This window comes from Streptomyces sp. NPDC052107, assembly GCF_040680215.1.
Taxonomy (GTDB): Bacteria; Actinomycetota; Actinomycetes; order Streptomycetales; family Streptomycetaceae; genus Streptomyces.
The window spans coordinates 1-57,671 of the sequence record NZ_JBFAWG010000039.1 but is presented as its reverse complement, the minus strand read 5'-3'; the positions used below and the strand labels follow the sequence as shown (position 1 = coordinate 57,671).

At 68.4% G+C, this 57,671-nt stretch carries 36 protein-coding genes (1 of these 36 running past the window's edge); 15 read left to right on the top strand and 21 right to left on the bottom strand.

The genetic code is table 11. From position 1 onward, the window contains the following. Together AB0M27_RS30640 and AB0M27_RS30635 are read left to right on the top strand one after the other, a co-directional pair. Positions 1-365 carry the 3' portion of a DUF262 domain-containing protein gene (locus tag AB0M27_RS30640; RefSeq protein ID WP_365726338.1) on the top strand. It extends 193 nt beyond the left edge of the window, so only the last 365 of its 558 coding nucleotides appear in the window; its start codon lies off the left edge, out of view; the stop codon is at positions 363-365. Next, on the top strand, positions 287-1,408 hold the full coding sequence (locus AB0M27_RS30635) for a hypothetical protein (protein ID WP_365726336.1): 1,122 nt from the start codon (positions 287-289) through the stop codon (positions 1,406-1,408). Before AB0M27_RS30640 ends, AB0M27_RS30635 begins: the two co-directional genes overlap by 79 nt. A gap of 291 nt (positions 1,409-1,699) precedes the next feature. Here the strand turns inward: AB0M27_RS30635 and AB0M27_RS30630 are convergent, their stop codons facing one another. Next, positions 1,700-1,840 (bottom strand): hypothetical protein, encoded by a 141-nt coding sequence (locus tag AB0M27_RS30630; protein WP_365726335.1) that lies wholly within the window; start codon positions 1,838-1,840, stop codon positions 1,700-1,702. Positions 1,841-2,013: 173 nt separating this feature from the next. Further along, entirely contained in the window at positions 2,014-2,481 is a 468-nt protein-coding gene (locus AB0M27_RS30625; RefSeq protein WP_365726334.1) for an ATP-binding protein, read from the bottom strand. Between the two features lie 184 nt (positions 2,482-2,665). Between AB0M27_RS30625 and AB0M27_RS30620 the strand changes: the two genes are divergently transcribed. Both AB0M27_RS30620 and AB0M27_RS30615 read left to right on the top strand, forming a co-directional pair. Beyond that, positions 2,666-3,532, top strand: a complete 867-nt coding sequence (locus AB0M27_RS30620) for a helix-turn-helix transcriptional regulator (protein ID WP_365726333.1) — start codon at positions 2,666-2,668, stop codon at positions 3,530-3,532. Next, positions 3,529-3,714, top strand: coding sequence for a DUF397 domain-containing protein (locus AB0M27_RS30615; RefSeq protein WP_365726331.1), 186 nt, complete (start codon positions 3,529-3,531; stop codon positions 3,712-3,714). Before AB0M27_RS30620 ends, AB0M27_RS30615 begins: the two co-directional genes overlap by 4 nt. Positions 3,715-3,829: 115 nt before the next feature. On the opposite strand, the gene AB0M27_RS30610 is transcribed toward AB0M27_RS30615, so the two are convergent. From AB0M27_RS30610 to AB0M27_RS30595, 4 genes are all read right to left on the bottom strand, one after another. Further along, entirely contained in the window at positions 3,830-5,080 is a 1,251-nt protein-coding gene (locus tag AB0M27_RS30610) for a hypothetical protein (RefSeq protein WP_365726329.1), read from the bottom strand. Positions 5,081-5,147: 67 nt separating this feature from the next. Next, positions 5,148-9,149 carry a DNA methyltransferase gene (locus AB0M27_RS30605; RefSeq protein ID WP_365726327.1) on the bottom strand — a complete coding sequence of 1,334 codons (4,002 nt, stop codon included), beginning with the start codon at positions 9,147-9,149 and terminating at the stop codon, positions 5,148-5,150. Continuing rightward, positions 9,149-12,115: a helicase-related protein gene (locus tag AB0M27_RS30600; protein ID WP_365726326.1), complete on the bottom strand. Its 2,967-nt coding sequence runs from the start codon at positions 12,113-12,115 to the stop codon at positions 9,149-9,151. The genes AB0M27_RS30605 and AB0M27_RS30600 overlap by 1 nt, the downstream gene beginning before the upstream one ends. Before the next feature lie 33 nt (positions 12,116-12,148). Next, positions 12,149-18,586 (bottom strand): protein kinase, encoded by a 6,438-nt coding sequence (locus AB0M27_RS30595; protein ID WP_365726323.1) that lies wholly within the window; start codon positions 18,584-18,586, stop codon positions 12,149-12,151. Positions 18,587-18,825: 239 nt separating this feature from the next. On the opposite strand from AB0M27_RS30595, the gene AB0M27_RS30590 reads away from it, so the two are divergent. From AB0M27_RS30590 to AB0M27_RS30570, 5 genes are all read left to right on the top strand, one after another. Beyond that, positions 18,826-22,149 (top strand): sigma-70 family RNA polymerase sigma factor, encoded by a 3,324-nt coding sequence (locus tag AB0M27_RS30590; protein ID WP_365726321.1) that lies wholly within the window; start codon positions 18,826-18,828, stop codon positions 22,147-22,149. A gap of 54 nt (positions 22,150-22,203) precedes the next feature. Next, on the top strand, positions 22,204-25,332 hold the full coding sequence (locus AB0M27_RS30585; RefSeq protein WP_365726319.1) for a helicase-related protein: 3,129 nt from the start codon (positions 22,204-22,206) through the stop codon (positions 25,330-25,332). After that, positions 25,329-27,185, top strand: coding sequence for a DUF1998 domain-containing protein (locus AB0M27_RS30580; RefSeq protein WP_365726318.1), 1,857 nt, complete (start codon positions 25,329-25,331; stop codon positions 27,183-27,185). Before AB0M27_RS30585 ends, AB0M27_RS30580 begins: the two co-directional genes overlap by 4 nt. Continuing rightward, entirely contained in the window at positions 27,182-28,267 is a 1,086-nt protein-coding gene (locus AB0M27_RS30575) for a DNA helicase (RefSeq protein WP_365726317.1), read from the top strand. The genes AB0M27_RS30580 and AB0M27_RS30575 overlap by 4 nt, the downstream gene beginning before the upstream one ends. A gap of 325 nt (positions 28,268-28,592) precedes the next feature. After that, positions 28,593-31,823, top strand: a complete 3,231-nt coding sequence (locus AB0M27_RS30570; RefSeq protein ID WP_365726315.1) for a type ISP restriction/modification enzyme — start codon at positions 28,593-28,595, stop codon at positions 31,821-31,823. A 144-nt stretch (positions 31,824-31,967) separates the two neighbouring features. Here AB0M27_RS30570 and AB0M27_RS30565 read toward each other — a convergent pair whose 3' ends face one another. Continuing rightward, entirely contained in the window at positions 31,968-33,554 is a 1,587-nt protein-coding gene (locus AB0M27_RS30565) for an IS4 family transposase (RefSeq protein ID WP_365726354.1), read from the bottom strand. A gap of 504 nt (positions 33,555-34,058) precedes the next feature. Between AB0M27_RS30565 and AB0M27_RS30560 the strand changes: the two genes are divergently transcribed. Then, positions 34,059-34,475, top strand: coding sequence for a hypothetical protein (locus AB0M27_RS30560; protein WP_365726314.1), 417 nt, complete (start codon positions 34,059-34,061; stop codon positions 34,473-34,475). Positions 34,476-34,910: 435 nt separating this feature from the next. On the opposite strand, the gene AB0M27_RS30555 is transcribed toward AB0M27_RS30560, so the two are convergent. Then, the gene (locus tag AB0M27_RS30555) at positions 34,911-35,816 is read right to left on the bottom strand and encodes a hypothetical protein (protein WP_365726313.1); all 906 of its coding nucleotides are present in this window, start codon (positions 35,814-35,816) and stop codon (positions 34,911-34,913) included. Positions 35,817-35,994: 178 nt separating this feature from the next. Continuing rightward, the gene (locus AB0M27_RS30550; RefSeq protein ID WP_365726312.1) at positions 35,995-38,631 is read right to left on the bottom strand and encodes a hypothetical protein; all 2,637 of its coding nucleotides are present in this window, start codon (positions 38,629-38,631) and stop codon (positions 35,995-35,997) included. Between the two features lie 217 nt (positions 38,632-38,848). On the opposite strand from AB0M27_RS30550, the gene AB0M27_RS30545 reads away from it, so the two are divergent. Next, positions 38,849-39,802, top strand: coding sequence for a DUF6615 family protein (locus tag AB0M27_RS30545; protein WP_365726310.1), 954 nt, complete (start codon positions 38,849-38,851; stop codon positions 39,800-39,802). A 445-nt stretch (positions 39,803-40,247) separates the two neighbouring features. Here the strand turns inward: AB0M27_RS30545 and AB0M27_RS30540 are convergent, their stop codons facing one another. The 9 genes from AB0M27_RS30540 to AB0M27_RS30500 all read right to left on the bottom strand — a co-directional run bounded on the left by AB0M27_RS30540 (position 40,248) and on the right by AB0M27_RS30500 (position 52,459). Next, the gene (locus tag AB0M27_RS30540; protein ID WP_365726308.1) at positions 40,248-43,265 is read right to left on the bottom strand and encodes an ADP-ribosylglycohydrolase family protein; all 3,018 of its coding nucleotides are present in this window, start codon (positions 43,263-43,265) and stop codon (positions 40,248-40,250) included. A gap of 982 nt (positions 43,266-44,247) precedes the next feature. Beyond that, the gene (locus tag AB0M27_RS30535; RefSeq protein WP_365726306.1) at positions 44,248-44,916 is read right to left on the bottom strand and encodes a hypothetical protein; all 669 of its coding nucleotides are present in this window, start codon (positions 44,914-44,916) and stop codon (positions 44,248-44,250) included. Between the two features lie 197 nt (positions 44,917-45,113). Then, positions 45,114-45,629 (bottom strand): DUF6415 family natural product biosynthesis protein, encoded by a 516-nt coding sequence (locus tag AB0M27_RS30530; protein WP_365726304.1) that lies wholly within the window; start codon positions 45,627-45,629, stop codon positions 45,114-45,116. Beyond that, complete coding sequence (locus tag AB0M27_RS30525; RefSeq protein ID WP_365726302.1) at positions 45,626-45,835, bottom strand: hypothetical protein; 210 nt, start codon at positions 45,833-45,835, stop codon at positions 45,626-45,628. The genes AB0M27_RS30530 and AB0M27_RS30525 overlap by 4 nt, the downstream gene beginning before the upstream one ends. A 123-nt stretch (positions 45,836-45,958) precedes the next feature. Continuing rightward, complete coding sequence (locus AB0M27_RS30520) at positions 45,959-47,209, bottom strand: helix-turn-helix transcriptional regulator (protein WP_365726352.1); 1,251 nt, start codon at positions 47,207-47,209, stop codon at positions 45,959-45,961. Positions 47,210-47,521: 312 nt separating this feature from the next. Then, a complete protein-coding gene (locus tag AB0M27_RS30515; RefSeq protein WP_365726300.1) occupies positions 47,522-48,790 on the bottom strand; it encodes a hypothetical protein in 1,269 nt (422 codons plus the stop codon). An 11-nt stretch (positions 48,791-48,801) separates the two neighbouring features. Then, entirely contained in the window at positions 48,802-49,068 is a 267-nt protein-coding gene (locus AB0M27_RS30510) for a hypothetical protein (protein WP_365726298.1), read from the bottom strand. After that, entirely contained in the window at positions 49,065-51,722 is a 2,658-nt protein-coding gene (locus AB0M27_RS30505) for an SUMF1/EgtB/PvdO family nonheme iron enzyme (RefSeq protein ID WP_365726295.1), read from the bottom strand. Before AB0M27_RS30505 ends, AB0M27_RS30510 begins: the two co-directional genes overlap by 4 nt. Continuing rightward, positions 51,719-52,459, bottom strand: a complete 741-nt coding sequence (locus AB0M27_RS30500) for a class I SAM-dependent methyltransferase (RefSeq protein ID WP_365726293.1) — start codon at positions 52,457-52,459, stop codon at positions 51,719-51,721. Before AB0M27_RS30500 ends, AB0M27_RS30505 begins: the two co-directional genes overlap by 4 nt. A 474-nt stretch (positions 52,460-52,933) precedes the next feature. Here AB0M27_RS30500 and AB0M27_RS30495 point away from each other — a divergent pair, with 474 nt between their 5' ends. From AB0M27_RS30495 to AB0M27_RS30485, 3 genes are all read left to right on the top strand, one after another. Then, positions 52,934-53,062 carry a hypothetical protein gene (locus tag AB0M27_RS30495; RefSeq protein WP_365726291.1) on the top strand — a complete coding sequence of 43 codons (129 nt, stop codon included), beginning with the start codon at positions 52,934-52,936 and terminating at the stop codon, positions 53,060-53,062. Positions 53,063-53,246: 184 nt separating this feature from the next. Beyond that, the gene (locus AB0M27_RS30490; protein WP_365726290.1) at positions 53,247-53,441 is read left to right on the top strand and encodes a hypothetical protein; all 195 of its coding nucleotides are present in this window, start codon (positions 53,247-53,249) and stop codon (positions 53,439-53,441) included. Further along, positions 53,434-54,297 (top strand): RNA polymerase sigma factor, encoded by an 864-nt coding sequence (locus AB0M27_RS30485; RefSeq protein ID WP_365726288.1) that lies wholly within the window; start codon positions 53,434-53,436, stop codon positions 54,295-54,297. The genes AB0M27_RS30490 and AB0M27_RS30485 overlap by 8 nt, the downstream gene beginning before the upstream one ends. Before the next feature lie 195 nt (positions 54,298-54,492). Here the strand turns inward: AB0M27_RS30485 and AB0M27_RS30480 are convergent, their stop codons facing one another. Next, positions 54,493-54,657, bottom strand: a complete 165-nt coding sequence (locus tag AB0M27_RS30480; protein WP_365726286.1) for a hypothetical protein — start codon at positions 54,655-54,657, stop codon at positions 54,493-54,495. A 349-nt stretch (positions 54,658-55,006) separates the two neighbouring features. Here AB0M27_RS30480 and AB0M27_RS30475 point away from each other — a divergent pair, with 349 nt between their 5' ends. After that, entirely contained in the window at positions 55,007-56,254 is a 1,248-nt protein-coding gene (locus AB0M27_RS30475) for a pentapeptide repeat-containing protein (protein ID WP_365726284.1), read from the top strand. 111 nt (positions 56,255-56,365) lie between these two features. Here AB0M27_RS30475 and AB0M27_RS30470 read toward each other — a convergent pair whose 3' ends face one another. Continuing rightward, positions 56,366-56,509: a hypothetical protein gene (locus AB0M27_RS30470; RefSeq protein ID WP_365726282.1), complete on the bottom strand. Its 144-nt coding sequence runs from the start codon at positions 56,507-56,509 to the stop codon at positions 56,366-56,368. Further along, positions 56,509-57,288 carry a hypothetical protein gene (locus tag AB0M27_RS30465; protein WP_365726280.1) on the bottom strand — a complete coding sequence of 260 codons (780 nt, stop codon included), beginning with the start codon at positions 57,286-57,288 and terminating at the stop codon, positions 56,509-56,511. Before AB0M27_RS30465 ends, AB0M27_RS30470 begins: the two co-directional genes overlap by 1 nt. Positions 57,289-57,671 lie beyond the last annotated feature (383 nt).

Sequence of the window (57,671 nt, the reverse complement as noted above, 5' to 3'; positions counted from 1 at the left end):
CCGGTCCGCTCGGCAACCGGGCCATCACGGCGATCCTCGACGGCCAGCAACGACTGACGGCTCTGAACATCGGCCTCTGCGGGTCGTTCACCGCGAAGCTCCCGCGCTTGTGGGCGAACAACCCACTCGCCTACCCGAAGAAGGTCCTCTACCTCAACCTCCTGCATCGCGGCCACGACGACGACCTGGGTGTCGAGTACGACTTCCGGTTCCTCACCCGGAGGAAGCCGCGGCGGGTACCGATGGCGGCGACGCCCACTGGTACCGCGTGCAGGACGTGCGGGAGTTGGCGACCACCCGGGACGTCATCCGCGCGCTGCAGCGACACGGAGTCGCGGACAACGACACCGCCGGCGATGTGCTGACCCGCCTCCACGAGGTCGTACACGTCACCCCGACGGTGAACTTCTTCCTCGAGGACGCTCAGGAACTGGACAAGGTCCTCAACATCTTCATCCGGGTGAACTCGGGAGGCGCCGTCCTCTCCTACTCCGACCTCCTCCTTTCGGTGGCCACCGCTCAGTGGGTGGAGCGCGACGCCCGCGAGAGCATCCACCGGCTCGTGGACGAGCTCAACGGGATCGGGCAGGGCTTCGCCTTCAGCAAGGACCTCGTCCTCAAGACGGGTCTCGTGCTGCTGGGGAAGGGCGACATCCGGTTCAAGGTGGACAACTTCGACCGCGACACCATGACCAACCTGGAGAAGCAGTGGGCCGACATCGAGAGCGCACTGCGCCTCGGTGTGGCGCTGCTCGCCGACTTCGGGTTCTCCGGTGTCACCCTCACGGCCAACAGCGCGGTCATTCCTCTGGCTTACTACCTCCACCGACGCGGCCTGGGGGACAACTACCGCACCTCGGACGCGTTCAGGGACGACCGTGCGGCGATCCGCCGATGGCTCCAGCGCTCGCTCATGAAGTCCGGCGTGTGGGGCAGTGGTCTGGACCGGTTGCTCACCGGTCTGCGTGCGACCCTGGAGAAGGAAGGCGGACAGGGCTGGCCGACCGAGGCCATCGAACGGGAGATGGCACGTCAGGGCAAGTCGCTCCGCTTCGAGCCCACCGAGATCGAGGACCTGCTGGACCTCAAGTACGGATCGAAGCGGCTGTTCCCGATGCTCGCGATGCTGTACCCGGGTGTCGACACCCGTGACCAATTCCACGAGGACCACATCTTTCCGCGCAGCATCCTGCGCTCACGGGCCAAACTGCGCGCGGCCGGCCTTTCCGAGGACGCGCTGCCTCTCATCGAGGACTGTGCGGACAGAGCGGCGAACCTGCAGCTGCTCAGGGGACCCGAGAACATCTCGAAGCAGGCCGCCCCCGGCCGCCTGGCTCCAGAGGCACTTCGAGTCGGACGCCGAGCGCGAGAGCTGGTTGCGGGAGTACGACGCCACCGGCCTGCCTGAGGACGTGGTGGGGTTCCCGGAGTTCTACGAGGCACGCCGGGCGCGCATGCGTCAGCGCCTTACGAGCCTCTTGGGGACGGCCACCCTCGCAGAGCAGGCGGCCGACACGCCGGATGCCCTGCAAGCCACGCCGGACGACGAGCCCGATCCGGGAAATGAGGGACTCTAGTCCTCCGGTCAGCGGCGGGTCGGGAACGATCCGCGGGGGACCCATGTGCGCCCTGGGAGCAGGCGCGACGTGCCCGCGCACGTGGGACGGCCCGCACAGCTCGCACCGGACGCCACGGCACCTCAGCCCTTCTCGGTGGGCTTTACGTGGTCGCGTCCTTCCTCGGTCCAGCGGATGTCGGTGCCGCCTTGGAGTTCGCGGCCGGAGCACCGGACGGTGACTCCGTTGCCTGCGTCGCCGGCGCGCTGCTGGGCGCTGTCCACGGCATCGGGGCACTGCCTGTGGAGCTGGTGAGCCGTCACCAACTGGCGTGGGTGCTCGACACCTTGGCCCGCGACCTGCTGCTCGAGCTCGTGGATTCACCCAGCGGCGGCGAATACGTGCCGGGTGGGACCGGCACGGGTGGGACCGCTATCCCGGTTGGTGACCCCGCCTCCTAATCGTTCGGCTGCCGCGGCTCGCTGGGGCCGAGGGAGAGTTCGGCCCACACGGTCTTGCCGCCGGGCGGATACGGCTCTGTGCCCCAGCGGTCGGCCAGGGCAGTCACGAGGAGGAGCCCGCGGCCGGTCTCGCTGTCGTGCGGGGTTACGAACTCGGTCAACGCCGTGGGGAGTCGGTCACCGCGGGCGTCGGTGACCGCGATGCGGAGGACGCCGGCGGCCGGGTGGTCGAGAGTGAAGGCCAGACGGAAGTCGCGGCCTTGGACGCGCCCGTGGAGGACGGCGTTCGCGGCTAGTTCGGCGACGATCTGCTCGGCACGCTCGGTGACGGTGGGGGACACCTCCCAGGAGCGCAGCTGCTCATAGGTGAGCAGGCGGCCGAGGCGGGCTCCGCGGCGGGTGGACGACAACTGCTGCGCGAAGGTGCGCAAAGGGGAGCGGAGCTGAGGCGTGGTCGCGTTCATGGGGCCACGGTGCCGGGCGCGCGGGAGTGTGATCCAGGGGTGCGGCCCGTACGGTGCGTCAGCGTAAGGGCGCATTCCGTGGACGGTACGCGAAACCTGCGGTCACCCTGGGTGTTGTCCAGTGCGGGGACGACGGCAACGGCCGGCAACGGCCATGCAGGCAGGTATCTGGAGGTGACCGCGCATGACGGGCGGTGGCGTGGGGGCGAGCGACGAGCTGACGGTCTGCGAGGCGGAACGGGAGCCGGACCCGTCGGACAGTCTGCGGACCTTCGGGGCCGTCGTCCAGGCGTTACGGGAGAACGCGGGGCTCAGCCGGGCCGAGTTCGCAGAGCTGGTCCGGTTCTCCAAGCACACGGTGGAGTCGGTGGAGCTGGGGAGGCGGATGCCGGACGAGTCGTTCGTGGAGCGGGCGGAGGAGGTGCTGGGGAATACCGGGGCGTTGCGGAGGTCGGCGCGGTTTCTGACGCGAGGGGAGGCGGGGCTGGCGGCTTGGTTCCGGCAGTGGGCTCGGCTGGAGAAGGTGGCGGTGAGTCTGGCTTCGTATGAGTGCCGGTTGGTGCCGGGCATATTGCAGTCGGAGGGGTATGCGCGGGCGGTGTTCGACAACGGCATCCCCTTGCTGTCTGACGACCAGCTGGAGGCGCAGGTGGCTGCCCGGCTGGAGCGTCAGAGGGTGCTGTACGAGCGGACTCACGTTCCGTTCAGCTTCATCGTGGAGGAGCATGTGTTCCGGCGTCGGCTCGGGGGTTCCGAGGTGCTGCGGGGCGTGCTCGACCACGTGTTGAAGCTTGGCACCCTGCGGAACGTGACACTTCAAACCATGCCGATGGACACCGAGTTTCACGGTTGCCTGGATGGGCCGGTATGGCTTCTGGAAACGCCGAAGAGGCAGAGGTTCGCTTACTCCGAGGGCCAGCAGAACGGCCGCCTGATCTCCGACGTGAAAGAGGTGAGCCTCCTCTATCAACGCTATGACACACTGCACTCGCAGGCCCTGAACCCCAAAGACTCACGAGGCCTGCTGGAGCGACTGCGAGGAGAGCTATGAGCACGACGGAACTGGTGTGGTTCAAGTCCAGTTACAGCGGCACCCAGGGCGACAACTGCATCGAGGTCGCCGTCACTGAGCAGGCCGTGCACGTGCGCGACTCCAAGGACTCGATGCGCACTCCCTTTGCCGTGGGCCGGGACGGCTGGTTGCGCTTCCTGCACTTTGTGGCGGAGGCCTGAAGACGACGCGCCACGGTGGCAGGCCTGCAGGCGCATGCCACCGTGACGCGTAAACCGGCTCTTCGCAGTTGAGAGCGTAGTCGGGCTAAGCAGGTGGCTCGCGGTCGGCGCTCACTCAGCCTTTCTCGCCGCGTCGCTCCTCGTCCCCGAGCCAACGGCGCGCTCGTTCGGCGATCCCGCTGGAGAGCTGGCCCGTTACCGAGCTGGCCCGGTCGAGGGTCTCGTTGCCGAGGCTCATGGCGGCATCGACGCTTTTTGCTCCTGTCTCGAGCGCCTTGTCCCTCGCCTCCACGGCCGCGTCCACCCACCGTCTCGCCTCCGACGACTGGGGACCAGACTCAATCCCGAGCCGCGAGTGGAAGTCATAGACACGGGTTGCGACATGGTTGCTCGACTGGACTACAGCCGGGGACTTGGTCGGGTTCAGCAGCACCTTCGCGTTGGCCGTGCCGGCAGCCGCATTCATCCGGGCCACCAGACGCTCGGTGCTCCGCGAGATGAGATCCAGCCGCTTCTGTCGGGCAACCCGAAGCCCGAGGCGATGCCGGTCCAGCTCGTCCGGAGCCGCGTCCAGCACTCGATCGAGTTCGAGCACGGCGATCGCGTCCTGCAATTGGAAGCAACGAGCCAGCCCAGCGAGCCACTCCCGAGCCTTGGACTCGACTTCCTTGGCCGTCGTGGCGAGGTCACCGATCTTGGTTTTGCCCTCCATCTTCTCTGCGAGTGCATCGAGTTGACGCAACGCATACGCCTGGGTGTCTGCGATCGCCGCCGGCGCGGCCTGCACCTTTGACCACGTGACCTCGGAGACGCGGCCCACCTGCTCCCGGATGGTCATGGCCTCCTCGATGATGAGGTCCACCCCGATCATGCGGGCCACCACAGCGTCCTTCTGGGCGCGCAGTACGTCGTCGACCTTCTCGTCGATCCTCGCGAGATAGTCGGTGATCTCGTCCATGGTCTGCTGCATCGCGAGCTGTGCCATGATCCCCGCGGCACCAGCCAGAAGCCCCGGATTGGTCAGGAACGAGCCGGCCCCCTTCTCGATCTGGAGCCATGACTTGATCGAGCCAGGTCTCCCCACCATCGCATGGCTGACGCCTGGTGTCTTGCTTTCCATCAGCCCGAACTTCTTGACACGCTGCGCGGACTCCTGGGTCAGCTTCACCCAGCGACCGGAGTTGGCGGCAATGTCCGAACCTGCCTGCGCGACCGCAGCCCCGGTACCGAAGGCGGATTTGAGCCGTTGCAGTTCGAGGTCCTTCGACGGCAGTCCCTCCGAGACGAGGAAGCGTTCGACATCCGTCGCATTCCCGATGACCGCCAGTCCATCACCGTCACTGATCAGCTGAATCTCGTTGTCCATTGCCCGCTCCTGAAGTGGCTTCTCGCAGTTGAGGGTGGTCAGGGTGCGCGCGGCGATCGCCGGGCGGTCAGGCGGGGTGTCGGGGGCCGCGGCCCGGGGGCGGGGTGAGAGTGGAGGTGTAGTTCTCGCCGTCCACCAAGGGATTCTCCAGGCTGACGCCGGCTGCGGCCATGCGGTCGTATTCGGCGAGGATCAGGTCCTTGGTTCGGTAGCTTCCGTACTTGGCCTCGTCCTTGCGGCGGACGATGGGGAACGTGTCGAGAATGTAGTCGGTGTCCTCTCGGGAGACTCCGTAGAGGTGGAAGAAAAGCGCGTCGAGCTCGGCGCGCAACTTCTGACGTCGTTCCTCGTCCCAGCGGAAGGGCGCGCCGCTGTCACCCAGGTCGAGAGCGAACGGCGACATACTGTGAGCGGTGTAGACGAGTTCGAGCAGCCGAGGTCTGATGAATGACGAGTGCTCCCCCATAGGGTGCGGTTTGGGAACCGGGAGCTGCTTGACGATGAAATACGTCATCGAAGTGCCACTGAGTTTCTGTCGCGCGCAGTAGTCGAAGACCATGGAGGACCAGGCGGCGAGCAGGAGTTCAGGCATGACCGTCGGCAGAGCGATGGGCAGCTTGTGTCCGGCTCCGAACTTTGGAAAAGCGGAAGCCACCATCGTTCTGGCGTTTGCCGGGTTGGTAGAGTCACGCCACCCCAGAAGCCACTCCCTGTCCCATTTGCCAGAAAGGCGCTCTTCCAATTCCCGGGCGGGGATCCAGTAGCGGGGTGCAATGGTGAAGCCGGGATCGTCTAGGTTCTGTGGCGTCGGGCCGGGGAGGGCTCTTACCCCGACCCCTGGCTTCAGCTGTACATGCTCATAGCTGCCGTGCCGGGGGTTGAAATGGTGGACCATCTTTCCCTCGTAGAGTGGCGTATATCCCGCCGGGCCCTCACGGGTCGGCCGCTCCAGGAAGGATGACGAGTCCGACGTCATGTGGAAGATCGTCATGAAGGGCCGATCGGGGAATCCCCAAGGATTGTCTGTTTGGCCGTCGGCGATGAGTACCGGGTTCCGCTGGTACAGCTTCTCGGCTATTTCAGCATCGCGTCGCCAAGTGAAGACCGGGCATGTCTTAGAGTTCGGATTGATGGAGGAGACACTCCGATAGCTGATGGAGAACTGCCGTTCGGGGTTCTGTATCTCCTCGACCGTGTCCGCGTGAAAGACGACGACCGGCGGGGCGGCCGAACCCTCCTTGTCGATGGTCAGCAGGCAGAACCTGTCCTCTTGTGCACCGGCGACGTTCGGAAAGAAGTCAGAGTTCCGGAAACTGAAGAGAGACTGCAGCCGGCCGGCCTCGAGGACGGCCGCGAAGTAGAATCTCGCCGGCTCCCCGGTTGCTATTCCTGGCGGGACGATCACTCCCATTCGGCCTCGAAGGGTGATCAGGGATAGGAAGGTCTCTGCAAACAGAGCATAAGTGTTGACGTCTCCGCGGCCCGTCAGGTCGAACCTGCCCGACTCGCGAGCGAAAAGGCTCTCACCCTTTGCCTGACGTTTTGCCTCTTCAAATTCTTGATGGAGGGCCGGGTTCTGGCACTTCAGTTCTGATATCAGCTGTTTCCGGGTATTCCCGGTGGCGGTAGCGATTTCGCTGGAGCGAGTCGCGAAGAACTCCGACTCCTCGATCCTGATCTTTTCCCAGGGAGGGTTGCCCACGGTGCAATGGAAACCGCCCGTCCAGCCAGTAAGTGCATCACTCCTTGCGTTCTCTTGGCTGGCGACTGAGAAGATCTCAGGGAACTCCAGGTGCCAGTGGAAGAACTTGTACTGCTGGGAGAGGCGGATGATCTCCTCGTTCGTGCTCATCGGGATGCCGTTGGACGGGTTCTGGAGGTCCCGGAAGACCCCTTCCGTCACGGGAGTCGGGGCGCCTTCCCGCTTGGGCCAGACGAAAGCTGCGCACCAGGCGTCGGCGACATGAACGGCCCGGACGTACTCCGCCGACTGCTCCAGCTCGCGGAAACGGCTCGACTGCAGCCGCACATCGCGAAGCGTGTCGGCGCGTGCGCCGCTGATCTCGCGCAGGCTCTCGGCAAAGGCGGCGTTGGACACCCAGATACGCTCCTCGGTGTGGAAACTGAGCTGGCCGCCCCGCTCGGCGGCGTTCCGCTTCCTCACTGCCGCCGCGATCTTCTTGTCGTCGCTTTCGATCGGCTTGAAGGCGTCGTCCGGGATACCCTTCGCCAGCAGCGCCGGCGTAGCCCCGATCAGCGCGTTGCCGTGCTTGATGTGGGCGTCCAGGAAGCCCAGCGGCTTGCCCGGTTCCAGGGCCTCCAGCCACAGCGACACCTTGGCCAGTTCGACCGCCATCGGGTTGAGGTCCACGCCGTAGATGCATCGCGCGACCACCTCGTGCAGCGCGTGCCGTACCGCGTCGATTGTCGGCTCCGGGTTCTGCTCCCGTACCGCGGCCACCCGCTTCGCGATTCGCCGAGCCGCAGCGACCAGGAAGTGGCCCGAGCCGCAGGCTGGGTCGCAGACCGTCAGGCTCAACAACTCCTCGACGATGGCAGGCCCCGGGTCCGGCTGGCCCGAGCGCGTTGCCCGAATCTCGCCCCGCTTCACCGCATCGTCGATCACCGGGTCCAACGCGGAGTCCAGCAGGCACTCGATCAGCGAGGACGGTGTGTAGTAGGAGCCCGTCGTCTTCCTCGCGTTACCCGCCAGCTCGACCAGTTCGAAGGTGCGTTCCGTCGCGGTGTGCTTCGGGACCAGCTCCAGCAGGGACTCGTAGATGGAGCCCAGCTCCTCCGCGTCCAGGTGGCGGTAGTCGACCACCCGGTTCCGCTTGCTGCTCGTGTCCCGCACGATCGACAGCGCCCGGACCGCCTCCAGCAGCGGCTCGTTCGACAGTGACAGGCCGTGCAGGACCTTGTCCGCCTCCGTGTCGTCGAAGATGCCGCCGAGGCCGGGCAGGCCCAGCTCCGGCAGACCGTCGTCGTTGCCCAGACCCGACAGGACGAACCGAAGCGCCTGGTACAGGTCGCCGTGGGCCGTGCCCCGGCGGCGCTGGGCGTGCCGGCGCAGGCGGGCCGAGGAGAAGTACGCGGCGTAGCGCTCCTTCGCCGTCTCGTCGGCCGACGGGGACAGCAGGACCTCGCGGTCCTCGGCCACGAACAGGAACAGGAGCCGGTAGACCATGCGCAGCAGCGCGTAGTGGAAGGTCTTGACCTCCAGGGTCTCCCGCAGCTCCCGGTTGTCCGGGTGCTTCAGGAAGCCCGTGCCCAAGGTCGTGATCGCCCGCTGGACGCCCTTCCTGAGCTGGTCCAGGGCACGGGTGCCCTGGGCGATCGCCTCCGTGCGCCACTTCTCCAGCCAGCACGTCGACGGTGCCGCGTCCTCCGCGACCTCGAAGCGCGAGACGTGCAGCAGTCGGTACAGCAGTACGAACTCGCTGAACAGCTCGGCGTCGAAGATCGCCTCCAGGTCGAACTCGACGTAGGACGCCGTGGCCAGGGCGCTGGAGTCCCGGAGCAGGCGGACCTGGCGGCCGTTCGTCAGGACGCCCCACAGGTGGGCCTCGGTGCGGTTCAGGCACTCCTGGAGCATGGACTGCGGCGGTACCGTGCCCGCGCCGCCCGGTCGCTTGTCCAGGTTGGCGTTCCACGCCACCTGGTGGAGGAGCGCGTGCTGCCAGCGGTGCGAGACCTCGAACCGCTTCTCCGTGTCCGAGTCGGCCGTGACGCCCTCCGTGCCGATCGGCGTCAGACGACCGAAGCCCAGCTCCCGCCACAGCGGCGCCAGCCAGTCGGCAGCCGCGCGGCCCGTCGGGTCGGTCGCCGGCAGGCCCGTCTCCCCGTCCTCGGGCAGGTGCTTGCGCAACTCGCGCCAGAGCGGCTTCAGGTACTCCCAGCTGCGCTCCGCCTCGTCCCGTACCGAACGCGACGAGGGCAGGCCGTAGTCGGCCGGCTTCGAGCCCGGGACGTCCTTGCCCTCGGAGATACGCAGCAGCATGTCGGCCGGCAGCAGACCTCCGACCGTGTGGACGGCGGTGAACACCTGGTTGCGAGTCGTGGCGGACATCAGGCGGACGCTCCAGAGACAGCAGCAGGGGCGGGGGAGGAGGCGGAGGGGTTCGCGGGCAGATACAGGTACGCGCCCAGGACGTCGGCCGGCTTCTGGGCCGTCACCGACAGGCCCCGGACGATCTCGCCGGAGGCCTGGCGCACTCGGCGGTGCGAGGCGTCCAGCTCGGCGGCCAGGTCCTCGCCGTACGTCTCCAGGTAGGCGTTTGTATCGGGCAGTTGGTCGAGGATGCGCTTCATCATGCGCTCGCCGAAGTGCGGGTCCGTGTTCTCGGACGCCGTCGCGTCCAGCAGGGCCGCCGCACGCTCCTGCGACAGCCACACCGCGTTCTTCGGGGAGCCCTCGAAGGCCAGCAGCCTCGCGTCCTCCGCGACCAGCTGCCTCTCGCCGCTCCGCGACGGCAGGGTCAGATGGAAGCGGTAGCGGACCAGGAGCAGGGTCGTGCGCGTCGTCACCGCGTCCGTCGTCACCACGCCGCAGCGGCGTGCCGGGCGGGCGCCGTCCGCCTGGGTGTCCAGCGCCGCGTTCAGGACGTGCGACGCCAGCGCGCCCACCACCGGGTCCGTCCGTACCAGCGCCGCCTCGCCCCGCGCCACCGCCGGATCCGTCCGGAACGGGATCGGACGGTCCTGCTCGATGACCTCCGCGCCCACGGCCGTCGCCAGCGCGTCCCGCAGGCCCGCCGGCGTACCGCCCACCTGGGCCGTGAAGTCCTCCGACGGATCGGCTCCCCGCAGCACCGCGCCCAGCGAGCCCAGCGCCTCCCGTACGAACGTCCTCACCTCGCCCGTACCGCCCAGCGCGTCCCGGATCGCGGCGACCTCCCTGGCCACCTCCTCCGGGTGGATCGAGCGCTGCGCGAACCGCGAACGCGACGCCTTCTCCCGTTCCGCCGCCGAGTTCCAGTCGCTGTCCAGCTTCGCCGTGCTCACCTTGAACGCGTCCGCGCCGAACAGGGCGTCCTCGTTCTCGCGGCCGCGCATCAGCAGCCACTCCACGATCGCGTCCGTCACACCCGTCGACAGCTCGTCCGGGACCGACACCGAGATGCCCAGGTCCTTCTTGATCTGTCGGTGCTTCTTGATGAGGACTTCGAGGACCTTGCCGTCGATGCCGTTGTCGTCGCCGTACAGGGTGATGACACGGACCTCGTCACGGCGCTGGCCGTAGCGGTCGACGCGGCCCTCCCGCTGGTCGTGGCGGGTGGGGTTCCACGCCAGGTCGTAGTGGACCACGGCGTCGAAGTAGTGCTGGAGGTTCACGCCCTCCGACAGGCAGTCCGTGGCGATCAGCACCCGGCGCGCAGCAGCGTCCTCGCCGGCCTCCGTCGCCAGCGCCTCGATGTTGTCGATGCGCTGCTGCGGGGACAGCTCACCCGTTACCGCCTTGACGACCGTCTTCGCGCCCAGCGGACCGCGCTTCTTCGTCTCGAGGTCGTTGGCCAGCTGCTCGGCCAGGTACTTGGCCGTGGGAATGTAACGGCAGAAGACGATCGGGTTGTAGCCGTCGGCCAGCAGCCCCTTGAGGTGCTTGATCAGGGCCATCAGCTTGAGGTCCTGCGCCGGGCCCTCCAGCTCCTGCGCGCGGCCGGCGAGTTCGGCCAGGCGCGAGCGCGGGTCATCGGCCTCGATCTCCGCGCCCGGCGCTACGTCCATGCCCTCCATCGAGTCGCTGTCGGCCGCGTCGCTGTTCAGCGGCGCGCCCAGCTCGTCGGCCTCCTCCGCCGAGGACGCGACCGCCGCCGCGGACCTCGTGCGCAGCGTCTGCGCCGCCGCACGCGGGGACGACACCAGCGAGCGCAGCAGCGCGATCGCCGACCACCACGCTATTCGGGCCTCGCGCCGGCCCCGGTTGTCCGCCTCCTCCACCCGCTCACTCGCGTAGGCGATCGCGTCGTCCAGCAGGGCCCGGTACTCCGGGGACAGCTTGTACGTCTCGTCCTTGAAGTAGCGGTCCGAGGGGAACGCGGTGCGCTCGGCGAACGAGTCGTCGGCGAGGCCGTCCTCCTTGGTGAGGTACTGGCGTACGTCCGCGCGCTTTCGGGCCACGAAGTGCTGGGCCAGCAGCTTCCTGCCCCCGTCCGACTCCAGGTTCACGTGTGCCAAGTCGGGCTTGACCAGGCCCAGCAGGTTGCGGAACGCGGACTCCTTGCCGCTGTGCGGGGTCGCCGTCACCAGCAGCAGGTGCCGCTCCTCGTCCTCGGCGACCCGCCGCAGCAGCTCGTAGCGCAGCTGGTTCTGCGTGCCGGTCTTGGTGTCGTCGGAGGCCACGCACGTGTGCGCCTCGTCGACGATCACCAGGTCGGGGCAGTGCCGTACGAAGTCGTCGCGGTGACGGGTGGACTTGATGAAGTCCGTGGAGACGATGACGTTCGGGTAGCGGTCGAAGAGGGACTGGCCCAGGTCCAGGCCGCGCTCCAGGCGGGTCACCGTCGATGACAGCACCAGCTCCGCGTCGATGCCGAACTTGCTGCGCAACTCCTGCTGCCACTGTTCGGCGAGCGCGGGGGAGCACAGTACCGCCAAGCCCGACGCCTCGCCCTGTGCGAGCAGTTCGCTCGCGATCAGGCCCGCCTCGACGGTCTTGCCGATGCCGACGTCGTCGGAGATCAGCATGCGGACCGTCTTCTGACGCAGCGCCATCAGCAGCGGGACGAGCTGGTACGCGCGCGGCTCCACGGCGATGCCGGCCAGCGAGCGGAACGGGCCCGCACCCGAGCGGAAGCCGACCCGCAGGGCGGTGCGGAGCAGGCCGGCCGCCCGCTGGTCGCCGAGGTCGCTCGGCTCCGGCGCGGCGAACCGGGCCTCCTCGACCGTCTCGAACGCCGGGAACACGGCGGCGACATCGTCGTCCGAGCCGCCGAGCGGGCGCAGGACGAGCAGATCGGGCTTGCTCTCGGGGAGCACCACCCATTCGCGGCCGCGGGCCTTCACCAGGGAACCTGCGGAGTACGTGAGTGCCATGTGTGTTTTCGAGTCCTCAGGAGAAGCTGGTCGTCAGATGGCGGTCGGCGTGCCGAAGTAGCGGGCGTTGTCGGCGGCGATGGCGTCCCAGTCGGCGTCGTGCGGGAAGCGGACGACGTCCCAACTGGCGTTGAAGAGGCGGTCCTCGGCGTCCTCGTCCCGGAAGGTGTCCTGCGCCTTGTCGGGGGTGTCGACGAAGACGGCCACGTTTCCGCCCGGGAGCCGGTAGACGAAGTCGGGCATCGCGTTCGCCTCGGTGAGGAAGGGTCCGGCCTCGTCCGGCAGGTTCAGTCCCCGCGCCTTCACCCAGCCGAGGAAGTCGCCCTGGGCGGCCAGCTCGGCCACCGATCGCGCCTTCCGCGTCAGTTCATCCCGCGTCGCCTCATTGCGCTGCTGTGCGAGATGGCCCTTCAACTCCGCCTGAATCGCCGGGGTCACCTCGTCTGGGGCGATCTCCCACACGAGATCGCCTGCTTTCCACCCATCCGGCGTCGGAGCGACTGCGGTGGCTACGCCGGGCCTCGCCTGGTCGAGCAGCCGCCGGTACTGCTCCGACCGCGACTCACCGCGCGATTCGCGCTCCGAAGTCGCCGAGGCGAACCGCACCAGCAGGTGCTGGGCCGCGTGGCGGTTGATCAGCGCGTGGTCGAGCTGGTTGCCGTACGTCAGCAGGCACTCGTAGCAGCCCAGGGCGCAGGGGCGGTCCGGGTGCGGGCCGCCCAGGTCGGTGCCGTCCTCGTCGAAGTGGCAGATCGACAGGGCGTACTGGGCCGCCTTCGCCAGGGCATCCGGCTCCGCCTGGAGGCGGCGCAGCACGCCCGCGCCGCCCTCGGCGGCCTCCATGAACAGGAACCGGTTCCGGGGTCCGTCGTCCGGCGGCAGCAGTTCGCTGGACAGCTCGGCGTCCTCCAGCTCGAACGCGGCCTCGATGCCCCGCTCCAGCGCGTACATGAGGGACAGCGCCTCGGGCTCGGGCAGCGCCTCGTCGAGGGTGACGACGAGGATGTTGCGGCGGTCCTCGACGTACGGGATGACCCGCTTCTTACGGCGCCGCTCCTTGCCGTCCTCGTCGACCACGGGCAGCTCGCTGGAGTCGCCGGAGGCCTCGGCGGCGTCCTTGTCGTTCATCCAGCGGCCGTCGGCGAGGTCGAGCCAGTACCCCGCCGGCTCGTCCTTCTTGGCCCGCACCCGGCCGAGGTTGGTGATGCGGACGGTCGCCGAGTCGCCGTACGCCAGATCGGCCAGCGACGCGCCCGTGGCGTCCGCGACGGACGCGTTGAGGCGGCCCTTACGGGCGCCGTGGTCCTGGAAGCGGTACGACATCTCCAGGCGGAAGCCTGCCCGGCGGCGCTCCTCCTCGTCGGAGGAGATCCGCTCCCGGCGCGTCGTGTACACGGTGTGCAGCTGGAGCAGGCCGTGGGTGGCCGCGCCCAGCGGTTCGTCGCACATGTGGCAGCGGTCCTGGCGCTCCGCCGGGTCGTGGTGGTATCCGCAGTGCGCGCAGCGGCGGGCCTCGCTCGTCGCCAGGTCGCCGGAGGAGTCCGGCGGCAGCTGGATGCGGGTCACCTGGTAGCGGGCGCCCTCGTGGTAGATGAGCGCGCCGGGGCCGAACTCGCGGATGGCGAGGAAGCGGGGGCGCTGGAGGTAGTCGCCGTCGCCCCGGCGGCGGCCGATCGTCGGGATGTAGGCGGCCAGGGGCAGGCGCGGGAAGCTGTAGCCGGGGAGGAAGCCCTCGGAGGCGAGGTAGCGGTAGGGGTTGAAGTCGGAGAGGACCGACTTGCTGTCGACGCTCTCGTTCATCAGCAGGTTGAGTTGTGTCTCCGCCTCGCGGCGGCGGGCGTTGGCCCGGTTGCGGTCGCTCTCGGTGAGGCTGTAGTCCAGGCGCCGCTTGTTCTGGATGTACTGGTCGTCGAGCGCCGCGCGGAACAGCTGCCGCCACCGGTCGAAGGCCCGGTCGAAGCGCTCCGGCACCGTGCGCACCCGGTCCTGGATCCAGTCGTCGTGCCACCACGTGGTGTCCGCGAAGTCCGGCAGAAGCGGGCCGAGCACCCTCAGGGCCGCGTCCACCGTGCGGTGCTGCGCACTCTCGTCCAGAGAGGCGGCGAGGATGTCGGGCAGCAGCTCCAGGTCGGGGTTCGGGCGGTCGCCGGTGTCCGGGTGCGACACGTCCAGGACCTCGGGTATCGCGCGGCCCAGCTTCAGGCCGGCCTCGGCGATCCATATGCCCTGCAAGTGGGAGAGGACCAGGTCCTCGTTGGCGAGGTCCAGGCGCGGCGGGGCCACCGCGCCCGCCACCATCCGCTCCGAGCGGCGGAAGTAGTACTGGTCGTGGCTGTTGCCCGTCGCGCAGTACGTCGTCACCAGTGCGGGCTGGCCGCTACGGCCCGCCCGTCCCGAACGCTGGGCGTAGTTGGCGGGCGTGGGCGGCACGTTGCGCATCATCACCGCGTTGAGGGAGGAGATGTCCACGCCCAACTCCATCGTGGGGGAGCAGTACAGCAGCTTCAGCTCCGCCTTGCGGAACGCCTCCTCGCGCCGCTCCCGCTCCTCCGGGGCGACCTGGGCGGTGTGCTCGCGGGCGAACAGCCCGGACAGCGCGCTCGCCGCCTCCTGGTACAGGTCCCGGAAGAAGGTGTTCACGCGCGGGCCGTCGCCACTGGGGTAGGTGCGGGTCAGCGGGTCGTGCGTGCCCGTCTCGCCCTTGCCGGCACGCCAGATCAGCGACTGGGCCGCCACCCGGTAGCCGGTCGTGGCCGGTGTCGTCGGCCTGCGGTAGCGGCCCGCGCGCTGCGGGGCCTCCGCCACCTCCTTCACCAGGCCGTTGGCGGCCAGCACCTTCAGCAGTTCCGCGATGACGAGCTGCAGATCGTCGGGGGAGAGCTTCTTGAACGAGGCGTCGGCACGCGTGAGGTACTTGCCGAACTTGCCGCGCGCCGAGACGAACAGGCCGGAGCGGTCCAGCCCCCGGCCCGACGGATGCGGGTAGGCGGTGCCCACGCGGGGCCGGTCGGAGGCCGACAGCACCCACGGGTCCACCAGCCGCTCCTCGCTCGCCCGCTGCAACGCGTCGAAGTCGTCACGGAAGTACGACACGTCGATGGCGAGCGAACGGCGCATCTCGTTGAGCAGCACCTTCATGATCTCGGCCCGCAGCGCCGGATCGGCGTCCCGCAGCGCCGCGTGGGTGTGCGCCCAGCGGTCCTGCTTGTCCGCGACCCAGCGCAGGTCCGCGTAGTCGATCTCCAGTAGGCCGGTCTGCTCCAGGTTGGGCATGGTGATGCGCCAGCCGCGCTCCAGGTCCAGGTAGAGCCGGAAGGCGACGACGTCGCGCAGGGTTTTGGCCGCGGACTTGGCGAGCGTCGGGGGCGATTCGTGCTCGCCCGTGTAGTCCATGGGGCTGATGCCGAGCGCGTTCGTCACCGCGGAGGCCAGCTCCTCATGGGTGAGGCCGTCCTCGCCCGCCTCCAGCGCGGCCCGGTACAGCGCCCCGCGCAACTGGGTGATCTGCACGAAGTCGTTGAAGTGACCGGCCTGAAGTGAGGCGTCCTGGCGGTTGTCGACGAAGGTCAGGAGCTTGCGGGCCTCCTTGTCCAGCGCCTCCTCCGGCACCGACTTCAGGGACCGCACCACCGAGGCCGAGATGAGGGAGGTCGCCGAGGAACGGCCCTCCTGGTCCAGCGTCGCCAGCTTGGCGAAGTCCCGGCCGCGCGTCTGCTCGTAGGCCACACCGCAGTGCAGGCAGAACAGGAACGGCGACGGGATGAACGCGGCCTGCAACTCGCCCCGGCCCTCGTAGCCGAGCGGGTCCACGGTGACCGCGCGCGGCACTCGGTCGCGGAACGTCTTCCTGACCACCTCCTGGCCCTTGTCGTCCACTTCCAGCCAGGACTCGGGCAGCCGGCGGTCGTCGACGGCGTACTGGACGCTGGAGGGCCAGGGCCGCTCCTGGTCGATGAAGAGGTAGCCGTCGCCCTGGCGTCCGCCCGTGGCGGAGGTGTCGCGGCGGGCTTCGTAGCGGACCTCGGCGTCCTTCTCGGTGCGCCAGACGGTCAGGTACTCCTGGCCGCACTCACGGCAGAACGCCAGTGGCATCAACAGCTTGCCGCCGCTGCCCGGCTGCTCCAGCTGGTAGGAGCGGGTCAGGTGGCGGGAGAGCTTGTCCTCCAGGGTGACGTAGACGGTGTCGCCCTTGGACAGGAACTGGTGCAGCCGGAACGCGAACAGGGGACGGTCGGTGACCGGGTGCCGGGCCTGCGAGCCGGCTTCCAGGGTCGCCTCGATGGCCGTGGCGCAGTCGTCCTTGGACACCCCCGAGCGCTCCGCCAGTTCGCCTGCCGCGACCTCGATCTTCGTGGGCCGGCGGCGCACCAGCCGGCCCGTGGCCTCGTCCGTGGCCAGGCCGAAGCGCGTCTCGATCCAGCGGGCCAGCGGGTCGCGCACCAGATCGTCGTACGCGCGCGGCGCGGCCGGTGAGGTGAGGCGCTCGGCGGGGACGGTGTCGGGCGCTTCGGCGGTGGCGCGTACGAGCGTCTCACCGATGACGTGTTCCGGCCTGACCGTCGTGCCGAACAGCCTGCTCGCCACGTCGGCGACCACCTTCTTCTGGTCCTCGACGGTGCCTTCGGTCGACATGGTGGCCGAGGTGCCGATGCACTGCACGTCGGGCGCCTGGCAGGCCTCGCGTACCCGGCGGATGAGCAGGGCCACGTCCGCGCCCTGCCGGCCGCGGTAGGTGTGCAGCTCGTCGAAGACCAGGAACTCCAGGCCCTTGGCCATCTTGATGAGGCTCGCCCGGTCGGCGGGCCGGGTCAGCATCAGCTCCAGCATCACGTAGTTGGTGAGCAGGATGTCCGGCGGGTTGTCGCGGATCTCCTTGCGCTTCTCGTCGTCCTCCTGGCCCGTGTAGCGGGCGAAGGTGACCGGCTCGTGGCCGTGGCCGTACCCGTCGCGCAGGTACTTCTCGAGTTCTTTGAGCTGACTGTTCGCCAGCGCGTTCATCGGGTACACGATGACGGCGCGCACCCGCTTGACCGCCTTCGGACCTTCGGAGTCCCGCTCATGAAGGACGCGGTTCACGATCGGAACGATGTACGACAGAGACTTGCCGGATCCGGTGCCGGTCGTCAGGACGTACGAGGCGCCGCGCGCCGCGGCGTCGACGGCCTCGCGCTGGTGGCGGTGGAGGGTGAGCGGCCGCCCGTCGGGGACGGTGCCGCCCTCAGTCTTGCCGGCCTGGAAGATCCGGGCGCACTCCGGGTGGAGGACCTTTTCGCCAACCAGTTCCGCCACCGTGCCGCCGCTCTGGAAGAACGGGTTGAGAGACAGCCAGGGATCGGGCCACTGCGACTTGTCGTCGAGGTCCTTCTCCACGAACGCCGCGATGCGGTCGTCGCGGATGACGGTGCCGCCCTCGGTGAAGTCGCGGTAGTCCTTGATGAGGGCGCGGTGCACACCGAAGACGTCCATCGCCGTGCCGGAGGCGGTGACCGGGGCCGGCCGCGGGGCCTGGCCCGAGGCGGCTGCGGTCGTACGGGTGGCCGTCGCGCACAGGGGCCGGGTCGGGTCGAGGGCGCTCCAGTGGGGGAGCCGAACCGTGCCCCCCTCTTGCACGGCCAACGGGGAGAGCACATCACGAACTTCGGTTGCGTCGGCGGGACGGTCCGCCGGGTCCTTCGCCAGCAGCCGCCCGACGAGGCGGATCAGTTCGGCGGGTATCTCGCTGCGGATGACGGCGAGGGGCGTCGGTTCGGCCTCGAGGTGCTTGCGGGCGAGTTCGTACGGGGACTCGCTGGTGAAGGGCGGTACACCGATGAGCATCTCGTACAGCACGCAACCCAGCGCGTACAAGTCGGCGGCCTGGGTGACCAGTCGGGCCTTGAACTGTTCGGGGGCCATGTAGCGGGCGGTGCCGACGCTGACGCCCGTGCTGGTGAGCCGTGCCTCGTCCGGGTCGTCGACGATGCGGCCCATGCCGAAGTCGAGGACCTTGACGGTCCCGCCCCGGGTCAGCATGACGTTCGCCGGTTTCAGGTCGCGGTGTACCACGTCGGCGGCGTGCGCTGTGGCGAGGCCGTTGGCGATCTGGGCGCCGATGGCGGCCACCCAGGAGAGGGGCAGCTGGCCTTCTTCCACGATGAGGTCACGCAACGTCTCGCCGTCGAGGAACTCCATCGCCAGATAGGGCAGTCCACCGTCCTGGGTGACGCCGCCTGCGATGAGCCCTGTCAGGTTCGGGTGTTCCAGGCGACGCATGATGCGGACTTCGCGGGCGAACCGCTCCACTGCCTTGGTGTCCGCGCCGGTGTCGATCAGCGCGCCGGTGCGGCTGCGCAGGATCGTCTTCACCGCGACCGTGTGTTCGGTGCTGCCCTCCGGGGCTTGGAGATCCTCGGCGCGGTGTACCTCTCCCATGTTGCCCTTGCCGATGACCCGTCCGATGCGGAATCTGCCATCGATCAGCTCGTGGCCCACGGCCGCCCCCTGCCCCTTTTTTGTCACTGTCCCGCTGCGGGACTGGCCCCTGCACCCGCCGCAACTCCGCTTGCTGGAGCGGAAAGTGCGGTCCCGGACACCGTACACGAAAAGTGTCAACATTCATAGTTCAACGACCCGTTGACACTGTTAACGCATCACCTCTACGCTCTGGCCGTCCAGTTGGGTCGGGGGGTGACATGGTGGGGCTTCATGCAGCCGGTGGGCAGGGTGCGCGCGTGTCGGGGGCTGCGCTGACGGAGCTGCTGATTCAGCTCCGCCGGGCCGCGATAGACGGCGTCGTGCCGGAGAACGTGTTTGCGGCACAGGTGCGCAAGCTCGAGCTCGGCGACAGCGAGCGCGAGCGGCTGAGGGAGGAACTGGCCAGGCTCCGCGTACCTGTCCAGAAATCGGTGGTGCATGCAAACATCGACACTCCGGATGTGGAAAAGGTTGCATCGAACCGTGAAGAAAATGTGTCCCCCCGGCTCGATCGAGTGCTGACCCTGCTCGACCGCTATGCGGACACCGGCGGATACGTGACATCCCGGGCATGTGAAGGCGTGATCCGGCTCGCCGGTCTCGACGCGCGCGAGGCCGCAGCCCTGCGGGCCGCGGCTCAAGTACGGGCCGAGGAGGCGCTGGAGACGACGCAGCAGGGCGCAGGCGCAGACGAGGGTCGGGTGACGGATGAGGACGCTGCGCAGGCCGGGGAGCACGTCGAGGAGGCGTGGACGGACGGTCCGCAGGAGGAGCCGTTGCCCGAGCCGTCCCAAGCGCTGGTTCGGACAGAAAGTGACCTCGCCGCTGCCGTCGCCAGCGCCCAGTCCGTGCTGGAGGAGGACCGTTTCCGCCGTCGACCCGAGAAGTACCTGCTCGCGGCCCAGGAGGAGGTCGGCCTCAGCGTGCTCCTGCGGGGCGGCGCTGACACCATGGCGCAAGAGCCCGACAAGGACGCGCTGAGCGGCCTGCCGCCGGACGACATCAGGGTCCGCGCGCGGGACTGCCTGGTCCTGCACAATCAGCGACTCGTGCACAAGCTGGTGCCGCGCTACCTCGATCAGGGGCTGGACTATGAGGACCTGTTCCAGTGCGGAGTGCTCGGTCTGATGACGGCGGCGCGGAAGTTCGACCCCGCCAAGGGCTTCAAGTTCTCCACCTATGCGACCTGGTGGATCCGACAATCGATCAGGCGGGGCATCGCGGACGAAGGAAACCTCATCCGCATCCCCGTGCACATGCATGAGCAGGTCTGCAAGGTCGCGCTCGCCGAGCGCACCCTGTACGGCCAGGGCAAGCCCGCCGGAGTCGTCGACATCGCCGTGTTCTGTGACATGACGGTGGAAAAGGTAGGGGCCGCCAGACGACTGAGTCGACGCACCGACTCCCTCGACCGGGTCATCAGCGACGGAGCGACCCTCGGCGACTTCGTCGGGGAGAAGCGCCCCCTGCCTTCGGTGGAGCACGACGTGCTCAACGCAGACCTGACCGAACACATCATGAGCGTGATGGACACGTTCCCCGAGCGAGAGGCGCGCATTCTCATACGACGCCTCGGCCTGGACGGAGACGAACCCGCGACGCTGGAACAGCTGGGGCAGGAGTTCGGCGTGACCCGGGAGCGGATCCGGCAGCTATACGTCAAGGCGCTGCCCACGCTGAAACACCGCGTGGAGGCGGCAGGCCTCGTAGGAGCGCACGCGCCCGAAGAGGAGACGGAACCCCATGCGGCGCAACCTGAGCGGATCATGGCACGCCCGCACCGTCGAGTGCCGGTTTCCACTGTCGTGCCGCGTGGGCAGGCGCAGGGGGCTGCGACGGAACACCGGGTGGTTGTCGGTGCCGCTGCCGCCGCGGCAAAGAAGCTCAGTGGCGTGACCGACGAGGGGACGGCGACGGTTCCGCTTGTGTTGCCTGTGGGGCAACCTGAGTTCGCGCATGGCGGCGAGCCGGCCGACGTGCCGGGCGAGCCGGATGCCCACGTAGTCGACGCGGACGTTGACCTGCCCACCGACACCCCCGCCCGGCCGATTGCGGACCTGCCTGCGCAAGCCGACGCGGCCCTGGCACCTGAGCCGGCGCACCGCCCACCTGCCCAAAGGGAGGTCAGCAGCCCCGCCGCGCCGAAGGCCGAGGTCGGGCTCGACGTCGAGAAGGAGACGGTTTCCGACGTGGCCGGCGCTGCCCACTTTCCGCAGAACGCCACCGACTGGGACAAGGCGCTCCAGATGTCGACACGGCCGTTCGGCGGGGGAGTGGCCTGGCTCGCCGAGTACGCACTGTTGGCCGTGGGGCACCCCCAACTGACGGTGCTCCTGGGACCCTCCGCTGCTGACGCCGTGGTGCGAGCCGGGCGGGCACGAGGCATGCTCGACCGTCCCGTGGTCTCCGCTCTGGAGGTGCTGCAGCGAGTCTTCGACGCCCTCAAGGACGCTGGGTGCAGACCCGAGCAATTTTTCGAGCGGCCTTCCGAGGCCTTGGTAGGGATGACGCCCAGGGCGTATCTGGCCGCACGGCCCCTGGTCAGTGGTGAGTCGCGTCTCGCGGTGCGCGACGCGCTGCGTGAGTTCACCCATGCACAGGCGGCACTGCCCGAGGGTGCCTTGCGGCCCGACAGCGCGACCACATCCGACGATCCCCGCGCCGAAAGCGAGTCTGCGTCGGTGGCTCCGCTTCCGCAGCACATCCAAGCCCGGCCTGCACTCCTTGGAGCGGATGCACAACCGCGTGCGGACGAGGCGGCCGGAAAGGTAGAAACATCGTCCGTGGGCGCTGGCGCGGGTACCGCGCCGCAGCCCCCCTCCGCGCAGCCGCCGCCGGGCACCGACCTGACCCTCGCGAAGGTGCGGGCGGAACATGAGGCTGTCACCGCCCTGCTGCAGCAGGAGCACGAGCGTCGGCTCACCGAGGAGCGGCGCGCGGCCGAACAACGGCTCGAGGCTGCCCAGGCGGAGGCCCAGCGTCAGGTCGACGCCATGGAGCAGACGCTGCTGCAACGCATGGATGAAGCACTGGCGCGACAAGAGCGGCATCTGCGACGCCAGGCCGAGGAGCGCATCGCGGAGCTCAGAGAGGAGCACCGCGAGGCGATCCTCGTTGCCACGCGGCGCGCGGAGCAGGCCGCAGAGGCGACCTCCCCGGCTGCCGCCCAGCGCATCTCCTGGTGGCAGGCACGCGCGAACGAGGCGCACCAGCAGCGGCGCCAATACCGCGAGGAGACACAGGAGCGCATCACGACCCTCGAGGCTGCGCTGCGACAGGCCGAGTCACAGCTTGCCGCCCGCGACCGCGCCGTCTACGAGGCGGGGCAGCGCGAAGCGGCCAGCGTGGCGCAGGCCCAGCAACGAGCCGAGGCGGCGGAGCAGTGGGCCCAGGCTCTGGTGGCGGCAGCGCAGCAAGCCGAGGCCAAAGCCGTAGACGCCGAAAAGCGAGCCGCTGCACGTCTGGCGCAGGCCGAACACGACGCCCGTGTGCGCATCGCCGAGTTGCAGGCACAGCTCGCCGCGCTGCAGAGCCCAACCGCCGGCCGGGCATCCTTGCGGGATCGCTGGCGCCGCTCCTAAAGGGCGAGCCGCGCCCCTGCCTCTTCAAACTTCCCGATCAGCCCCAGGAGCACCATGGACGCCCGACAGGAACTCGTCGCCTACCTGCACCGGCAACTCGTCGGACCCGCCGGCGGGGAGCGGGAAATCCTCGACGCCCCGCCCGACCGCCAGTACCTCATGGGCACGCTGTATCCCCAAGAGGCCGATCTTCAACGCCAGTTGAATCTCGCGGCGGAGGAGCTGGAAGGAAACGGCACGGAAGCCGCCGCCGACGACACCGCGCCATCCACCGACCCCGTTCCCGAGGCCAACTCCTGGCTGCCATCGTCCCTGGGGTTCAGCTTTTACACCGACACCAGCACCGTCACCGTCAGCTGCACCGCAGCCCGCTACGAGACCCGGGCGGCAACCGGCGAACGAGGCCGTCGCTGGGAACGCATCCCGCTTCCTGAGGAGACCCACACACTCGGACCGGACCGTGACCGCGTGCCGGTACTCGACGGCCGGGCCGAGATCCGCGTACGCCGCCGGACGTTCGGCAGGGGACAGCTGCTCACCATAGCCCTGGTGAACAGTGCGCATCACGAACAGGCCCTCGGCAAGGCGGCGCAGTGGGACCGGATGCTCTTCCAGGTGGGCCTGCAGGCTCGGCCCGTGGACGGAACAGTGCTGCCGTATCCGAGCGTCCGCCTGGCCAGCCGCGATGAGGAAGAACAGGAACTGCGGCTGCAGTACCGGCACGTACAGACACACGCCGTCGGGCACGGCTGCGCGGTCGAGGAGCAGCGCGAGGAGGACTCCGGGCGGGTGACGGGGGTCAAGGCCGCCGTCATGCCGCAGGCCGAGGTCGCCGGCACCCGGGCCGCAGGCCTGACGGATTCCCCCGTCCTGAACGTGTCGCACCTTGCGGACCCCGCACTCTCCGGCGACCAACTCCGTGAAGAACTTGGCGAGTTCGCGGCCCACTACCGGGCCTGGTACGTAGGGCAGCTCAACACGGACATCCCCGAGTGGGGGCGTGAGGCCGCCGACCGGATCCTTAGCCGGATCGGCACAGCGATCGCCCGCATCGAGTCCGGCGTACGCACGCTCTGCGATCCGTGCCGCCCCGAACTCCTCCACGCCTTCCGTGCCGCCAACCGTGCCATGGCCCTGCAGATGCGACACTCCGCCCGCGACCAGGCCGGCGAGCGGCGCTCCCGCCGTGAGCCCGTCCTGCTCGACCCGGAGCCGAGCCTGGACGCGACCTGGCGGCCATTCCAGCTGGCGTTCTTCCTCCTGTCCCTGGACGGTGTGGCCGACCCCCGGCACCCCGACCGCGCCACCACCGACCTGATCTGGTTCCCGACCGGTGGCGGCAAGACGGAGGCATACCTGCTGTTGGCCGCCTTCGTCATGGTCCTGCGCCGCTATGCGCCCGACGGCGGGGGAACCGCCGTCCTCAGCCGCTACAGCCTGAGCCTGCTGACCACGCAGCAGTTCCAGCGCGCGGCCACCACCGTCTGCGCCCTGGAGACCCTGCGCCGCGCGGACCCGGACACCTATGGGAAGGAACCCTTCTCCATTGGCCTGTGGGTGGGTGAGGCCACCTCCCCCAACACCTACGAGGCCGCCCGCGCCACGTTCGACGAGGTACGCGCCGCTGCCCGGCCCGAGGACGCCTTCATCCTGGACCGGTGCCCCTGGTGCGGCACGCGCATCCTGCCCGCCCACAAGTCCCCCGACATCACCGACTACGGAGTGCGGGCGAGCGCCGATTCCTTCGCCTTCTACTGCCCGCGCGAGGACTGCGCCTTCCATGACGAGCTGCCCGTTGCCGTCGTCGACCAGCAGCTCTACCACCGGCCTCCCACCTTCGTCCTCGGCACCGTCGACAAGTTCGCCCGACTCGCCTGGGAGCCGTGCGCCGGACGACTGTTCGGCGCCGACACCAAGAACCTGCCGCCCTCGCTCGTCATCCAGGACGAGCTGCACCTGCTCACGGGACCGCTTGGCACCACCGTCGGCCTGTACGAGTCGGCCATCCTCGGGCTGTGCACCACCAGTGACGGAGTCGGTCCGAAGGTGGTGGCCTCCACAGCGACCATCCGCCGCTCCGGTGAGCAGATCCGCGCCCTGTACGGCAGTTCAGTGCAACTCTTCCCACCCGCCGGACTCGACGCCCGCCACTCCTACTTCGCCGAACCCGACACCTCACGGCCCGGACGGCTCTACCTCGGCGTCATGGCCCAAGGCCACACGGCGGGCCGTGCCGCCGTGGCCACCGCCGCGGCCATGCTCCAAGGCGCCTGGGAACTACCGCTGGAACACCGCGACGCCTACTGGACCCTGGTCGCCTACCACCACAGCCTGCGCGAACTCGGACGCACCGTCACGGCCGCCGCCGACGACATCCCCGCACAGCTCAAAGGCCTCGACTCGGGCTCAGGAATTCGCGAACTGACCGACCAGCACGTGCAGGAGCTCACCAGCAACCTGCCGCGCGCGGAGCAGCCGGTACTCCTCGACCGGCTCGAAAAGCCCTGGGACGATGCGCAGTCGGTGTCCTTCCTGCCCTGTACCAACATGCTGTCCGTCGGCGTCGACGTGAAGAGGCTGGCACTCATGCTCATGCAGGGCCAGCCCAAGACGACCGCCGAATACATCCAGGCCACCAGCCGCGTCGGCCGACACACCGTGCCCGGACTCGTCGTCACATTCTTCAACGCCACCCGTCCACGCGACCGTTCACACTACGAGACGTTCGACGTATTCCACCGCTCCCTCTACCGGCACGTCGAACCGACCAGCGTGACCCCCTGGTCCGTGCCCTCCCGACGCCGCGCACTGCACGCCGCACTCATCATCCTCATACGACACCGCCTTGGCCTGGCAGCGGAGAACCAGGCGGGACACATCCTCGACCGCATTCCCGAAGCGGAAAACCTCATCGAGGAGTTGACGACACGCGTCGCGACCGCCGGCGAAGCCGTCGCGGCCGACGCCGTACGCACCGAACTCGGCGCACTCCTCGCAGACTGGGAACAGGCCGCCCGCGAGGCACGCAAGGACGGCCGCGAGCTGTACTACCGCAGCCAGGGCAAGGGCCAGTCCAACCTCATCAAAAGCTTCGAGCAGCGCTACGGCCTGTGGGAGACACCCAACTCCATGCGCAACGTCGACCGAGAATGCCAGGTGATGGTGAAGGGAGCGGACCTGTGAGCCGCACACTACGGGTACGCCAGTCGCAGACCGTCCTGCCCTTTGGCGTCGGAGCCGTCTTCGACATCCAGGGCGAGTCATTCGTAGCCACCGGCATCGGCGACTGGCCACAGCGGGCCAAGCAGCGCGTGGACGCGCCCAGACTCGCCTCGCGCCTCGGAGTGACCGGCTTCTACGCCGCTCCGCCCACCGCCAACGACCGCTACGACACCCCGGACGCCCCCGGCGCGCCTTACATCCGCTTCCCGTCCTGGCTGTTTTGCGGGGCGTGCCGGCGCATGAAGCGCTGGCGCATCGCCGACGAGAAGCCGGGACAGCCACCGCGCTGCCCGTCCTGCTCGCCCGGACGGACGCTGGCGCCCATGAGGTTCGTGCAAATCTGCTCCGCCGGTCACCTCAGCGACGTCGACTGGTGGTTCTGGGCCCACTCACGGCGCGAGGCTGGAGAGCGCAGGGAGTGCGGCGAACGCGAAAAGCTCCGCTTCCTGGTCTCCGAGCGGGCCTCCGGCCTCGAAGCCCTGTCGGTTGCCTGCGCGGCCAAGGGCTGCGGCGCCTCCCGCGATCTGCTCGACATCCTCGGCACGCACGGCATGCGCTGCTGCGGACGCAACCCCTGGCAGCGGAGAAACGAAGCGGTGGAGTGCACCAAGCCCGTTCAGATCGTGCAGCGCACCGCTGGCAACCTGTACTACCCCGTGGTGCACTCAGCCCTCGACATCCCGGAGACGCAAACCCCCACGCACCACGCCGACGAAGACCTCGCAGCCCGGGTACGCGAACACGACCTGTGGGTATCCCTGTGCAAGGTGGCTGCAACCCCGCGCGCCGACGTCTTCCGCTCGATGATCCAGGACGACACCGGCGCCGACGACGCCCTCCTGGACCTCCTGATCGCCGAGGAGACCGGTCAGATGCCGGCGACCGCCCCCGGCGCGGCTGCCACGCCCGAGCGTCCCGACCTCAGCCGCGAGGAATGGGCTGCCTTCATGGCACCCGTCCCCCCGGCCACACGTGACTTTGCCCTGCGCGAGACCACGCTCGGTCTCGCCCACGAGACCACCCAGCCCTGGGCGGGGCTGCACCGCCGCATCGGACGGATCCTGCTCGCCGACCGACTGCGCGAGGTCCGCGCCCTGTCCGGCTTCACCCGCGTGTCCCCCGACGCCACCGTCGTCCCCGCCGACACCACCAGGCGCCTGAAGTGGCTGCCTGCCGTCGAGGTCTTCGGTGAAGGCATCTTCCTCACCCTCGACAAGGACGCCCTCAAAGAATGGGAAGCCGACGGGCAGGTACGCCGGCGCGTCGCCGGGATGCGTGCCGACCTCGACCGCGCTTTCCACAAGGACCGCCTGGAGGCCCTGACCGGGGCGGAGCTGTCCCCCCGGTTCGTCCTGCTGCACACGCTTGCACACCTCCTCATCCGCCAGCTCTCCTTCGAATCCGGCTACACGACGGCGAGCCTGCGCGAACGGATCTACGCCCGCCCCGACCAGGATCAGTACGGCATCCTCGTCTACACCGCGGCCGGCGACGCCGAGGGCACCCTCGGCGGCCTGGTGCGCCAGGGCGAACCGCCCCGCCTGGCCGAGACGTTGCTACGCATGACCGAGGCAGCCGCCTGGTGCTCCGCCGACCCGCTGTGCGCCGAACACTCCGGGCAGGGCTTCGGCAACCTCAACCGCGCGGCCTGCCATGCCTGCGCTCTGCTGCCCGAAACCAGCTGCGAGGCCGGCAACACGCTGCTCGACCGCGCCCTTGTCGTGGGCGGCGAGCACGTGCCCGGCTACTTCGAGCCCATCGTCACCGCCGCCCGAGCAGAGGCGGCTGCAGCTGTGGAGCAGCCCACCTCATGACACTCACCTACCTCGACCTCACCCCCCAGCAGCGGGCTGCGCTCGACGACCTCCCGTTCGACGGCAACCACCTGATCAGCGGACCCCCCGGCAGCGGCAAGAGCCTCCTCGCAGCCCAGCGGGCCGTCATGCTCGCTCTGATGGGCACGCCGGTTGTCCTGCTCACCCGCTCCAACCTCCTACGCCAGTCGCTGGCCGCCATCGTCCACGCCCTGGGCCCGGCGGACCGCAGCGTACGCGTCGCCACCGCGCACTCCTGGCTTGCCGAGTGGTACGGACCCAAGGCGCCGCGCAGCGAAGACGGCTGGTACGACTGGCCTGCCTTCTACGAGCGGGCCGCGACAACCGAGCCCGATCCGTCCCTGACGCTCGTCGTCGACGAAGGCCAGGACCTGCCGCCCGAGTTCTACCGCCTGTGCCGACTGCTGGGGGCCCGCACGACGGTGTACGCCGACGAGTGCCAGCGCCTGACCGACACCAACTCCACCCTCGCGGAGATCGCCCAACGCCTCGGCAAGTGCACGCGCCACGAAGTTGACGGCAACCACCGCAACACCCGCCAGATTGCCACGTTCGCCGCCCACTTCCACACCGGGGCCGGCCTGCCCGCGCTACCCGATCGAGACGGCCCGCTGCCGCGGGTGCACCGCCTGCCCGACCGGGGCACCGTCGACCTGCTGATCCTGCTGGCCCAGCAGCACCCAGACCGCAGCATCGGTGTGATCGTGAACTCCCAGCGCACCCAGTTCTCCCTGCTGGGCAGTCTGGAGAAGAGAGCACCCCGCCTCAAGCCGCAGCTGTACACCTACCAGGCGATCAAGGGCCGCTACCGCACACTTGACCTCGGCCGCCCGGGAATCGTCCTGGTCCACCGCGCGAGTGCCAAGGGGTTGGGTTTCGACACGGTCGTCGTACCCGACACGCACACCGACGCGGCCATCGACCCCACCTCCGCGGCCCTACGGATGACCTACTACGTCTTGGCGACCCGTGCACGACGCGAGCTGCATCTCGCGTACGAGGGAGAGGCGGAACCCGCGCTGCTGGCCCGGGTGGGACGGCGCGAGTTGCTGCGCGGCTGACAAGAGCCGCCTCGCGAGGCTGGGGCGGCCAAGGCCTGCTGCCGGGTGCTGATGAGCCCCCATGTTCACGCCGGGCGTGCGCCTCGGGAAGCGTGACGCCCCCTCCAAGCGCCCCGTGATGGGCGCTTACGGTCTTCCGAAGACGAGGCGTCCGGCCGGTCGTTACGCCTCGCTGGGAGCGCGGCGCGGCCAGGGGAATGGCGCCGTCGCGATGCCGTCCCGTTCGGCCGCCGTGGGGGATGGGGGCGGCGTGAGGATCCACGGTAGAGATCACACCAGTTATGAGGCGGCCGTGCGGGCTGCGGTGTCTGCGTTCGGTGCTGAGGTGACGCCGAAGCTGCGAGGCGGGGGATGGCAGGAGGATCAGCTGCGTGGCCCGCTGGAGAACCTGATGCGGTCGGTCTGCCGGGGGCTGGGCCTGGAGGTGACGCTGACCGGCGAGGTTCCCCTGGTTGACCTCAATGCCCGTCCCGACTACGCCGTTGCTGTGGGCGGTGCACCGGTGGGGTTCATCGAGCTGAAGAGGCCCGGGACGCAGGCTGATCCCTCCGCCTACACGGGACGCAACGCCGCGCAGTGGGAGAAACTCCGGTTGCTCCCCAACGTTCTGCTGTGTGACGGCGACGAATTCTCCGTCTACCAAAACGGCCAGAAGGTTGGCGATGTGGCCCGGATGAAGGGCTCGGTCCGTACATCAGGTGCCCGGCTTGCTCCGGCCGACGGCTGCCTGGCTCGAGTACTGCGTGACTTCCTCACTTGGAAACCCCTGGCTCCGCGCACCACCGGCCAGTTGGTGCGGGCCGTTGCCGGGCTGTGCCAGCTGCTGTCGACGGAGGTAGGAGAGGCAATCGCCCTGGAAAAGGCGTACCGCCGCCAGCCGGTGTTCACCCAACTGGCTAAGGACTGGCGGCGCTTGCTGTTCCCAGAGACCACGGACGGCGAGTTCATCGAGCAGTTCGGCCAGGCCGTGGTGTTCGCTCTCTTGCTCGCCCGGGTGGAAGGCATCGTGTTCGAAGGCGACACGGTCACCGGCATCGCCACCAAGCTCGGCAAGAAGCACTCCCTGATGGGTAAAGCGCTGGAAGTCCTGGCCGGCGAGTCGGTCAGCGAACTGTCCACCACGCTCACCACCTTGCTGCGCGTCGTCGGCGTGGTCGACTGGGAGCTCCTCGATGACGGCACGGGCGACGCCTACTTCCTGCTGTACGAGCACTTCTTGCACATCTACGACCCGGAACTGCGCATCCGGACCGGTTCCTACTACACGCCGCGGGGTGTAGTCGCGGCGATGGCGCGGCTTACCGAAGAAATCCTGCAACACGAGGGCTTCGGCATACCCTCGGGCTTTGCCTCCCCCGACGTGGTGCTGGTCGATCCGGCGATGGGCACGGGCACATTCTTGCTGACCGCTCTGGAACGGGCGGCCGACACCATCAGCGCGGAGGAAGGGCCAGGCGCCGTGGGCCCGCGCCTGCGGGAAATGGTCGCGCGCAGACTGGTCGGCTTCGAGATGCAGACAGGCCCCTTCGCAGTGGCCGAACTGCGCATGCACGCCATGCTCAAGCGCTACAAATCGGCTGCTCCCGCCAAAGGCCTCAGGCTCCTGGTGGCCGACGCTCTGGACAGCCCCACGGCCGACGAGCACTGGATCCCCCACACCTACCGGGCATTCGACGATTCGCGCCGCCAGGCCAACCACATCAAACGTGACGAACGTGTCATGGTCATTATGGGCAACCCGCCCCACGACGCCGTACGCAAGGGCGCGGGCAAATGGGTGGAACGAGGCGATCCCGCGGCAGGGATCCCCGCCCCAATCGACGCCTTCCGGCTCCCAGGCAACGGCCGCTACGAATCGAAGTTCGCCAACCTTCACGTGTACTTCTGGCGCTGGGCCACCTGGAAAGTGTTCGACGCACACGCGGACGCCCCGTTCGGCGTCGTCGCACTGCTCACGCCGAAGGCATGGATCAAAGGGCGGGCCTTTGCGGGCATGCGCCGCTACCTGCGCACCACAGCCGACGCCGGCTGGATCATCGACGTTTCACCGGAAGGCCAGCGCGCGGACGTGGCCACACGCATCTTCCCCGAAGTTGCACAGGAACTGTGTATCGCGGTCTTCGTCCGCTGGAAACAGCCACGGCCCGGGCCACCGGTCTTCAAACACCTCAAGGTCGCAGGATCTCGCCGGCAGAAGATCGAACGGCTGACGGCCCTGACCCTGGATGACCGCGAGTGGCGCACCTGCGCCACAGACCAGACAGCTCCCTTCCTGCCGCCCGGCAGCGACCTGTGGGAGACCTCTATCCGCCTGCAAGACCTCATGCCGTGGTCATCACGCGGAGTGACCCCCGGACGCATGTGGGTGTACGCACCCGACAAGGAGACCCTCGAAAAACGATGGCGACGCTTCCTGGCAGCCGACACCGAACGACGCCGCACCATGTTCGGTGAAGCACGCGATCGGCACCTCGACAGCAGCGTCGAACCCCTCCCCGGCGTCACCGGCTACGACAAGACACCGCTGCGCACCGAGGGCCGTCCCCAGGCCGATCCCGTCCGGGTCGGCTACCGCGCCTTCGACCGCCAATGGATCATTCCGGACCACCGACTCATGGTTGTCGCCCGCCCCGACCTGTGGCGCGTACGAAGCAACCTCCAGATCTACGTCATCGAACAAAACGCCCACCCCATAATCAACGGCCCCGCAGTCATCTTCAGCGCACTCCTGCCCGACATGGACTACTACAACAACCGCAGCGGCTGCACCCACCCGCTCTACCGCAACCGAGCCCCAACCCTGCCCAACCTCGCCCCCGGGCTGGTTCAGCTCCTGCGCCGCCGCCTCGAACAACCCGTCACCGCCGAAGACGTCGTGGCCTACATGGCGGCGGTCGCCAGCCACCCCGCCTACACGCAACGCTTCCTCCAAGACCTGGAAGCCGGCGGAGCCCGCATACCCCTCACTGCGGATCGACACCTGTGGTCAGAGGCTGTCACCCTGGGACGGCGAGTGCTATGGCTGCACACCTACGGTGAACGGTACGCGGACCCCGCCGCCGGAAGACCCCATGGAAAAGTCCTGCTCGCCACTGACCGACCCCAGTGCCTGCAGGAGATACCCGACGATCCCGAAGACATGCCCGAACGGCTCGTCTACGACCCAGTTACCCAAGATCTCTGGATCGGCAGCGGGCGTATCAACCCCGTCCCGCCACCCGTCCGGCGCTACCAGGTCTCCGGCATGAACGTCCTGGACAAGTGGTTCGGCTACCGCAAGCGCACACCGGCAGGAAAAAGACGCCTGGAACTCGATCACGTCGTTGCCGACCGCTGGTCTCCCGCATGGACCACGGAGCTATTGGAACTACTCAACGTCCTGGGCCTCTTGGTACGAGAAGAACCAGCCCAAGCCGAACTCCTCGACGCCATCTGCACCGGCCCACTGATCACCACCGCCGACCTGTTCACCGGCGGCGTTCTCCCCGTACCTGCCGATGCCGCCAAACCCCTCAAAGCCGCATCGGACGAGCCAGACAGCCTCTTCGACCTATGACCGCCCATAGAAGAGGGGTACGAGGCTGGCCGGGGCAAAAACGGTGTGCCGCGGGAAAGCCGTCCCATGCGTCGCCGCCACCTGCGCCGCGACGCCTCCACCAAGGGGCTTGACCCAAGGCCGGGTAGTTAGCGTTTTCGCAGGTCACGCAAGTGAGGCTGGAGACCACGGTGTTGCGGCGTAGAGGCAGGGGCCGAGTTTGTGGATGAGGCCGCTGGCGGCCCACCGATTCAGTTGTCTGTACATGGTCTCCAGAGTGACATCGCCGAAGTGGGCGGCGATGTCACGGGGCTGCCAAAGACGCGTGGGGTCTTCCTGGAGCAGGGCCAGGATGCGGTGTCGGCGCCGCGCGGCTGGGGCGGCGTGCCGGTCGTCCCGGGAGGCCGAGGGAAGCGCGGGTGAGTGATCCAGGGGTTCGAGGACAGTGACGTTGAGGTGGGTGACGGTGCGGCTGGTGTCGGGGCGGCCGTCTTCGCGTCGCTCGCTGTAGCGGGACATCGGGGACTTGACTTTGCGGGTGCTGACCCGTTGCTGGCGGGGCGGGAGCAGGCCGGTCAGGATCCGACGGCCGATCGTCCCAAGGAGAGTGTCCCGATCGGTGTCCGTGGTGACGATGCCGGTGGCCTGGATCACCTGGTCGCGGGCGGTGTGGAGCGTGATGCTGAAACAGCAGCGGTCCGGGTCGGTGCCGGGGAGGGTCTCGGCGGCACCGACCATCACGGTGCGTAGGGCCTGGTAGAGCGTGAGCAGTGACCACATCTCTTGCTCGATGCCTGCCGGGTCGCCCGAGCGGAGGTTGCGCCCGTTCATGATCGTGTGGCGGAGCGCGTAGTACGCGGATTCGTGTTCCCACCGCTGGTGATAGAGACTCACCAGCGCGGTGGCGGGGTAACGGCGGGCGTCGGTCAGGGTGGTGACCAGTCGGTAGGACCCGGTGAAGGACGTGCCGTCCGCGCAGGTCACGGCGATCTGTGCGTCGATGATCCGCACTTTCACGGTGCCGATCACCGACAGGTAGGAGCCGTCAGCGAGGCGGGTGAGGACCGGCGTGCGCCGGTTGCTGCGGAGCCGGCCCAGGACCTGGGCGCCGGTGTCGGTGACCCCGGCGAGGAAGGCGTTGCTGTCGAATCCTTTGTCCCACAGCACCAGCATGTCCGGCCGCAGCAGATGCAGCAGTCGGCCGGCGTAGCTTGTCTCGCCCTCGGCGGTGGGGCCGAACACCGCGCCGACCAGGGCCCGGGTGCCGGTCTCGACCAGCGTCATCAACTCCAGCGTCGGATAGCCATGATGCGAAGTCCTGCCCAGCCAGGCCCGGTTCCGTTCGGAATCGGGAACCCTCAGCGAACTGCAGCCGTCGAACGACACCGTCCGGTACGAACCGAAACGCACACCTGGCGTCGTCGGACGGGCCAGCAACCCGGCCAGCACCTCGAACAACGCCCGCACCGGCGCGCTGCCGATCCGCCGGCGCAGGTCACGCAACGCCTTCGCCGACGGACAGACCACTGGCATCCCGGACAGACCCGCGGTCAGCTTGTCCCAGACGAGGCGATAGCCGACCTCAGGGAACAGGCACATCGCCAGCAAGAAGTAGACCCCGACCCGCGACGGAAGATCACGCAGCCGCTGCTGCACCGTCCTCGTCTCCGCAAGGACCGCGTCCACCAGCTCAAACGGCACGACCGCCGTCAGTTCCCCCAGATGCCCTGGAGCGAACCGGCCCCCGGCCACGGTGACCGTTCGAGTGATGGCCGTCAGCGGAGACGGCAGGACACAATGACGGGGCAACGGAGCTCCTTCGGGACAAGCTGTCTTGGTCGACTGCCTGTACCAACGAGTTCCGTTGCTCTGCGTCGGAAGTCCTTCAACGAGCTTGCGTGACCTGCGAAAACGCTAACTACCCGGCCTTGGGTCAAGGCCCTCCTGGGCATCACCCCCAAGCCCGACCCCAACGGAACTTGATCAAGCCCTGACTTTTCCGGAGTCTGAGAAATGTAATCAACTCCTGATTTTGAGGCGACCTCATTTGTGAGTCTCGAATTTGTTGGGAGTGAACTTAATTTTTGTGTGCGCCAAGTTAAAACGGACATCGGGTGGGCTTGATGGGGCCCTGACCAGCGTGTATGCGTTTCTGGCGTGATTCGTGGTGATTGGGTTGACGGATCACCGTCTCGTCTTCTGTAATTAAGAGGAAGCGCCACAAAATCCCTACTCGTTTACTTCCTTAGGAGAGCCATGCTCGCTGACGGCCGAGTGCCTTACGCAGTGGAAACGCTCCGTGACCTCCTTGTCGACACCGATTCCATCTACCTCTTGCGTCGCGATCTGACAGAGATCTGGCGTCGAGTCGAGTTGCAGCGCCTCGTCGAGCCATGGCAGAGCAATCCGCCTACGACCGAGGCTGGTGATCCGATCAGCGGGGAGGAGATGTTGGAGCAACTCATGAAGACCCGGCGAGTCCGGCTGAGCAGGGGACAGGCGGTGGAGTTGCAGTTCGCGCTCGAAGAGGCGGGCGTCTACTGTGACCCTGCTTTGCGCTTTCTGACCTCCGGCACCGACAAGGTCCGCATCTTTCGCAAGTGGCGTGACCGAGCTTCGGCTGACCAGGGTCGGCAAACACATCGGGGTTCGACGCGCGCTGACTTGGCGTGATGACGGCCAGCCACCAGCGTGATCTTGAGATCGAGACACGTGCGATCCGCACGCACATCTCCTAGACGAGCGCCAGGAGGTACGTCGTAGAACCCACTGGGGTGGGGCGCGTTGCGCAGCAGACCGTTACACGGTCATCCGCCTTCGGCGGTCCGACGCCCATGCGGAGGCAGCCGGGGTTGGACGCGGAGAATCCTTCCCGTCAGCTGCTCCAAGTGCGACGCTGTCGACGCGCCGCTCCCACCTCGAAGGCGTGCGCACTGAGACCGTCGCGTGGGAGAGGACCCCGGGCGACGGCCTTCGAAGACTGACATCCAAGCCGGGCCCACACTGCTGCAGAATTTCGCTACCTCGCCTACGAGCTGCATACAGCGTTGTGAACGAACGCTGAACCGCTTCAAACCATCCGGTGCATCCTTAGCGGTCGAACTTGGTCTACTGATTTGCCAGCTGGTTATACGCCTTCTGCGGCGAGGACGGTTGCCACCAGCCAGGGGGTGGATCGTGTGGGGCGGCGAGCAGGTCGCTGAGATAAGCGGTGATTGTGAAGGTGGCCTGGGGATCGGCGATGAAGGCGGTGGGTTCTACGAGGTGGGTGACGATGAGCGGCACCACACGCCAGCTGTGCCTGGGCGGGGCGCCGCAGGCAGCGGCGGCAGCGTCGGGGTGCGCGGCGACGGTGTTGGCCTTGCGGCGCAGTCTGAGAAGGTAGCCGGTTTTCGTCTTGGTGAATCGGTCGATGTGCTGTTGGAGCGCGTGGGGTGAGTGTCCGGGGTGAGGGTGCTTTGCCTCGACTACCCACAGCCGCTCGGCTGCCGGGTCGGCGATCAGCAGGTCGATCTCGCCGGAGTCGGTGGGCAGGCCGAACCGGTTAGCGTCCTTCTCCTTGAGGTTGCCGAAGTGCGGCATGCCCAGGCGGGAGGCGACTGCGGCGATGTCGGCCTCCAACTGCTTCTCCAGCACCTGCCGGTGCACGGTGAGCGCGTCGCGCACTTTTTTCGGCAGTTCGGCGTGGGGCAGGCGTCCGTCGTCGAAGGCGGTTTGGTAGACCTGCTGTGCGGCATGGACGAGCCACGGCAAAATCAGGATCCGACCGTCCTGGTGGGCGATCAGCGGATGTGTGGTGAGCCGGGTTCGGCGTTCGACTTCGGTGTAGGCGTGGTCACGGTGGTCGGCGGCGTTTCCTTGGTGCAGTAGCAGCCGGGCGAGCGCCGCCCGGACCTGGGACTCGCCAAGATCAGACCACGCGGCCGTCTCACGGATGAAGTCCTCGACCGTGGTGACGGCGTAGCCGTCCGGCCCAGTCGGCCAGTCCACTGCTACGCCAAGGACCGCGGCCATCGCGTCGAAGCCACAACCCCACGCGCCGTGCAGGAGCTCGTCCGCGCGCGCGAGTGGACTGCCCGGATGGACGCGCGGCGGGTTGAACGTGTGGGGGCTGCGCGTCGGGGCATCACGGTCGAGGGGTGGCGGAGATGTGTCAGCGAAGGGGTTCCGCCGGGCCTCGGCGAGCCAGTGTTCATGCTGCGCCTGTATCCAGGCCGCCTGGTCGAAGCCCACGTTGAGCAGTGCGACCTGGGATCGCCAGTGTCGTTGTCGGATTCGTCAATGCGGTACATGCCGCTCGCATCGATCTCGATCTGGAGGCCATGCAGCCGGCGGCTGCCGGCGACGGCGGTGAGCCCGCTGTGCAGGAGCAGCTCGGCAGCGCGACCAGGTCGGCGACAGCCAAGAGGTCGGCGGGTCGGGTGCCGACTGGTGGGGTGACGATCGCTTGATGGAGCAGCAGATGCAGAGCGGAGGTGCTTGTCGCGCCTTTCGTGTGCCGGTCGCGTGCCTCCTCGGTCCAGTTTTCCGCCCAGGGCGCGGAGAGGTTGACCAGGAGCTCCTGGTGACCGCGGGCGCGCGTGCACCAGGCGGCATTCAAGTGGCGGGCCAGCTCGGTGAGCAGGTCAGGAGCATGACCCTGTACTTCCTCGGCCAGCGCGTCCTCCAGCGCGTGCAGTAGCTGCTCGGCCGGGCCGCCAGGTCTGTATGCGTCCGGGCCGCGCCAGGTTCCCACTGGTACACCCGCGCGACGTATGGCCGCGGCGGCCGTTCGCATCGCACGAACCTGCACGTGGACGCCGTCAGGGATGTCATACGGCGGCGTTGTAGCCGGCCAGAAGTTCTCGTAACCGCCGATTGCCAGGACGGGGTGTGCCCGATTCCAGGCCTGGAGGAACTCCTGCAGGTCGACGCCGTCGTCGGCACCTCGGGCTCGCCGGACGTCGGCGGTCAGATGGTGCAGCGCTCGGCCGACTACTTGGTGACCGTGCCCGCCGTTCCCTGTGAACGTAGCCAGCAACTCGGCGTCGAGGACGATGCTGATCACGGCGTGCTGTGCGTCGGCAGCGACCGCGATACGCACGCCGTCCCTCAGCGGCTCGACGCTTGGCTCTTCGTCGTCGGGCGGGTCGTTTGGGAGGGGTGACGTTTGGGTCAGCTGCAGGAGAAACGGAGTGGCGTCCGGCAGCGTGAAGTGCTCGGCGATCACAGGGTCAGCGGTGATGGTGGTGCGCACTGCGTCCGCCAGTCCTGTGAGCGCGGGTAGGTCGAGTAGCGCCTCGCCGGGCGTACTCGGCGGGACCATGACGGCGAGCGGCGGGGCGGTGGCCACGGCGACGGAAATCGGCTGGGTACCAAAGTGGTGGAGGTCGGCCTGCCTGCCAGCGGCGCCCGCCGGCAGGCCGACAAGTTTGACCGCGGTCCAGTGCAGGGAGGCTGGCAGGCCAGCATCTTCGAGAACCTGGTCGACCGGTGACCAGATGGCCGCGCGCTCCCAGGAGACGTCGAGGCCGTGAGGGGGCACCACCGCGACGTCCTGTCTCGGCGCCCCTGGCGGCAACAGTGTGCCGAGCCGCCGCCAGGCGATCCACGCATCCAGGGCATCGTGGAAGGCAATGGCATCGACTCCCGGATGAGACGTCATCTCCATCACGAACAGTGCCAAGGTCATCCGGTCGCCGCCCGCCTCGGCGAGCATCTCGGCGAGCTCTTCCACGTGCAGCATGAGCGTGTCGGTCACCACCTCGGGTCCCAGCACTCCAGGCCCGGCATACACCACCAGACGCTCCCGTCCCGCAGCCGCCTCCTCCGCGAGGACCGCGCGGGCCGCTTCCAGCCGCGCCGACAGCTCCCCACCGGCCAGAGCACTGACGATTGCGACATCAAGGCGGAGCGACGGTCCGCTGATCCGGCACACAAGGTCAGGACGGGGAGCCTGCGACAGGCCTAGTACCTCAGCGACCCGGGTCACGGTCAAGTCCTGCAGATGCTTGGAGACTTCGGGGCCAGGATCCGATTTGGTGAGAAGCAGTTCGGCGCACGCGGTGATGGCGTCGAGGGCTTCGCTGGCTGGTACCGGGATCCGGCGGCCATGAGCGCGCACCGCCAGCACGGGCCCGAGCAACCGCCCCGTGGGGCAGTACCTCAGCTTCAACGAGCCGACGTCCGTGGTCAGCCACGCCAGCGCCCGCCGAGCGCGCTCCGGGTGGGCACAGCCGTCGGCGACTTCGTCGAGGCAGTCACGCTCGGCAGCCGCAACCGCGTTGACCTCCTCCTGCGTAACGCTGCAGGAGATCCGATCGGTGACGGCCTGTTCTTCGGCGGCTGGCCAGGCCGGCAACAGCTCTCGTATACGGCGGTCGCTGTAGCGCAGCGCAAGTTCGAGAACGTCGCCCAGGCCAAAACCGACCTCTTCGACCAGCTGCTCGTCGGCGGCGTGCCCGGTGAGCTCCACATTACGCAACACCAAGAGGGGGTGGTCGAGCTCGCCAGGGTGCACCAGCAGGCCCTTGAACCGGACCCGCGCACGAGGGTCGTTGGGTTCGCGGTCAGTCAGCACACCACGCCCAGGAGCGGCGAACGCGGCCGTTTGCACCAGCATGGGCAGGTCGCGGGCCGACGCGACGGCGCCAGCGTGGTGGGCCGAACGGGCTACGCGGGTCCAAAGCAGTAGCAGGTGGTCATGGACGCGCGAGCACGTCGGCGACAGAAGCGCCGCCTCGAGCAGCGTCAGCAGCGACTCCGTGGAGAAGCGGATCAGAGCACGGTCGATGAGCTTCCATTGCACTCGCCGGTGCCGTGCAGAGGTGGGCAGCCGCTCGCCGGTCATCGTTGGTCCCCCATGAAGATCCCGTCCTGGACAGAGTGGCAGGAACCTGGCGTGTGGCGCTTTGAATTTGACACCCAAGAGCGCGGGCGGCTCGGCTGCGGGGGCAGCAGCCCGCCGATCCGGCCCCGGCAAATCTCCAAGCCGCGCGGCTGCGAGCAGCGGCGTCCGCGCTGCAAGTCTCTTCTGCTGGACCGTTTTGTGCGGTACACCCACTGCTGTGAGTGACACCCAAGAGCAGGCCCAAGGCGTGCGCGCAGCACTCGTCCGCGGTCGCACGGCCGTCGACACGTTCACAACAAAGTGGCTCTCCCAGGGCAACGTCACCTGGTCGGAGGAGACGGCCACGGATCTTCTGCTCATGGCGGTGCACCAAGAGCTGTCGTACGTGTCTTTCACCCGGTATGAAGAATCCCGGGTCGGGGCGGACTGGCTGTGGTGGTTCGTGGATTCGGCGTCTCACGAGGCGTTCGGATTGCTGGTGCAGGCGAAGAATTTGAAGAAGAAGGGGCAGCGCTGGCACATCGACTACAACTACAACAATGGTAACCAGCTTGGATCTCTGATACGAGCCTCGGATCTGCTGCAGGTCCCTGCTGTGTATGCCTTGTACTGCGGCGACGCAGTCTACCGGCGAGATTTGTGGTGCGATCAGGCCCATGGTGGCGTGGTGTGCACGCACCACCCGCGAGCGGGCGTCAGCGTGCTGCCGTCCATGCTGGCCGCTTACCTCAATGGGCTCTACCCGAACGACCTGGCCGCAGCATCCCTACATGCCGCAGTTCCGCTCGAAGACCTACCGACGTGGAAGGAGCAGCCGTGGTTCCATGCCGGCGTAGTGCGGGACGATGCTGTCCGAGACCTCCTCACACGGTCACAGCAGGGAGCACGACTCGTGGCCAGACGACTGCTGAAAATCCTGACGGACTACCGAGCGCGCCAGTTTGCCGTGACCACGGACCATCTACAGTCCCGCCTTGACCTGGATGACGCTGTGTTCACCGGCGGGCTTCCGGAAGACCGCGGCCATTACCTGCGCCCCCACTTCCCGCACGTTCTGCGGGGGCTGCGCCGCTCACTGCCGCCGTACGTACGTGAAGCGTTGGAGACGCGCCGCCTTCCTGAAGGCCCGGAGTTCAGAGATTTGGCCGGCATGGCTGTGGCCTGCGTGTAGTTCGGGTGGCTCCTCCGCCTGGAAGCCGTCCGCTCTGTGCAGGGCCGCAAGCTGGATCTACGTGTGGCTGCTACTTGGGTATTCGAAGGGCTGATGCTGGAACTGGCACATCCCATATCGGGCTGTGCAGCGGCAACGTCGGCCGCGGGGACTATCAGGCCGTGCTGCTACCCATCGGCGGCACGGGGGCGATCACCGCTCTGGAAGCGGAGACTACTCTCCGTCGGCTGCCAGCCGGGTGGGCGACGACGCCGTCGACGCCCTCCTGAACCACCTCGAAGGCGTATGCCCCGAGACCGTCGTTTGGGAGAAGGCCTCCTGGGCGACCGCCTTCGGCAATTGATAGCCAAGCAGTGCTCACGCACCGGCGCCTATCACCGACGTTGGGGGTGCGGGGTGTTGGAGAGGCAGTGGTCACGCAGCCGGTGGGGTGGTGGTCGGGGGGTTACCAGCCGGGGTAGCGGTCCCACCAGTGTGGGTCCCAGCCTCGGGTGTATCCGTCGCCGCTGGGGGATTCGGTGAGCTGGGTGATGAGGTCGCGGGCGAGGGTGTCGAGGACCCAGGCCAGTTCGTGGCGGCTGACGAGGTCGACGGGCAGTGCCTCTACGCCGTGTACCGCTCCGAGCAGTGCCCCGGTCACCCAGGCGACTGAGTCGCCGTCGGGTGCTGCGGCGGCGAAGCGCAGTGCGGCGCCCACGTGGGCTCGGTCTGGGAACGAGGCGGCGGCATACAGGGCGCCGCGTAGCGCCGAGGGTGCGGTGGCGTCCGGGGCGAGGTGTGCGAGCCGTGCCGCGTTCGCGGGATGGTTGTCGGCCTGCTCAAGTGCCGTGGTGAGCCGTTCGAGTTCTGGGGCGGTCAGGCGGGGGTCGGCGTCGGGGAGGGCATGGAGGCCGTCTCTCAGGGCTTGCTGTACCTGTGACTTCCCGCCAGGCGCATCTGCTTGCGTCTCGCGATGGCTGGTCAGGCAGTGGCTGATCAGCACGGCTGCGTGGGCTGTTGCGGACTGTGCGGCTGGGTCGCCGTGGGTGAGGGCGGCGAATTCGCGTATCCACTCGGCTGAGTCACCCCAGCCGTAGGCGGCGCCGACCACAGCGGCGGGAAGGGTGCGGGTGAGGGCGTGGCAGCCGCGGCTGGTCGTTGTCGGCTTGTCCACGGTGCCCTGCTCGATCTTGGATAGGGCGGCCACGGTCGCTGGTGCGGAACCGCGTCGCTGGGCCAGCGCGGGCACCTGGGCGAGCCAGCCGTCGGGCCACACCGTGTCGATGCTGCCTCCGGCCCAGCGCTGCCGCATCCGCTCGACCTCGATTCCTTGCAGGGCGGCCCACCGGCAGTAGGCGTGCCACACCACCGACGGGGGATGGCAGATGCCTTTGTGGGCGCCGCGCACGAGCGCGCGGATCGTGCCTTCGGCGGTGAAGCAGGCCAGCTGGGTGGAGACCCCGGCCCGCAGCGGGCTGTCGGCCGGCAGCTTGCCCCGGGCGGCGCCCAGCGTGTCTCCTATGGCCAGTCCGAGCAGCAGTCCGCGCACGCGGGACAGTGCCCCCTTCTCCTCCGGGAACGCCCTCGGCCGTTCCCGGCCAGAGCCCCGCTCCCTATCCGACTCCCGCGAGCCATGCCGGGCGGCGGTATCGTCCCGCGGGGTGATCCCGCGCTCCCTCGAGATCAGCTTCGTGGCTTTGCGCAGCTGTGCCTCTTCGTGCTCCTCGGCTGCGGCTGCCAGCTCGGGTGTGACGTCGTCTGGCCCGGTGACCCATCGGGTGGGATCCGTTTGGTTCTGTGGGGCGGGCCCGGTCAACGCGGCCGTGTCGGCCTGTGCGCTTTCACTCGGATCATCGTCGGTCTTGTCGTCCGCTTCGGATCGGCTGCCTGGAGAGGTAGCGGGGGCTGGTGCCGGTACGGCCGTGACCGGATCAGCCGCCGCAACCCGTGGGCTGGCCGTCTGTCCGCCTGGGGCTGCCACAGTGGTCAGCTCGTGTACTGCGTCGTGGAGTTCGGGGTGTGCCGGCAGTTGCCAGCCGCCCACCAGCACCTGGCGCAGGTCGGCCAGCGCGGTTTTGGGGTCGAGGCCGGTGGCCAGGTGGCTGTAGACGGCGGCGACGGCCGGGGTGCGGCTCTGGCCGGCGGCACAGTGGAGCAGGACCCGCTTGCCTGCGCGGCGCAGCCGCAGCACCTCACGAGCGGCCTGGTCCACCACGTAGTGGAGGTTGGCGTTCTCTCCTTCGCGGTCCACCAGCCAGACCCGGGCGTGCTCGACGCCGGCGCCGGGCAGGATCGGGTCCGTGCCCATGCGGCACAGCGATATCACTGCATCGACGTCGAACGGCTCGGCGCCCTGGGCCAGGGCCAGGTTGCCCAGCACCACCCCAGGATCGTGCGGGTGGGGGATGGCGAAGGGAGGGACGGGCGGGAGGGGCATCCGCGCAACCGAGGGCCAGCCGCTGCCGTCGTCGTGCCCGCCCCGGGCCGTGAGCACCGCGAGCCGGACCAGGTCGGTCCCGGTCAGAGCGGGCCAGCCGTGCACGGCCTGCTGCCACTTAAGCGGGATGCCGGAGCAGCCCCAGCGCGCGCCGAGCAGCGCGCCCGCGATCGCCGCGACGGTGTCGGTATCCGTTCCGGCGCGCACCGCCGCTTCCAGGGCACGACGCATGTGCTGGGCAGGGAAGTTACGCTCGGCGGGCCTCAGCTCGGGCACCGGGGTGCGGGTGATCGCCGACCAGGCGGCCTGGAGCGCGTGGACGACCCAGCCGTTGTGGGAGAAATGGTGCGGGGCATGGGCCTCCGCCTCGTCCAGCCGCCTTGCCCACACCTCTTGGCGCTCTGCGGGGAGCAGGTCCAGGCCTGCGCGCACGCCGTCGAAGGTCCCTTCCAGTACCGCGGTGCGGATGCCGGAGCACCACAGCACGCAGGCATCAGCACAGTCGGGATCCGGGTGCGTGAGCGCGCTGACCGCGGTGGCCGCCTCTGCCATCGCGGCAGGGTCGCCGAGGTGGGCCAGGGCGACGATCCCCGTGCGCATCAACGAGCCGTTGCCTGCGCTGCGGTCGTTGCCGGCAGTGAAACTGCGGGCGGCCTCGAGCATCGCCGCCCCCGGCGCTCCGAGCGTGCGGGCGGCGGCGCTCAGGACGGCGCGGGTCTGGGAGCCGACATCGCTGGCGCCCTCGCCCAGCCAGCGCTGGAAGTTGGCCGCGATCCCATCAAGGGCCTCGGGACTACGCAGATCGGCTCCGGTTGCCGCCACCTCGGCGATGCAGACCTGCATCTGGGTGTCGTCGGAGTACTCCCCGGGCTCATACGGTCCCAGGCCGCCGCCGATCATCTGCGGTTGCTGGTCCTCACCAAGCATCGCCTGGAACTCGTACGGCACGCCCAACGCATCGCCCACGGCCGCGCCGAGCAGCACCCCGGCGGCCCGGTCGAGGCCCTGCGCGTCCAGGCGGAGGTTCGGGATGCGTGCGCGGGCCATGGGGGCCTCCCTGGGGTGCGGCGGCGCGCGGCGGGCGGGCCGGACGGGCGGTGGTGTACAGGCGCGATCCCGATCGAAGACAACCGGGACGGGGCGGGCACAGCGGAATACCGAAGGAAACGATCTCCGGAGTTGACGCTGCGCCAGCTTGGCACGACAGCCCGCTTATCGTCAACTAGACGATAGTGGGGTGGATCCGCGGATCCGCTCGGAGGGGACGTCGTGGGGCGGGCCTCTGTTATTCGGTTCGGGGGGCCGCTACAGCGGCGACGACGATCAATCCGTGCCCAACATCCTGCGTCGGTGAGAAGACGTGCCGACGAGCTGCACGGCGCTGACCCGCCGGGTCACCACACGGGGAGAGCCGCAGCCGGCCCGGGCGTGGCGCAGCCGCAGGCGCCATCGAGCGACGGCCCGGTTGCGCGGCTCTGCGACCAGCCGTCGGCCCCCCGGGGTGCGCAACGGGCCACACGCCGACTGCACAGGACTGCAGGCCCGTTGGGCAGCCTTCTGAGCTACGGACCGTTGGGCTGCGCAGTCGCCATTGCGCACCGCTCGCCGCACGAGCCGGACACGTTTGGTCGGCCCGAGCCCACGAGCCCGACCACGGCAGGTAAGCGCGCAAACAGCCGTAGCCGCGGCGATCGGCCACGAGCCGGTGGCCGACAGAGCGCGGACCGTTGCAGGGCGCGCCGCGGCGGGCGTTTCCCGTCCGGGAGCGGTGCCGCCGAGGGCCACAGCTCACCGGCATCCTCGGCGATGCGGCAGGCACAGCGGCCGGCATGGAGAAATTGTTCGAAAGCCCGTGCAGGTACGAGGGACTTGGTGGGTGCAGGCTCGGACGGGCGGCTGGTGGTCGGGCCCTGGTGCCGGGCCGCGTGGGGGAGGGGTGGGGCGGCCCGGCACCAGGGTGGGGACCCGTCCCTGCCTTTGCGTCGGGGGAACGCTCAGGCAAGGGACGGGGACTTGAGGAGTTACGGGGTCAGGGGTCGGGGAGGTCGCCCAGGGTGATGACGGTGTAGGCGCGGAGCCTGCGGACCATCTGTGAGGCGAGGTACCAGCGCAGTCCCGGATGTCCGTAGGGCAGTGGCTGGTCGGTGGCGGGCAGCGCCTGGAGCCCTCCGTTGCCGTACTGGTAGGGGGTGCCGATCACTCCGTACAGCGGTGCGCTCTGCACCAGGAACACGGTCGGTCGGCCGCAGAGATGGGGACACTGCTCCGCGGCCGGGCGGGCGTGCTTGAGGCAGACCGGGGGTTGCGCGGTGCGCACCACCGCCTGCTCGGGCTGCACCTCACCCGGTCCGGCGAGGAAGATGATGCCGTGGCGGGTACGAGCGCTCTGGGCGCAGACCTGGCAGCGCAGCTGCTCCATGCATTCGCGTTGCCGGGAGGGGTGGACCATCCGCCACTGCGGCCGGCCGGAGGGCAGGTCGTCGGCGCCGATCGTTTGGGAACAGCGGCCCCACAGCACGCCGCGCAGGTCGCGGTCCTCGCGGAGTTCGTCCCAGTAGCCGAGTTGCAGGCGTCCGTCGGGGCCGTGTGTGCCGCGCAGCGATAACAGCAAGTCGGGGTGTTCGCCTTCGCGGCTGGTGATGTAGGGCACGAGCCGGCTCATGATGGGGCTTGAAGGGCTGGTGGGGTGGGCGGTCATCGGCTGATCTTCCAAAGGTATGCGGTTACGGGTGGGAGTGGAGGGGGCGGTCTGCAGTCGCCGTGGCGCCGCTGGAGGCGTTCCAGCGCCTGATGCGGTTCGTCCAGCCGCGGGGCCAGCTCGCGTACGTGTCATGACCCGAGCCGGCTGGCGTCCAGTGGCCATCTGCTGTCCGCGGGGCCCTGGTCGCCGGGGGCTCAGGAGCGCTCGTCAGCGGCGGCGACGGCGTCCGGTGCGGGACACCGCGCGTGGATGCGGCCCGCGCAGGCGGCACCACCGGAGGCACTGACCTGGCCGTACGGCACCGAGTCCTCACCGTCTCTGATCGGCTTGTCGCACACCAGGCACATCTCCACGCCGGTCAGCGCCTCGTAGTGGTCACACAAGGCCATGAGGGAGCGGGCCAGTTTCCGGGCGTGGGCCACAGCCCGGTGCGGCCCAGTGCCGGCAGTGGCCCGCAGCTTCGCGCGGGCCTCGCCGACGCACGCGAGCGCGCAGTACCGGGGCACGTCATCTTCCGGCAGCTTCCCGGCCGCTCGCTCGATCTCCGGGATGATCAACTGCATGTGGCCGCGCAGCAGACCGGTCAGCCCGGCCAGCTCCTCACCTTCCGGCGAGACGGAGCTCGGCCCGATCAGCCGGCCGACGCTGTCCCGCATCATTTCGACGTCCACCGGCGGCGTTCCAACCTGCGCACCCGGGATGGCGTTCATCGGGCAGCACCTGCCGTGCGGTGCAGGGGGCACGCGCAGGGCGGCAGTTGGGTGTTCAGTAACTCGCGTGCGGGCTCGAATCCGTAGGGCACGGTCACGGTGGCCCGCGGCGGCGTCACGATGCCTTCGCGTGTGACGGTGTAGACGCGGAGCACCATTTTGGCGCTTGTCGGGCGCTCCAGGGGGCGGGCAGTACCGTTCGTCATGTCGACGCTCCTTGCAGCGTTGGCCACGCCCCGGGACCGTCGTGAGCGGTCGCCGGGGTCTTGTGGTCTTCGACCGTAGAAGCGGCGATGGGAGGGGAGGGGCACAGATTGTGCCCCTTACCGTCATGCAGCCAAGAGGCCCAGCTTTACCGCGAGTTGGGATGCCCGTCGGCGCCGTGCTGGGTTCTTCGACTCGGCTTCTTCGAGGACGATTCGCTTTGCGTAGCCGTTGTATTTGATCGTCTCGGGGGCTGCCTCGTGCGCTTGGTTCAACGTGGCGAGCGCGGCGTCCGGTTGTCCGTCGAGGTGGTAACCGCGGGCTTCCTCGATGCGATGTCGGGCCCGGCGCGGTCTGGACGGGATTGTGGCAGCATCTGCCGCAGCGGCCTGACGCACGGACTCGCCGCCCTGGTGGAGCTCCACAGCCACCGTGACGGCGTGCGCGCCCATGATGGCCCGGGAGAAGGAGGTGACAGGGTGGTAGTAGTCCTCAGGTAGCCGGACTGCCATCTCACGTGCCTGGTCCCAGTACCGCCACGCCGTGCCGGTCTCACCGCGCCGGGCCGCTGTGTATCCGGCCTCGAAGGTCAGCGCACCGGTGATAGCGAGAACCTCGTGGGAAGCCTCGGGCAGGAGCGGTCCAAGATAGGCAAGCGTTTCGAGGTTCACCGCGTCCGCAGCCTCAAAGTGCCCTGGCCCCGCATCCCGGTGCGCCTGGCCCGCCAGCCAGGCGGCAACCCCGATCGCGTGCGCGTCCTCCGACTCCTGCGCAGCGACCAGCCCGCGCTCCGCCACCCGCCACAACAAGGCAGCATCGGGCTGGTAGGCCACGAAGAACTGGGTCAGCGAATAGACCTCGGCCAGCACGGCTTGCGCAGCTCTACGGTCCGCGCCGGTCTCGGCCTGCCGCACGGCCAACTGCGCATCGCCAATCAGGCCCGGCAGAAGTGCTCCGATCACCTCGCGGTGGTTCGGCGCCGAGTGTCTGGCCGACCAGGCCCGTGCAAGGCGTGCCTGAAGGTGCGCGGCCGGCGGCGCCGCGCGCTGCGTGGTCACCGGAAAGGCATCGACCGCAGCCTTCACAGCGGGGAGCCGTGGGTGGCCGGGGCCGGTGAACAGGTGGGTGTGCATGGACTGGCTGCCGGTGAGATCCGCCAGATCCCGCACGCGCAGCACTTCGGCGATGCGTAGGATCATGTCTAGCTTGGGTGTCCCCAGGCGACCGGTCTCGACGCCCTTGACCCATGAGCCGGACTTGCCGACCAGCCCACCGAGCTGTTCTCGGGTCATACCCCTGCGTGTGCGCAAGATCTGCAGGCGTTGGCCGAACACCAGCGGGTCAGCGAACGGGTCCGGGGATGCATCTTGAGACATCACGGCTTTGCCCCTCCTAGCACCTTTGTCACTGCCAGGGTAGGGGCCAGGTCCGGTCTCGGGTGAGATTCCCTACGGGCGCTCCTCACCCGCACGTGATCGCGCGGGTCGGATGGCGCGTTTCGTGCACGACGACGCTTTTCGTTGTGATATGGGCCGCGGGCGGCGGGCGAGGCCGACCGCAGGCAGTTTGGGAACGTGGCGGTCGCCTTTCGGGGCGGCTGGCGGCGCGGAGCCTTCCAGATGTCCTCGACGCTCCGTTCCCGCGATGGCGTTCAGCCGCCCGTCCGGTGGGCGCCACCCTTCATGGTGTCAGGTCGTGTCGTTTCCGCCTCGCAGGGATGACAGGACCAGGCGTCCGTAGCGTGTGGTGAGGGCGGCTGCTGTGGCGGCGATGGATAGTCCGAGTGCGATGAGTAGGTGTGTCGCGGAGTTGTCGCCGAGGACCTGCAGGATGCTCAGCGCGGTGCCGAGGGGTAGGCCGAGGATGGTGAGGACGCCCAGGGCTCCGCTGATCTGCTGGCTTTCCTGTGTCTGGACGAGCCTGCTGTAGTCGGCTGCTTCGGCGAGGATCTCGTTGAAGCGGGAGGGGAGTCGGTGTTGGTTTTGGAATGCGAGGAGGAGATCGTTTGCTGCGCCGTGTGCGGTGAGGTGTTGTCGCCAGTAGGTGCTGCGGAAGACGGCGATGTTCCTCTCCAGTGTGGCGACGCGGCGTGCCAGTTGTGCCGAGTTGAATACCTCGGAGAGTTCGTCGGTGAGCTCGTCGATGTGATCGCGTTGGAGGGTGCCAAGGAGCAGGGCGTCGAGGTAGACGGTGCGGGAGTGCAGCGCTGCGAACTCGTAGAAGTCGCCCGTACCGGTGTCGGGTCGGTGGCCGAGGAAGGCGGCCCCTTGACGCAGTACCAGGGCGCTCCAGTCCGCGGAGATTCTCACGGTGTCCTTGAGTTGTTCGCCGGCTGTCTCCGGGGGGAGGGGGAAGTCGTGCGGGGTGGAGCGGGAGGCCAGTTGCCACAGCCAGCGGTCCGCTGTGGCGGGCAGGGTCTCTTCGGGGCCGGTGCGCAGGGCGGGAGTGTGGTGTTGTGTCGGGGTCAGGAAGGCGATGCTGTAGGGCCGGGCGAGGGCGAAGGGGGCTTCGGGGTCGCGGACGTCGGCGATGCCGGCCAACAGCACGGCCGGATCGAACGGCCCGCTGAGCGGGTCGTCCGCGGGATCCGGTCGCCGCCCGGCCAGGGCTCGCAGCACGGGCAGCAGTGGCCTGTCGACGCTGAAGTGCAGGACGGCGAGGGCGTGTTCTTGGTTGCGAGCGGTGGACGCCCGCAGCAGCTCCATGCCCAGCAGGTGCATCCCCTCGTGTTTGACGTCACGCGGTAGATGCCAGCGACGGGGCCGGCCTGGTGCTCCGTAGAGTGCGCGCGCGGAGGCGGCGGCGAAGTAGGTGGACCGTGTCCGGGTGTCGGTACGGCGGCTGCCCAGCTCGAACGGAAAGGGACCTTCCATCCAGTTGGGAACGCGTAGCAGCCGCACGGGCAGCACGACGGTCAGCTCCTGGCGCGCCCCTGTGACGTTCTCGAGTAGCGGCATCTGGTGGGTGGTCACCGGTAGTACTCGACGGGGTCGGGCTGATCGAGGCGAATGACGAACTCTGCCCGGTCGGGGCTGTGGGCGCTGACATGGAAGCGGACGCGTTCGCCGGTGCGGATGGTCCGGAACCCCTCGCTCACGATCTGCCGGTAGTCGAAGGTGTAGTACCGCTCGTCCTCGTCGTCCCGGACGACGTAGGAGCCGATGGCACCGCTTGGTCCTCCGCCGTTGGGGCGCCTGTCGACGATGGTTCCGTGGCGCGGCCCGCCGCCGCTCATGCTGTCGTCTCCTTGGTCGGGGAGGGGTCGATGTCCTGCACGCAGCGGAAGCCGACCACGTTGCTCCCGCCGCGCTTGCGGTAGATGCCTTTGGTGCTGGTCTGCACCGCACGCATCGGGTTGTCGTAGCTGCCGCCGCAGATGACGGCTTCGCCGGGGTCGTCCAGGCTGGTGGAGGTCCACTCCCAGCAGTTGCCCACCATGTCGATGACATCGAACGGGGAGCGGTTGCCTGGTCGTTCGTCGACGCGGGTCGTCCCGGCCCGCCGGACGGCGTCGCCTGCGAAGTCCCGGTACCACGCCTGATACGTCACGACAGGCCGCCCCACCCACGTGTCCGCGCAGTTGACGAGGGCGCTGTCGGGCGTGTCACCCCAGGGGAAAAGCCGTCCGTCTCCGCCACGCGCAGCGGCCTCCCATTCGAGGGAGGTCGGCAGACGCTTGCCCTCGAACGCGGCGAAGGCGTAGGCACTCCACCAGTTGACGCAGATGGCAGGGTAGGCGTCGTAGCCCGGATTCTCGTAGTAGTCGGACCGTGTCAGCCGGTCGGTCCAGGGGTGGTGCGTCATGCCGGCCGGCTGGTCGGCGTGGTCCCACTGCGAGGTGCCGTCGGCGTTGAGGGCGTCGAGGAAACGGCGGTAGCGCGCCACGGTCACAGCATGGCGGTCGAAGCGTACGGGATGTTCGACGCGGCGGATCAGCAGCCGTTCGGCCGGCCCGACCAGGTACGCCCCGGCGGGCAGCACGCAGTCGTCGCTCTGCGGAGTGCGGGACATGCCGGCGAGGAATGCGCGCACCTGCTCGGTGAGGAAGGCGCCGCCGGGAAGGTCCGCTGCCAAGTGCCGGTTCGACGGCTCGGCAAGAAACCTGGCGGCCAGGAGTTCCTGGTAAGCCGTGTGTACGAAGGCGACGTGATCGGGGCCGGCGGGCCGCAGCAGCGGGGCGAGGACGCAGGCGTCGAGATCGAGGCGTCCGTCTTGGAAGGCGTCGGCCCCCAGCTGCCGGTGTAGGTCGAGGAGGGAGAAAACGGTGCGGTCGGAGAGGAAAGCGTGTCCGAACGCGGCGGGAAGCCGCTGTTCGAGATCGGATTGTCCACGCTCGGCCAGCGTCCGCGTGATGTGGATGCCGAGGATGTCCGCGAGGGGCTTGCCGACGGGAAGGGCCAGCGCGGTGGTGAGGCGCTTCTCCAGAGGGGTTGCCTCGGGTTCGGCCAGGCGTACGACATGGAAGTGCGGCACGCGGGACGGGTCGAGGCCATTGGCGTACATCTGCTCGACCAGTTGCTCGGAGCGGCCCGCGCCGCTGTCCAGTAGTTGACGTACCTGGGGCGAGTCCGCGAGGAAGGACACCCGTGAACTCATGACCACAGCCGATTCGGCGGACAGGACGGCCGCGAGATCGGTGAACAGGCGCAAGAAACCCGCAGGGCTTGGTTCCTCGACGCCCTCGTCGACGGCGTCGAGCACGCACAGCGCGGTCCCGGAGCGGATGAGGTAGAGGAAGAGGTCGTAGGCACGCGAGCGGTCCGACGTCATGGCCGGCGCGAGGAGGCGGGCCGCGTACTCGGAGAACGGTTCGTCCTTCGGTTTGAGACCGAGGTCGAAGTAGAAGCGGAAGCGGCGGATCTCTGGATTGGCGGCCAGCGAGCGAAGAAGCGTGCTCTTGCCGCTCCCCGGACGGCCGGTGACCAGGACATTCGCGCTGCCGCGTGCAAGGCGCGTCAGCAGTTTCGCCGCGTCGCCGGAGTGCTGCATCGTCGACTCGCCTGTACGCGGGTCGGTGGTCAGCGCGGCCGCGGTGACAGCGGCCCTACGCCCGTTCGGACGGTCAGCGGTGGTGAGACCGGCGAGGTGAGCGTCGAGGTTGACGATGGTGTCGACGAAACCGTCGTAACGCACTATCCGGAAGTCTAGCCCCAGCATCCGATGGAGGGCGCCGGGCGCCGCACCGCTGCCCTCGTCGTCCAGGACGACGAACCGGGTGAGCTTGGGCAGCCGGGTGCGTAACAGCTCCCCTCCGCTGGAAGCAAGGACAGTGCTCAGGTCGTCGGCGTCCCGGGAGAGCATGAGCTCCACGTACTCCAGCCGCATCCCGGACTCGCGGCAGAACAGCTGGTAGACGGTGTCCGGACTGAGGACGAACCGCTTGGCCTGCCGGTATCCGAGGGTGACGTACAACCCGGCAAGGAACTCGCAGCGGCGCGCTACCTCGGGCGCCAAGTCGGGCTCACCGCCGAGTAGGGCTGCACTCCCGGTGTCGGTGAACCAGACCAGTACGTCTACGAGCCTGCGGACCGCCAGCAGCCCGTCCTCGTCACTGATGTCGTACCCGTCGTGCGTGGACCGGTTGCGAAGCCGTCGAATGTCCTCGAGCGCATCCAGCACGGTACTGCTGCGAATGTACGGACGACAGCGCTTGACCAGGTCGTTCAAGGCCTTCGTCGAAGGGTCGCCCTCGACGCCGTGGTAGCGCCACAACTCCTTGAGGAGTTTCTCGGTCAGTTTCCCGACCAGCGCCACCGCGTTCTCGGGATAGCCGTCATTGAGCGACCGCAACGGCCGTTCCAGATCCAGCCCCAGTCGATCAGCGATCCGCGAGTGGTCGTCGAGTTCACTCCGCAGGCGCCGCAGCCGTTCGTCGACCAGCGTGCTCACACGCACTCCCCACGCCGCCGACCGAGGATGAACGCGAACCGGTCGGGAAACACCAGCACAGGCTCCGGATGAGCCATACGCATTTCCTCGATGCCCTTCTCGATCTCACTGTCGCTGAAGGTAGAGAGCAGGGACATGTAGCGGGCGCGCACCATGCCGAAGTACTTGTCCCGGTCGATGCGCAGCTCATGCTCGACATAGCTGAGACCGGCATCCAGCCCCGCCGCCCGCAAGTGACCCTCGATCACGGCCGGGTCGGGCTGCAGCTCCTCGAACCGCGCAAGGGCCGCCTCGAACAGCGGGTACTGGATGCTGGCCGGCAGCATCACCACCAGCAGCCGCCCTCCGGGCGCCAGCCGATCGGCCAGGCCACGCAGCGTGTGCGCCGGGTCGGCCACGTGGTGTACTGACTCCTTCAGCCACACCGCATCGAGCTGCTCGTATGGCAGACGGGTGCGTCCTTCGGCGAGGTCCTCGGCGCAAGCAACGATTGGTGTCAGGACGGCCGGAGGCGGCGTTCCGAGCTGGCGCAGCATCGCCTCGGAAGGATCGACGCACAAAATGGGGTGACGGGGCCCAACTTGCTTGGCCACTTCCCTGGCGAACAGGCCTGTCCCGGAGCCGACGTCGGCGATCCGGTCCATGGGGCCCAGCCGTAGAGCCTGGGCGATCTGGCCGGACATCCAGGGAACGTAGTCCGGGCCGTAGACCCAGTGCTCGTCGTACTCGTCCGCCAACTCCTCGTAGTGTCCTCGCACATTCCGCCGCTCCACGATCCCCCTCGTGCCCCTCACCGCGCCGTTTGTGCCGCACAGGGCACGGTGCAGGTTATCGCGAGCACTTTGGCGGCAACAGTCTGTAACCAGACGGCTGTGGGCTTGATCGACTTGCCGCAGGCGGTCTGCAGCGCATGGGCCAGTTGGTCCGGCAGTACGCCAGTCTGCCGCTCGGGGGCACGGACGCCTCGGTCGTGGCGGTCGCTGAGCGGGTCAAGACGCTGCGTGTCGCGATACTCGACCGCACTTCTCCGCGGTCCGGTGGGGAGTTCGGCCTCGGTACAGGTGGGCTCCGCCAGCGGGGGGACGGAATGCGGCGGCGGCCTCTTGGCGGCCAGCACCGGGCCGCGGCCGGTGCCCTGGGTTCGGTCGTGAGCCGGGCAGTTCGGCACCGCACCGCAGCTGTAACCCCAGGTCCGCCCGTACGATGACCGCGTGACAGCCCGCCGCACCCTTGGCGCCGGCCCGCAGGCCGGGAACATCCGCGCCGCCCAGGCCGACCTTCTCGATGCCCTCTCCGGAGTCCACCTGCCCGACCGCGACGGGCGGTCGAGGGACTACTGAACTTTAAGGAACAGACCGCCATGTCCCCGGGCGGCACCTTCGGGAGTTACGGGCCGGCTCAGCACCTGGCCTCCAAAAAATCTTGGCTGCCATGTCAAGAATCCCGCCGCCGCACGACTGTCAGGGGGTGTACGGCCGCCGCTTCAGGGTGAGGCGCTCAGGGCCGCAGACTGAAGGGGTTCCTATGGAGAGTACGGGCGTTGGCGCCGTCATCGTGTTCCTGGTGGTCGTGTGCGCGCCGGGGCTGAGCAGCGTGCTGCAGAGCATCGCGTTCCGCATCCGGGCGGAGGGCAAGGCCGAGCTGGCGCGCGCCCGGCGGGAGTCGGGCCGCGGGGCGGTCGGCGGGCGCCGCACGGCGAGGCAGGGGCGGCATGACTGAGCAGCAGACGGCGCCGCACGCCGAGGCGGTTGAAGCCCTGGTCGCCGAGCGGTTCGGCCAGCTGGTCGGCTACGCCCGCAAGCGGCTGCGGGCCTTCGACGTCCCGCCGGCATGGCTGGACGCCGAAGACGTGGTGCAGAACGCCCTGGCGAGCGTGCTGGCCCGCAGTGAGCCGGTCGAGATGCTGCGCCCATACGTCTTCACCGTCATCAGGAACGAGGCATGGCACGCCGCCCAGCGCTACCGCGCCGGCCTGGGCTACGGGTGCAGAGACGCGGACGTACAGCTGGAGGCCGCCGGCCCCGCCGTCGACCCGTGCGGCGCCGCCGACCGGCGCCTGGACGTGCAGGCGGCGCTGAGCGCGCTGCCGCCGCAGCAGCGCACGGCGGTGTTCTGCACCAAGGTGCTCGGATTCACCCAGGCGGATACGGCCCAGGCGATGGGGTCGGCGCCGGGGACGGTGGCCACCCATGTCTCCCGGGCGGTCGTCACGCTGAGGGTGACCCTGGGCGCCCTGGCCGTGGTGCTGGTCGGCTGCACCGTGGCGCTGGTCGGCCGCGGCGGGCAGTGGCTGCGGTCGGGCCCGCTGCCCATCGACCCCTCCGCGGGCGGCGATGTGGGGAAGGCGCTGTCGTCAGTGCCGTGGCAGTGGTGGTTGGTGGCGGCGACCGTGCTCACCGCGGTGCTCGCGTTCAGGTTGTGGCAGAGGCCCGTACGGCTTCCGCGCCCACCCGCGCCCACCCCCAGGGCAGAAGGAGAAGAGTGGAGGAGTGCCCGCCCGGACGCGACGGGCACATCGTCGCCGCCGTGGGAGTCGTATCCGCCGGATCCCCTTTCAAGCGAGGGCGGGCTGTAACCGGGCGGGACGCGACCGCTGATCACCGAGCAGGGCGTGGCCGCTGCGGGCCTGTTCGGTGAGTCCGTCGTGTTCTCCGGCCGCCCTCGATCATGAATCCCGGATAAGCTCCCCATGTCCACCGCGCGGCTGCAGCGGTGACTGTACGCGCGCCGCTGCAGCCAAAGCAGTCAAGGGATAGGTCAGCCTTGACGCTTAGTCCGCGGTGTCGTCATCGCCAGGCTTCAATGCGGACAGCGCCCTACGTGCAGCCTTGATGAGATCAGGAAGCTGATTGACGAGCTGAGTGAGCAACGTAACGAACAGACTCAGCACGCCGAAAACAGCGAGGACCGTGAGAGTGATGGCGTTCCAGTCCACCAGTTGACCTTCCCGGCGGTCAGACTGGCGGTGGGCAGCCTCAGTCCGTCCACCTGCTGAAGTGGTCGAGCTGAGGACTCCGTTGCGCGCCTACGCGAGTCTCAGAGGTCAAATGGCGGTCGATCCGCCCACTTGCTGGCCAATTGCTCTGGCGCGTCTGCTGAGCTGGCCTGAAAGGCAGAGAGTACCGCTCGGGATCGGTCGCTGAACAGCGTGCCTCGTACTTGTTTGCCATCGCTCACTTATCCGGGCTCCAAACGACGGCACTTGAGCCGTTCACCGTCAGGCAGGCGCGACAGCTGCAACCGGCGCGGGCCCATAACAGTCATGATCGGGTATGGGAGTACCTATGTTCCGGCGCCGGACGGAACGGCGCGGCCTGCGCTTGTGGCCGGTCGGCACCGTGCTCGTCCTGGCCTTTACCGCCGCGGTGCTCGTGGCCGCCACCGTCTTCTACACCGGGTGGGACCTGCTCGGTGCACGCGGGCTGAAGCCCGAGCACCGCATCGACGCCAAGACGCTGTTCGACTTGGTGAAGCTGTCGTTCGGGGTGGTCGCCGGGGCCGGCGCCCTGGTCGCCCTGGTCGTCGCCTACCGACGCCAGCGCGTGGACGAGGACGGCGCCCTGCGTGAGGCCACCCGCCTGCACACGGAACGCTTCACTGCGGCCGTCGCCCAGCTCGGCCACGACTCCGCCGCGGTCCGCCTTGGTGGCGTGCACGCCCTGGCCGGCCTCGCCGACGACGCCCCCACTCGCGACCTACGCCAGACCTGCATCGATGTCCTGTGCGCCTACCTTCGGCTGCCCTACACCGCCGAGGACGCCCTGCCGGAGGGCGACGTCGAGGCCCGGCACACCTGCCTAGCCGTGCGGGAAGTCCGGCACACCATCGTCCGCCTCATCCGCGACCATCTTCGTCTGACGTCTGTTCACCCGCACTCTTGGCAGGGTCACGACTTTGACTTCACCGACGTCACCTTCGACGGCGGAGACTTCTCCAACGCGGTCTTCTCCGGCGGCACAGTCAGCTTCGTAGGGGTGACGTTCTCCGGCAGACCGGTCAACTTCACGGGGGCGACGTTCTCCGGCGGCACGGTCATCTTCACGGGGACGACGTTCTCCGGCGGCACGGCCTACTTCGCGAGGACGACGTTCTCCGGCAGTTCGGTCTACTTCGACATGTCGACGTTCTCCGGCAGCAGGTTCCACTTTGACAGCTCGACGTTCTCCGGCGGCATGGTCAGCTTCGGCATGTCGACGTTCTCCGGCGGCATGGTCAGCTTCGGCGTGTCGACGTTCTCCGGCAGTTCGGTCCACTTCGGCATGTCGACGTTCTCCGGCAGTACGGTCAGCTTTGGGCAAGCGACGTTCTCCGGCGGCACGGTCGACTTCACGGGGACGACGTTCTCCGGTGGCACGGTCGACTTCACGGGGACGACGTTCTCCGGTGGCACGGTCGACTTCACGGGGACGACGTTCTCCGGTGGCACGGTCGACTTCACTAACGCCACCGGTCCAGCACCGTCTGGCCTGGTTCCGCTGAGCGGGGGCCCCATGCGGACGGGGGTAGTTCTGCCGCTGGCCTGGTCCGGCTGATCCGCCTCTCGATCACAGAACGACCATGCCGTCCGCTCAGATGACGACAAGGCCAAGCAAGCGACCTACCGGCGTCACGGTCACCTTGGTAACAGTGACGCCGAGGTTGTGTCACTTCATGAGCATGTGCAGGGCCGTCATGGCGGCGATTCCCACGAGCAGGGCGACGCCGACGGCGGGATGCAGGAACGCGATGTAGGTGCCGATGCAGCCCACGATCAGTAGTAGGGCAGTTCGGGTGTCGACGCCGTTCATCAGCGGCAGCCCCTGGCGGCACGGACGGAGCAGATGCTGGGGGGAAGCTCGATGTCGCCGCGTCGTTGCATCTCTCTGCCGAGACTTCGCATGCGGCGCAAGTAACCCTCCACGGAGCGCACGGACAGGTTCAGCTGGGCACCGATCTCCTTCTGCGTGCATGGCCCGCGGTAGAGCAGTGCCGCGATGGCGACGGCTTCCGCGGGTGAGCGCTGTAGGACCCGCCGGACCGCGTCGCGGAGCTCGGCCTGCTCCTCGAAGCTGCCTTGTGCCCGCCCCAGATCGAGGACGGTGTCGGCCAGCGCCTCCATCTGCCGCCGGCGCGGCCGGGCCCAGGCGTTGAAGGCGTCCCGGAACTTGTACAGGCAGTCGTTGATGAAGTAGGTGCGCATGCTCGCGCCCTTGTGAGGCTTCCAGTACCCGCGCTTGAGGCTGTAGTCCATGAAGTACATGACCGCTTCCGCCACCGCAGCGGCGGCCAGCTCCTCGCGCAGCTCCGCACTGCGCTGCAACTCGGTCACCTCTTGGTCGAGGTATTTCAGCCGCACGTCCCTGGTATGGCAGCGCACGACGATCGTGCCGTCCTTCATCCACTTTCGCAGGCAGTTCCAGCCGTACCGCCACAGGTCAGCCTCCAGGTGCCGAGCCAGCGGCCCCTCGAAGTCGGCCGCGCGCAGCCTCTCCAACAGTTCCTGTTCGGACCGCAGCGCTGCCGGCACCACCTCATCGGTGTGGCTCTCGTCACGCTGCCGACGGGTGATCCTTATGCTGGTCGTCATCTGAGGCAACTCTCCGTCTCGCTCTCACTGTTGTAGTCGCGCCATCTCGTACGGCAGCCAAAGCTCGTTGCCCCCCAACCTTTTTTGAAAAGCTGTCCCCCAGCACATCGGGGGTGTCCGTCGATCCCTCTTCTGGCTCCCGGTAAGTCCCGCTTACCGGGAACCGGACGTTCAGCTGCGAGAGATGCCCGGTCCGTCGTCGCCGTGCAGGACGAAGTGCGCCTTCGCGCCGGACCCCGCGCGGTGGAGCAGCAGCTTGGTGGGGCAGCATCTGCTCAACTACTGCAATTGTGAGAGGTCCGTCATGGGGTCCGCTGCTCGCACCGTGTCGTCGGTGCTGCTCATTGGCTTGTTCTTGGGGGCCTGCTCGCCCAAGGTGCACA

Coding starts and splice junctions, on each gene's coding strand:
- AB0M27_RS30555 (WP_365726313.1), bottom strand. CDS start 35,816: ATGGCCGCGGTCCTTGGCGTAGCAGTGGACTGGCCGACTGGGCCGGAC.
- AB0M27_RS30615 (WP_365726331.1), top strand. CDS start 3,529: ATGAGCACGACGGAACTGGTGTGGTTCAAGTCCAGTTACAGCGGCACC.
- AB0M27_RS30585 (WP_365726319.1), top strand. CDS start 22,204: ATGGACGCCCGACAGGAACTCGTCGCCTACCTGCACCGGCAACTCGTC.
- AB0M27_RS30490 (WP_365726290.1), top strand. CDS start 53,247: ATGGAGAGTACGGGCGTTGGCGCCGTCATCGTGTTCCTGGTGGTCGTG.
- AB0M27_RS30620 (WP_365726333.1), top strand. CDS start 2,666: ATGACGGGCGGTGGCGTGGGGGCGAGCGACGAGCTGACGGTCTGCGAG.
- AB0M27_RS30605 (WP_365726327.1), bottom strand. CDS start 9,149: ATGTCCGCCACGACTCGCAACCAGGTGTTCACCGCCGTCCACACGGTC.
- AB0M27_RS30520 (WP_365726352.1), bottom strand. CDS start 47,209: ATGTCTCAAGATGCATCCCCGGACCCGTTCGCTGACCCGCTGGTGTTC.
- AB0M27_RS30540 (WP_365726308.1), bottom strand. CDS start 43,265: ATGGCCCGCGCACGCATCCCGAACCTCCGCCTGGACGCGCAGGGCCTC.
- AB0M27_RS30525 (WP_365726302.1), bottom strand. CDS start 45,835: ATGACGAACGGTACTGCCCGCCCCCTGGAGCGCCCGACAAGCGCCAAA.
- AB0M27_RS30560 (WP_365726314.1), top strand. CDS start 34,059: ATGCTCGCTGACGGCCGAGTGCCTTACGCAGTGGAAACGCTCCGTGAC.
- AB0M27_RS30465 (WP_365726280.1), bottom strand. CDS start 57,288: ATGACGACCAGCATAAGGATCACCCGTCGGCAGCGTGACGAGAGCCAC.
- AB0M27_RS30470 (WP_365726282.1), bottom strand. CDS start 56,509: ATGAACGGCGTCGACACCCGAACTGCCCTACTACTGATCGTGGGCTGC.
- AB0M27_RS30600 (WP_365726326.1), bottom strand. CDS start 12,115: ATGGCACTCACGTACTCCGCAGGTTCCCTGGTGAAGGCCCGCGGCCGC.
- AB0M27_RS30575 (WP_365726317.1), top strand. CDS start 27,182: ATGACACTCACCTACCTCGACCTCACCCCCCAGCAGCGGGCTGCGCTC.
- AB0M27_RS30550 (WP_365726312.1), bottom strand. CDS start 38,631: ATGACCGGCGAGCGGCTGCCCACCTCTGCACGGCACCGGCGAGTGCAA.
- AB0M27_RS30510 (WP_365726298.1), bottom strand. CDS start 49,068: ATGAGCGGCGGCGGGCCGCGCCACGGAACCATCGTCGACAGGCGCCCC.
- AB0M27_RS30485 (WP_365726288.1), top strand. CDS start 53,434: ATGACTGAGCAGCAGACGGCGCCGCACGCCGAGGCGGTTGAAGCCCTG.
- AB0M27_RS30530 (WP_365726304.1), bottom strand. CDS start 45,629: ATGAACGCCATCCCGGGTGCGCAGGTTGGAACGCCGCCGGTGGACGTC.
- AB0M27_RS30610 (WP_365726329.1), bottom strand. CDS start 5,080: ATGGACAACGAGATTCAGCTGATCAGTGACGGTGATGGACTGGCGGTC.
- AB0M27_RS30625 (WP_365726334.1), bottom strand. CDS start 2,481: ATGAACGCGACCACGCCTCAGCTCCGCTCCCCTTTGCGCACCTTCGCG.
- AB0M27_RS30535 (WP_365726306.1), bottom strand. CDS start 44,916: ATGACCGCCCACCCCACCAGCCCTTCAAGCCCCATCATGAGCCGGCTC.
- AB0M27_RS30515 (WP_365726300.1), bottom strand. CDS start 48,790: ATGCCGCTACTCGAGAACGTCACAGGGGCGCGCCAGGAGCTGACCGTC.
- AB0M27_RS30475 (WP_365726284.1), top strand. CDS start 55,007: ATGTTCCGGCGCCGGACGGAACGGCGCGGCCTGCGCTTGTGGCCGGTC.